Source organism: Acidaminobacter sp. QWL-03 (assembly GCF_058683855.1).
In genome coordinates, this window is sequence record NZ_CM178752.1 from 57,672 (window position 1) to 115,342 (window position 57,671).

General features: G+C 38.5%; 53 protein-coding genes, 1 pseudogene and 1 riboswitch (2 of these 55 cut by a window edge). Of the genes and pseudogenes, 41 read left to right on the forward strand and 13 right to left on the reverse strand.

Going from position 1 to position 57,671, the window contains the following annotated elements:
• A protein-coding gene (locus AC4PHM_RS00235; RefSeq protein ID WP_492018893.1) for an ABC transporter ATP-binding protein crosses the window boundary here: on the forward strand, nucleotides 1-51 show its 3' portion. It extends 570 nt beyond the left edge of the window; 51 of the gene's 621 nt are visible here — the last part of the coding sequence; the start codon falls outside the window, past its left edge; its stop codon occupies nucleotides 49-51.
• A 116-nt stretch (nucleotides 52-167) separates the two neighbouring features.
• On the opposite strand, the gene queF is transcribed toward AC4PHM_RS00235, so the two are convergent.
• From queF to AC4PHM_RS00255, 4 genes are all read right to left on the reverse strand, one after another.
• Complete coding sequence (queF, locus tag AC4PHM_RS00240; protein ID WP_492018894.1) at nucleotides 168-665, reverse strand: preQ(1) synthase; 498 nt, start codon at nucleotides 663-665, stop codon at nucleotides 168-170.
• Nucleotides 666-746: 81 nt separating this feature from the next.
• Nucleotides 747-1,430, reverse strand: coding sequence for a 7-cyano-7-deazaguanine synthase QueC (queC, locus tag AC4PHM_RS00245; RefSeq protein WP_492018895.1), 684 nt, complete (start codon nucleotides 1,428-1,430; stop codon nucleotides 747-749).
• 51 nt (nucleotides 1,431-1,481) lie between these two features.
• On the reverse strand, nucleotides 1,482-2,150 hold the full coding sequence (queE, locus tag AC4PHM_RS00250; RefSeq protein WP_492018896.1) for a putative 7-carboxy-7-deazaguanine synthase QueE: 669 nt from the start codon (nucleotides 2,148-2,150) through the stop codon (nucleotides 1,482-1,484).
• Nucleotides 2,137-2,574 carry a 6-pyruvoyl trahydropterin synthase family protein gene (locus tag AC4PHM_RS00255; RefSeq protein ID WP_492018897.1) on the reverse strand — a complete coding sequence of 146 codons (438 nt, stop codon included), beginning with the start codon at nucleotides 2,572-2,574 and terminating at the stop codon, nucleotides 2,137-2,139. Before AC4PHM_RS00255 ends, queE begins: the two co-directional genes overlap by 14 nt.
• 356 nt (nucleotides 2,575-2,930) lie before the next feature.
• Between AC4PHM_RS00255 and AC4PHM_RS00260 the strand changes: the two genes are divergently transcribed.
• From AC4PHM_RS00260 to AC4PHM_RS00280, 5 genes are all read left to right on the forward strand, one after another.
• A complete protein-coding gene (locus AC4PHM_RS00260) occupies nucleotides 2,931-3,302 on the forward strand; it encodes a hypothetical protein (protein ID WP_492018898.1) in 372 nt (123 codons plus the stop codon).
• A 97-nt stretch (nucleotides 3,303-3,399) separates the two neighbouring features.
• Entirely contained in the window at nucleotides 3,400-3,927 is a 528-nt protein-coding gene (locus AC4PHM_RS00265; RefSeq protein ID WP_492018899.1) for a hypothetical protein, read from the forward strand.
• On the forward strand, nucleotides 3,927-5,432 hold the full coding sequence (locus AC4PHM_RS00270) for a hypothetical protein (protein WP_492018900.1): 1,506 nt from the start codon (nucleotides 3,927-3,929) through the stop codon (nucleotides 5,430-5,432). Before AC4PHM_RS00265 ends, AC4PHM_RS00270 begins: the two co-directional genes overlap by 1 nt.
• A gap of 530 nt (nucleotides 5,433-5,962) precedes the next feature.
• The gene (locus AC4PHM_RS00275; protein ID WP_492018901.1) at nucleotides 5,963-6,223 is read left to right on the forward strand and encodes a nucleotidyltransferase family protein; all 261 of its coding nucleotides are present in this window, start codon (nucleotides 5,963-5,965) and stop codon (nucleotides 6,221-6,223) included.
• Nucleotides 6,207-6,548 carry a HepT-like ribonuclease domain-containing protein gene (locus AC4PHM_RS00280; protein WP_492018902.1) on the forward strand — a complete coding sequence of 114 codons (342 nt, stop codon included), beginning with the start codon at nucleotides 6,207-6,209 and terminating at the stop codon, nucleotides 6,546-6,548. Before AC4PHM_RS00275 ends, AC4PHM_RS00280 begins: the two co-directional genes overlap by 17 nt.
• A 97-nt stretch (nucleotides 6,549-6,645) precedes the next feature.
• Here AC4PHM_RS00280 and AC4PHM_RS00285 read toward each other — a convergent pair whose 3' ends face one another.
• Together AC4PHM_RS00285 and AC4PHM_RS00290 are read right to left on the reverse strand one after the other, a co-directional pair.
• Entirely contained in the window at nucleotides 6,646-8,091 is a 1,446-nt protein-coding gene (locus tag AC4PHM_RS00285; protein WP_492018903.1) for a peptidoglycan DD-metalloendopeptidase family protein, read from the reverse strand.
• Between the two features lie 418 nt (nucleotides 8,092-8,509).
• Nucleotides 8,510-9,073 carry a helix-turn-helix domain-containing protein gene (locus AC4PHM_RS00290; protein WP_492018904.1) on the reverse strand — a complete coding sequence of 188 codons (564 nt, stop codon included), beginning with the start codon at nucleotides 9,071-9,073 and terminating at the stop codon, nucleotides 8,510-8,512.
• Between the two features lie 195 nt (nucleotides 9,074-9,268).
• On the opposite strand from AC4PHM_RS00290, the gene AC4PHM_RS00295 reads away from it, so the two are divergent.
• The 5 genes from AC4PHM_RS00295 (at nucleotide 9,269) to AC4PHM_RS00315 (ending at nucleotide 14,795) form a co-directional block, all read left to right on the forward strand.
• Nucleotides 9,269-10,060 (forward strand): histidine racemase CntK family protein, encoded by a 792-nt coding sequence (locus AC4PHM_RS00295; protein ID WP_492018906.1) that lies wholly within the window; start codon nucleotides 9,269-9,271, stop codon nucleotides 10,058-10,060.
• Between the two features lie 167 nt (nucleotides 10,061-10,227).
• Nucleotides 10,228-11,547, forward strand: coding sequence for a Na+/H+ antiporter family protein (locus AC4PHM_RS00300; RefSeq protein WP_492018907.1), 1,320 nt, complete (start codon nucleotides 10,228-10,230; stop codon nucleotides 11,545-11,547).
• Between the two features lie 92 nt (nucleotides 11,548-11,639).
• The gene (gene hutH / locus AC4PHM_RS00305; protein WP_492018908.1) at nucleotides 11,640-13,172 is read left to right on the forward strand and encodes a histidine ammonia-lyase; all 1,533 of its coding nucleotides are present in this window, start codon (nucleotides 11,640-11,642) and stop codon (nucleotides 13,170-13,172) included.
• A gap of 240 nt (nucleotides 13,173-13,412) precedes the next feature.
• A complete protein-coding gene (locus AC4PHM_RS00310; RefSeq protein ID WP_492018909.1) occupies nucleotides 13,413-14,249 on the forward strand; it encodes a transposase in 837 nt (278 codons plus the stop codon).
• A 42-nt stretch (nucleotides 14,250-14,291) separates the two neighbouring features.
• Nucleotides 14,292-14,795, forward strand: a complete 504-nt coding sequence (locus AC4PHM_RS00315; RefSeq protein WP_492018910.1) for a transposase — start codon at nucleotides 14,292-14,294, stop codon at nucleotides 14,793-14,795.
• A 315-nt stretch (nucleotides 14,796-15,110) separates the two neighbouring features.
• Here the strand turns inward: AC4PHM_RS00315 and AC4PHM_RS00320 are convergent.
• Nucleotides 15,111-15,500 (reverse strand): annotated as a pseudogene (locus AC4PHM_RS00320) (MFS transporter); the annotation flags it as partial.
• Between the two features lie 90 nt (nucleotides 15,501-15,590).
• Between AC4PHM_RS00320 and AC4PHM_RS00325 the strand changes: the two are divergent.
• Both AC4PHM_RS00325 and AC4PHM_RS00330 read left to right on the forward strand, forming a co-directional pair.
• Nucleotides 15,591-16,088 carry a hypothetical protein gene (locus AC4PHM_RS00325; RefSeq protein WP_492017501.1) on the forward strand — a complete coding sequence of 166 codons (498 nt, stop codon included), beginning with the start codon at nucleotides 15,591-15,593 and terminating at the stop codon, nucleotides 16,086-16,088.
• Complete coding sequence (locus AC4PHM_RS00330; protein ID WP_492017500.1) at nucleotides 16,085-17,146, forward strand: IS3 family transposase; 1,062 nt, start codon at nucleotides 16,085-16,087, stop codon at nucleotides 17,144-17,146. The genes AC4PHM_RS00325 and AC4PHM_RS00330 overlap by 4 nt, the downstream gene beginning before the upstream one ends.
• A gap of 64 nt (nucleotides 17,147-17,210) precedes the next feature.
• On the opposite strand, the gene AC4PHM_RS00335 is transcribed toward AC4PHM_RS00330, so the two are convergent.
• Nucleotides 17,211-17,699 carry a recombinase family protein gene (locus AC4PHM_RS00335; protein ID WP_492018911.1) on the reverse strand — a complete coding sequence of 163 codons (489 nt, stop codon included), beginning with the start codon at nucleotides 17,697-17,699 and terminating at the stop codon, nucleotides 17,211-17,213.
• A 278-nt stretch (nucleotides 17,700-17,977) separates the two neighbouring features.
• Between AC4PHM_RS00335 and AC4PHM_RS00340 the strand changes: the two genes are divergently transcribed.
• The 6 genes from AC4PHM_RS00340 (at nucleotide 17,978) to AC4PHM_RS00365 (ending at nucleotide 27,105) form a co-directional block, all read left to right on the forward strand.
• A complete protein-coding gene (locus AC4PHM_RS00340) occupies nucleotides 17,978-19,168 on the forward strand; it encodes a recombinase family protein (protein ID WP_492018913.1) in 1,191 nt (396 codons plus the stop codon).
• Nucleotides 19,098-20,537 (forward strand): recombinase family protein, encoded by a 1,440-nt coding sequence (locus AC4PHM_RS00345; protein ID WP_492018914.1) that lies wholly within the window; start codon nucleotides 19,098-19,100, stop codon nucleotides 20,535-20,537. The genes AC4PHM_RS00340 and AC4PHM_RS00345 overlap by 71 nt, the downstream gene beginning before the upstream one ends.
• A 1,051-nt stretch (nucleotides 20,538-21,588) precedes the next feature.
• A complete protein-coding gene (locus tag AC4PHM_RS00350; RefSeq protein ID WP_492018915.1) occupies nucleotides 21,589-21,957 on the forward strand; it encodes an ArsR/SmtB family transcription factor in 369 nt (122 codons plus the stop codon).
• A 38-nt stretch (nucleotides 21,958-21,995) separates the two neighbouring features.
• On the forward strand, nucleotides 21,996-24,347 hold the full coding sequence (locus AC4PHM_RS00355) for a heavy metal translocating P-type ATPase (RefSeq protein WP_492018916.1): 2,352 nt from the start codon (nucleotides 21,996-21,998) through the stop codon (nucleotides 24,345-24,347).
• Between the two features lie 276 nt (nucleotides 24,348-24,623).
• Nucleotides 24,624-25,751, forward strand: coding sequence for a murein hydrolase activator EnvC family protein (locus tag AC4PHM_RS00360; protein ID WP_492018917.1), 1,128 nt, complete (start codon nucleotides 24,624-24,626; stop codon nucleotides 25,749-25,751).
• Between the two features lie 466 nt (nucleotides 25,752-26,217).
• On the forward strand, nucleotides 26,218-27,105 hold the full coding sequence (locus AC4PHM_RS00365) for a peptidylprolyl isomerase (protein ID WP_492018918.1): 888 nt from the start codon (nucleotides 26,218-26,220) through the stop codon (nucleotides 27,103-27,105).
• A gap of 493 nt (nucleotides 27,106-27,598) precedes the next feature.
• Here AC4PHM_RS00365 and AC4PHM_RS00370 read toward each other — a convergent pair whose 3' ends face one another.
• The gene (locus tag AC4PHM_RS00370; RefSeq protein WP_492018919.1) at nucleotides 27,599-28,402 is read right to left on the reverse strand and encodes a transglutaminase-like domain-containing protein; all 804 of its coding nucleotides are present in this window, start codon (nucleotides 28,400-28,402) and stop codon (nucleotides 27,599-27,601) included.
• Nucleotides 28,403-28,415: 13 nt separating this feature from the next.
• Nucleotides 28,416-28,491: riboswitch (cyclic di-GMP riboswitch) on the reverse strand.
• 412 nt (nucleotides 28,492-28,903) lie between these two features.
• Here AC4PHM_RS00370 and AC4PHM_RS00375 point away from each other — a divergent pair.
• Nucleotides 28,904-29,731: a peptidoglycan-binding domain-containing protein gene (locus AC4PHM_RS00375; protein WP_492018921.1), complete on the forward strand. Its 828-nt coding sequence runs from the start codon at nucleotides 28,904-28,906 to the stop codon at nucleotides 29,729-29,731.
• A 435-nt stretch (nucleotides 29,732-30,166) separates the two neighbouring features.
• Nucleotides 30,167-31,630, forward strand: coding sequence for a peptidoglycan DD-metalloendopeptidase family protein (locus tag AC4PHM_RS00380; RefSeq protein WP_492018922.1), 1,464 nt, complete (start codon nucleotides 30,167-30,169; stop codon nucleotides 31,628-31,630).
• 336 nt (nucleotides 31,631-31,966) lie between these two features.
• On the opposite strand, the gene arsA is transcribed toward AC4PHM_RS00380, so the two are convergent.
• From arsA to AC4PHM_RS00395, 3 genes are all read right to left on the reverse strand, one after another.
• A complete protein-coding gene (arsA, locus tag AC4PHM_RS00385; RefSeq protein WP_492018923.1) occupies nucleotides 31,967-33,703 on the reverse strand; it encodes an arsenical pump-driving ATPase in 1,737 nt (578 codons plus the stop codon).
• A gap of 98 nt (nucleotides 33,704-33,801) precedes the next feature.
• Nucleotides 33,802-34,203: an arsenite efflux transporter metallochaperone ArsD gene (gene arsD, locus AC4PHM_RS00390; RefSeq protein ID WP_492018924.1), complete on the reverse strand. Its 402-nt coding sequence runs from the start codon at nucleotides 34,201-34,203 to the stop codon at nucleotides 33,802-33,804.
• 14 nt (nucleotides 34,204-34,217) lie between these two features.
• Nucleotides 34,218-34,568, reverse strand: coding sequence for an ArsR/SmtB family transcription factor (locus AC4PHM_RS00395; RefSeq protein WP_492018925.1), 351 nt, complete (start codon nucleotides 34,566-34,568; stop codon nucleotides 34,218-34,220).
• Nucleotides 34,569-35,285: 717 nt separating this feature from the next.
• On the opposite strand from AC4PHM_RS00395, the gene AC4PHM_RS00400 reads away from it, so the two are divergent.
• The 6 genes from AC4PHM_RS00400 to AC4PHM_RS00425 all read left to right on the forward strand — a co-directional run bounded on the left by AC4PHM_RS00400 (nucleotide 35,286) and on the right by AC4PHM_RS00425 (nucleotide 41,617).
• Entirely contained in the window at nucleotides 35,286-36,365 is a 1,080-nt protein-coding gene (locus AC4PHM_RS00400) for a Fe(3+) ABC transporter substrate-binding protein (protein ID WP_492018927.1), read from the forward strand.
• Entirely contained in the window at nucleotides 36,365-38,026 is a 1,662-nt protein-coding gene (locus tag AC4PHM_RS00405; RefSeq protein WP_492018928.1) for an ABC transporter permease, read from the forward strand. Before AC4PHM_RS00400 ends, AC4PHM_RS00405 begins: the two co-directional genes overlap by 1 nt.
• Nucleotides 38,023-38,643 (forward strand): ABC transporter ATP-binding protein, encoded by a 621-nt coding sequence (locus AC4PHM_RS00410; protein WP_492018930.1) that lies wholly within the window; start codon nucleotides 38,023-38,025, stop codon nucleotides 38,641-38,643. The genes AC4PHM_RS00405 and AC4PHM_RS00410 overlap by 4 nt, the downstream gene beginning before the upstream one ends.
• 379 nt (nucleotides 38,644-39,022) lie before the next feature.
• Nucleotides 39,023-39,751 (forward strand): RNA polymerase sigma-I factor, encoded by a 729-nt coding sequence (gene sigI, locus AC4PHM_RS00415; RefSeq protein WP_492018932.1) that lies wholly within the window; start codon nucleotides 39,023-39,025, stop codon nucleotides 39,749-39,751.
• Nucleotides 39,748-40,779, forward strand: coding sequence for an anti-sigma factor domain-containing protein (locus tag AC4PHM_RS00420; protein ID WP_492018933.1), 1,032 nt, complete (start codon nucleotides 39,748-39,750; stop codon nucleotides 40,777-40,779). Before sigI ends, AC4PHM_RS00420 begins: the two co-directional genes overlap by 4 nt.
• A gap of 478 nt (nucleotides 40,780-41,257) precedes the next feature.
• Entirely contained in the window at nucleotides 41,258-41,617 is a 360-nt protein-coding gene (locus AC4PHM_RS00425) for a hypothetical protein (protein ID WP_492018934.1), read from the forward strand.
• A 397-nt stretch (nucleotides 41,618-42,014) separates the two neighbouring features.
• Here AC4PHM_RS00425 and AC4PHM_RS00430 read toward each other — a convergent pair whose 3' ends face one another.
• Nucleotides 42,015-43,163 carry a recombinase family protein gene (locus AC4PHM_RS00430; protein WP_492018935.1) on the reverse strand — a complete coding sequence of 383 codons (1,149 nt, stop codon included), beginning with the start codon at nucleotides 43,161-43,163 and terminating at the stop codon, nucleotides 42,015-42,017.
• A 328-nt stretch (nucleotides 43,164-43,491) separates the two neighbouring features.
• Between AC4PHM_RS00430 and AC4PHM_RS00435 the strand changes: the two genes are divergently transcribed.
• From AC4PHM_RS00435 to AC4PHM_RS00500, 14 genes are all read left to right on the forward strand, one after another.
• Entirely contained in the window at nucleotides 43,492-44,649 is a 1,158-nt protein-coding gene (locus AC4PHM_RS00435; RefSeq protein WP_492018936.1) for a recombinase family protein, read from the forward strand.
• Nucleotides 44,567-46,090 carry a recombinase family protein gene (locus AC4PHM_RS00440; RefSeq protein ID WP_492018938.1) on the forward strand — a complete coding sequence of 508 codons (1,524 nt, stop codon included), beginning with the start codon at nucleotides 44,567-44,569 and terminating at the stop codon, nucleotides 46,088-46,090. The genes AC4PHM_RS00435 and AC4PHM_RS00440 overlap by 83 nt, the downstream gene beginning before the upstream one ends.
• An 849-nt stretch (nucleotides 46,091-46,939) precedes the next feature.
• Nucleotides 46,940-47,710, forward strand: a complete 771-nt coding sequence (locus tag AC4PHM_RS00445; RefSeq protein ID WP_492018939.1) for an IclR family transcriptional regulator — start codon at nucleotides 46,940-46,942, stop codon at nucleotides 47,708-47,710.
• Between the two features lie 64 nt (nucleotides 47,711-47,774).
• Nucleotides 47,775-48,569, forward strand: a complete 795-nt coding sequence (locus AC4PHM_RS00450) for a beta/alpha barrel domain-containing protein (RefSeq protein WP_492018940.1) — start codon at nucleotides 47,775-47,777, stop codon at nucleotides 48,567-48,569.
• A gap of 14 nt (nucleotides 48,570-48,583) precedes the next feature.
• Nucleotides 48,584-49,483 (forward strand): molybdopterin-binding protein, encoded by a 900-nt coding sequence (locus tag AC4PHM_RS00455; protein ID WP_492018941.1) that lies wholly within the window; start codon nucleotides 48,584-48,586, stop codon nucleotides 49,481-49,483.
• Between the two features lie 52 nt (nucleotides 49,484-49,535).
• Nucleotides 49,536-50,309: a 2-keto-4-pentenoate hydratase gene (locus tag AC4PHM_RS00460; RefSeq protein WP_492018942.1), complete on the forward strand. Its 774-nt coding sequence runs from the start codon at nucleotides 49,536-49,538 to the stop codon at nucleotides 50,307-50,309.
• A gap of 101 nt (nucleotides 50,310-50,410) precedes the next feature.
• Nucleotides 50,411-51,280, forward strand: a complete 870-nt coding sequence (locus AC4PHM_RS00465; RefSeq protein WP_492018943.1) for an acetaldehyde dehydrogenase (acetylating) — start codon at nucleotides 50,411-50,413, stop codon at nucleotides 51,278-51,280.
• Entirely contained in the window at nucleotides 51,281-52,303 is a 1,023-nt protein-coding gene (gene dmpG / locus AC4PHM_RS00470; protein ID WP_492018944.1) for a 4-hydroxy-2-oxovalerate aldolase, read from the forward strand.
• Nucleotides 52,304-52,308: 5 nt separating this feature from the next.
• Nucleotides 52,309-52,938, forward strand: coding sequence for a 4Fe-4S binding protein (locus tag AC4PHM_RS00475; RefSeq protein ID WP_492018945.1), 630 nt, complete (start codon nucleotides 52,309-52,311; stop codon nucleotides 52,936-52,938).
• On the forward strand, nucleotides 52,935-54,386 hold the full coding sequence (locus AC4PHM_RS00480; RefSeq protein ID WP_492018946.1) for a hypothetical protein: 1,452 nt from the start codon (nucleotides 52,935-52,937) through the stop codon (nucleotides 54,384-54,386). Before AC4PHM_RS00475 ends, AC4PHM_RS00480 begins: the two co-directional genes overlap by 4 nt.
• Before the next feature lie 106 nt (nucleotides 54,387-54,492).
• On the forward strand, nucleotides 54,493-55,533 hold the full coding sequence (locus AC4PHM_RS00485; RefSeq protein WP_492018947.1) for a TRAP transporter substrate-binding protein: 1,041 nt from the start codon (nucleotides 54,493-54,495) through the stop codon (nucleotides 55,531-55,533).
• An 87-nt stretch (nucleotides 55,534-55,620) separates the two neighbouring features.
• Nucleotides 55,621-56,145: a TRAP transporter small permease gene (locus AC4PHM_RS00490; RefSeq protein ID WP_492018948.1), complete on the forward strand. Its 525-nt coding sequence runs from the start codon at nucleotides 55,621-55,623 to the stop codon at nucleotides 56,143-56,145.
• The gene (locus tag AC4PHM_RS00495) at nucleotides 56,142-57,422 is read left to right on the forward strand and encodes a TRAP transporter large permease (protein ID WP_492018949.1); all 1,281 of its coding nucleotides are present in this window, start codon (nucleotides 56,142-56,144) and stop codon (nucleotides 57,420-57,422) included. Before AC4PHM_RS00490 ends, AC4PHM_RS00495 begins: the two co-directional genes overlap by 4 nt.
• Before the next feature lie 106 nt (nucleotides 57,423-57,528).
• Nucleotides 57,529-57,671, forward strand: the 5' end (the start) of a protein-coding gene (locus AC4PHM_RS00500) for an iron-containing alcohol dehydrogenase (protein WP_492018950.1). It continues 1,009 nt past the right edge of the window; 143 of the gene's 1,152 nt are visible here — the first part of the coding sequence; the start codon lies at nucleotides 57,529-57,531; its stop codon lies beyond the right edge, outside the window.

Consider the following 57,671-nt stretch of genomic DNA (forward strand, 5'->3'; position numbering starts at 1 on the left):
CATGATCCGAAAGATGCTTCAGCACTTGCGGATCGAACGTTGATGTTGTGAGATGAAGGGACTGCATCAGATTTCAAATAAAGCTGCAATCAAAGAAAAAACCATTCACCGCTTTAAACTGGATCACAGACTGATCCATTTTAAGCAATGAATGGTTTTTCTGATTTTTATCTGTTGTCCACCTTCTCCGGATACAAATCATGGTTTGCCATCCGGTTGAAGGCGACTTCCTGCCATCTGGTACCCGCTTTTCCGTAATTGCAGTAGGGATCAATGGAGATGCCGCCTCTAGGCGTAAATTTACCCCAAACCTCAATATATTTGGGATCCATCAGGGCTATCAGATCTTTCATAATTTTATTTATGCAGTCCTCGTGAAAATCACCGTGGTTGCGAAAACTAAACAAATAGAGCTTCAGCGACTTGCTTTCCACCATTTTTATGCCAGGAACATAGGAGATCGTAATGGTGGCAAAATCCGGCTGTCCCGTGATGGGGCAAAGACTTGTGAATTCGGGACAATTGAACTTAACAAAATAGTCATTTTCCGGATGTTTATTGATAAAAGTCTCCAGCACAGACGGATTATAGTTCATGTCATATTTTGTCCCTTGGCTGCCTAAATGTGTGATGCCGCTTAATTCCACAATTTTTCGTTCTGTCATATTACCGTGTCCTTTCAATAGAGTTTTAGTTTGCACCGCCCAAGACTGAAGTTCTGAGTATGCGCTATTGTTTGATTTAAATTAAAAGTCCATAAGGGGATCTCGGACACCGTTCTTCTCAAAGGCATCGATCCTGTCCAGACAGGTTCCACAACGTCCGCATGGTTGGGCTTGCCCTTCGTAACAGCTCCATGTCAGCTCGTAAGGGACCTTTAAGTCAAGTCCGGTCTTAACCACTTGTTCCTTGGACATTGAGATAAAAGGCGCTTCAATCTTGAGCTGCTCTCCGCTTCCTATGAAAACAGCCAGGTTCATGGCTTCGTTGAAAGCATCGCTGCAATCTGGATACGCATTGCCAGCTGCGTCATCACTATGCGCGCCGTAAAAAATCAAACTGCATTTTTTGGACAAGGCAATGCTGGCAGCCGATGACAAAAACAAACCATTGCGAAACGGCACGTAAGTGGAGACCGGTTTCCCATCCAGTTGTTCAAGCTGCTTTGCATAGGATTCTTTTGCGATTTCCTTGTCTGAGTGCGCTATAAGTGTCGAATCACTGGACTCAAATATTTTTGCTAAATCTAGCTGCATGAGTTCAACCTGATAGTACGCCGCAATTTTCTGCGCTGCTTCAATTTCTTTTAAATGCTTCTGCCCATAGGCTATGGACAGAGCCACAACATTGTCACGGCCATATCGATTTACTGCCAGACCAAGGCAAGTGGTGCTGTCCACGCCGCCGCTGAGGAGTACAAGTGCTTTCATTTCATAACCATCCTTTAACTTTATTTCGTCGCCTTGAGGTTTCGCCACAAATTAGACGCCTTTCTCATTAGGATCCCAAATGACTTTATGCATTTGAAGCTGTAAGTTTACGCCGTTCATGTGATGGTCCTTCATCAGTTCAACGATTTCCTTCAGGCTTATTTTTCCGAAGACAGCACTGAGGTAGACATTGCATTTTCCAACGAGTGCATGCCTGTGAATGATGTCCCTTGCAACATTAAAATCTTCCAGACTCCCAATGACAAATTTCACGGTATCCCTTTTGGTTAACAGATCAAAATTTGAGACCAGCATGCTGGATTCCATTAAGCTCCCCGGGAGTTTGTAGTCCATGGTGAAGACGGGCGGGATGCTCATCTGAGTGAAGGGGGATAAATCAATGCTCCCATTTGTTTCAATTTCGACGTTCAAATCAAGATCAGAGGTTAACAGCGTCAGCAACTCTATAATATTAGGCTGGAGAAGTGGCTCGCCGCCTGTCAGCGTTACATTTTGGATCCCGGTCGACTTAATATAACGGTAGAGGTCGACCTCTGACATAGGTGTAAAAGCGGCATTTTCTGTGTTTGCCCATGAGGTGTCGCAGTAAGAACAGGCAAGATTACACCCTTGAAACCGAATAAAAACTGCCAGTTGACCGGCTAAAGGCCCTTCTCCGTTGATACTCACAAATTTTTCAACCACTTTATACTGCGCCATGAGGATCCTCCTCATAGGAAGCGGAATTTGTAGGTGTTTCATAAACCGTGGCAGACTTAACCTGATAGCCCTTGCTCGTCATTCGGTCGTAAAAATATTTCGAAAACCTCTCGGCAGTGGGGCGGAAATCGACTTCAACAACATGAAAGGCCTCATCGATCAACGCGGTGAGGGTTGAAGGTTTTAATGAACCCTTTTCAATAATGAGCGCATGGTCAAAATAATCGACCTCTTCTTTAAGATCCTTTTTCAGTTTTGAAAAATCGACAATCATGCCATCTAACTGCGCGTCTGTATTCAGGCTGGCACTCATGATTTCAATTATGACACGCCAGCGGTGCCCATGAATCTGGCGGCATTTGCCTTCGTAATTGGCGAGGAAGTGGGCTGAATCAAAGCTGTGTTCGGATTTTAAAACATACACGGAGCACTTCATCCTTTCGATAAAATAAAGGTCTGGTAAAATAACAGCAGCACGCAGTCCTTGGGCTAAACGCAAAAAAAGGACGCATGAACTATGCCTCCTTTAATATCGCTTCAAAAAAAACAATATAAAAATAAGCCCTAGTTTTGTTTATAGACAGGATGGTGCGAATGAACTGTCTTTGTACGATTCCTATGAAGTATATCATCAGTAGCAGGGTGAGTTCAAGTGTTGTTTAATGGTGGCGTTCTAAACGACTATGACTTCGTTTTGTTTTTGCCGATGGTCATTCTTGGATACCCCGTAACAAAACCTGCACCTCGATCGTTATTATGTATGAAGGGGAGGGATTGAGCATGAGAAAAAAATTGTTGTTCCTTTTTTTGGTTCTAAGTTCTCTAATAGTTCTAGGCTGTTTATACAATGTACAAAATAAAGTCATCATTCGATTTCAAGAGGGCGACAAAGAAATCAATTCTATATTAAAGCAGGCTGAAGTCTTGGGAATTATGTTTGAGTTAAGTAAGGCTCAGATTAATGAGGATCAGAAAGTTTTGACCCAACCACCAAAAGTAAAATTTTGGATAGAATCAGAAGATGTCAGAATTAATTATTCGATTTGGAAATTGTCTACAAAAATGATAATATTTAATGAGAATAATAGACAAGTTTATAATGTTTACTTCAATGAAAGTGACTATCTTTATAGATACTTCGGGAGTAAGTGAATAGCTAGTGTTTAAGCGATGATTTGCTAACTCAAAAAATTCGTGACAAAAACAATCATGTGACTGACCACTAAGAGAGATGAATGGAGGATAACAAATGATTACAGACTATGTCTATGCTCTTCCCATGATCCTTCTTGTAATTTTCATTGAATATAAGAAAAAGTTATTTTTGCGAGAGGCGAACGTGAAGGAGGTGGCCGTACGAAATATTAAACCAAATCAAATTCGCTTGAAAACCTATGCTTATTATGTTTTTGCTTTGTTATTCACTTTGGTTTTTAACGATATTGCAGAGGCAGTTCGTGAAAACGTCGATCCGAGGTTTATTGGGCCGCTGATTACCTCCTTTGTTCTGGCCTTCATGGTTGTGTCGCTGGTTCTTCTTAGAATGAACATGGATTTCTACATTAAAGAAAATGTGATCCATTTCTTTTACAGAGGCAATGTGAGTATACCTGATGAGGCCCGAGTCGAAGGAAATTCCAAAACTAAATCAACCACAACCGTTAAATTGATAGGAAATTCGGAGTCGGTTGGGAAGAAGTCTAGAATTAAATTACATGTTTACAGCGAAAACATAGAGCAGTTCGAAAAATACATGTCACTAGCTGCGAGGTCATGATGGCAACTCTATATGAAAGATATCAGAAACTGAATATGGACAGTTCGATAATTGGCTTAGCCCGCGGTGAGAGCGATAGCCACTACTTCTGTACGCCTAAAGGTGCAAAAGTCATTGGCTGGGCTGGTGCTGATGGTATTCATTACTGCTTCGTGCGCGGTTTTGGTGAGATGGTGTTTGCAGTCAGCCCGATGAATACCCCAGGAAACTATGTGCATCTACTTGCGAGAAATTTTAAGGACTTCCTGGGACTCCTACTGGCATGCGGAGATGCTGTGGTATTGGAACAGGTCAGCTTCATGGATCAGACGCAGTTTGATGCCTTTTTGCGGGACAATCCTGTCATTGCTGAACAGCAGACAATTCTGGATACCATTAGCGACAAGTTTGGGCTCGTACCAATAGATCAGCCCTTTGAGTATATAAAAGCGCTGCAGGCCGAGTTTGATTACAGCCGCATCAAATACACTGAGGCTTACTATGAGTGGGTTCCAGCCGAGCCAAAGACTCCAGAATGGAAAGTTTACTTTGAAGGCAACTTTTGGGGGCATCATGTCCGCGAAAGAGCCGGCAAGGAAATTGCCCTGGATAAACAGTTTGTTTGGGGTGAAGAAGTCTGGCGCATCCCATCGGTTTATATCTGCAGCAAAGGGTTGGTCATGGACTTTTGCATGCAGGTTCCGGCGGAGCGGATCCGCTCTTTTATAGACAAATGGGAGCTCTCCATTGAGAATGATCGCGCTGACTTTTCAGAGGAGAAGCGGATGCAAATCGTGACAGACAACCCGCTGAGCATTCATATAAATCCTAAAATAGTGTTGAACGGGTCGGTCCATTCATTCGCCCATGGCTGTGGCATTACGTGGAATCCCTGTTATCCGGAAGATAACGACCTGGCAGCCAAGAGTGTGATCCAGCATTACGGCTTTGATCCAACAAATGGGTGGGCAGTCTGGCGTGCTGCGTTCCCTTGGATGAAAAAACGAAAGCTCCTCATTAAGACGTTAAGCGTCACATTATTACAGGAACCGGTCGCTGTTCTAGGGCCTCATTTTCGTGCATCAACGACGGGTGAACGCTTTGATTTCGCTCACCCGACTACCGGGATACAACATACCCTGACCGTACAGGACTATAAGAGACAGAATCTATCCCCCGAGCACTTTGGCTGCCAAAATCAAGAGTTTCCAATGCATTTCATAGTCATGACTTATACGCTCACGCCTGATTTACCTGAGAGTGCCTTGATGGTCACTGATTGCGTACGTTCCGACCGACCCAGGCAGAAGGACGGCGGTCTCAATGAGCCACAGGCAGACAATAGCGCTTGTATAGGCATTATTGGCGGTGCAAACGGCCAAGCGGCCATCCAAATAAGCAGAAGCGGAGAAAGTGAGTGCCGTACAGCTTGCTCTGCTTTACACTTTGAACCTGTTGACGAGGTGGAGTGGCGGATTGTGTTCTATGAAAAGAGGCGAAATGATGTGATGGCAGTGCTGATCTAGTACAACATTCTTGAAATATCTATGCAAAAGAACGTAAAACATGCTGGCAAAATTCAGGCTTATAATTCATTTTTTGTTGCATAGATATTTCCGGAATGTACTACTAGATTTAACACAAGAGGTCATGATCTCTATTATTGGAAACACTCACAACAAAAGATAATATACTGTAAATCCTTAATGGCTCTGGTGTGTGAATCGGCGGAATTTAACTTGAAATATAAAAACTTGTATTAAACGCGCATTTTTTATATTGCAATATAAAAAAATAATAACAAAAATTTTTAAACTCCATTTTCTCACTGACTTTGTAGCAAGAAAAGACCCCGTTCAATTAGTTGAATTGGAAACAAAAGGTTTGACACAAAGGTGTTTTTGTAAGGAAATGAATTAGGTGATATAATATGAAATAGAAAAAGATTGATCAAAATTTCATCTTTGGCGCTAAAAACATGAAGAAGTAAAAGTCACAACTTTGGAGGCCAAGAATTTATTCTATAGTAGAAATTATGAATGCGTTGAACTCAAATATGAGTTCGATCGAGAAATTTCACGTAAAGAAAATTGGGGTTTTTGGCTCCTATGTTCGAGGTGAGCAGACTTCTGACAGCGATATTGATATATTGGTCGAATTTGAAGAAAACCAGGAAACACTTGATAATTATATGGATTTGAAATTTTATCTTGAGGATCTCTTTGCGAGACGCGTTGACGTAGTAATTTCAAGCGTGATTAAAGAAGCGTTGAAAAAATCGATCGTGGAGAGTGTGAAATATGCAAAGGGAGCTTAAAGCATACTTTGAGGACACATTAAACGCGATTGAAAAAATTGAGAGATACACCTTCGGGATGAGCAAAGTAGAATTTAATCAAAATGAGATAGTATTAGATGCAGTCGTAAGAAATTTAGAAATTATTGGTGAAGCGGTTATGAAACTTCCAGCTGAAGTCAGAGCAGAATATAATGATATTCCGTGGAGAAAAATAGCAGGACTAAGGGACATACTCATTCATGAATATTTTGGAATTAACATCAATATAATTTGGGATGTTGTAGAAAATAAGCTGAGTCCGCTTAAGAAGGTAATGCTGGATTTAATGAGCGATTATTCATAAATAAGTAATCTTATTTTGTTTAAACGTATACGATGATTTATGAACAACAAAAAAGGACCATGACTGCGAAGTCATGATCTTTTTTTGTTCCGAACACTCACTTCATGAGCTCCAGATAATTATCCTTGGTAATGCTCCTATCATAAAGTATAAAGCCCGGTTCTATATTAAACTGATAATAAGACATCGTGAAATGAAGGTGTGGCCCCGTGGAAAAACCGGTCGATCCAACGGTTCCAATTAACTGTCCGCGTTCTACAATTTGCCCTTCTGAAACAACTAATTTATCAAGATGAAAGTAAACACTGAACAGCCCTTCACCGTGGTCAATAACAATGCTGTTGCCTGTTAAGATCAGCGGCATTGCCAAAGTAACTTTGCCTGTGTTGGCGGATAATACTTCAGCGCCTCGAGGCGCAGCAATGTCTATGCCAGAGTGCCTGTAAGTTGTTAGAGCGCCGTTGACAGTTCGCGACTCGCCAAATTCAGTGGTAAGCCTTCCGCGAGTGGGCAAGATAAAGGCTTTTGCATAATATTTTTCAGGTGAAGACAGCTCCCGTGAAGGGGTGAAATATTTATTGTATTCAGCATAGGCATCATCATTTCTTGTACTTTCTTCAATATTGGGATCCACTGTTAGTTTTTGAACTCTGAAATCCCTAGCAACAATTTCAATATCCTTTGATATTTTGATGCCGGTTTCAGAATCGATAAATTTAAGACTATATCTGCCAGGAGCCGTACTGTAGTTGGTTGGGATATACCCTTGGATCACACTGTTGTGATCAAACCATTTGAAATTTGGATACAGATTTTGAACCAGTGATAGTTCAGAACCACTTGCTGCATGATAAATTGAGATCTTTAATAAATCGCCCTGTTTAAGTGTGGTTTTAGAAAGCACAATATTTAGGGGGAGCTCGGGATCTGTAATAATGCCCAGTTTTACGAGGAGCTTATAAGACAACACTGCAGCCTCCGCCCGGCTGGCATAGTGTTTAGGCGCAAAGGTTCCGTCCGTATAACCTGATATGAAATCCAGTGCAACAGAAGCAACTGCGTTCTCGTAATAACCAGGGGATACGGCCCCCATGTCACTTAATCTTGAACTTGCTTCATTAAGGACTACAGGATCCGGCAGCTTTCTGGACTTAGTATAAGCATTGACGACGATACTGGCCATTTCTTCTCTTGAAATATTATTGTTGAAGGTGGAGTCATCCATAGCCCCGTATTCATTCGAGCGGATCAGGCCAGCTTCAATGGCTGCTTCAATGAAGGGTTGCCCCCAGTACTCACCTTGAAATGGAGTTCGAACAGCACCCCCTTGTGAATTGACGATGATTGCAATAAATTCAATTCTTTTGATGCTGTCATTGGGTTTGAAAGTGCCATTCGGATAACCGGATACAGCATTGTAGGTTGAAACTGTTTCTACATAGGACTTAGCCCAGTGGTTCTCAATATCTCTAAAATTTGCGGCAAAGGAAGGTGCTCCAACAGATAATATTGATCCGGCAATAATTGCAATTGCCAAAATCAAAGTGAATATTTGGCTTCTATATTTATAGGACATTTGTTGTGCTCCTTTCGAACAGGTTCAGAGTGAATTTTTTATTGTACATTAATGATATTATATCTCATTTTCCGCCGAAATAGGTTTGCTTATAAATATTCAATAGAGTCATTCGTGGCTTGAGTAACACTCCAACGAAAAACGGCCCATGGCATAGTCATGATTCTTTTTTGGGAAGACCCCACATCAATTAATAAAATACACCCTCCCCAACCTATTGTTCAATTATTAATAGGATGGGGAGGGTGTATTTTTATTTTTGAGTGTGCAAAAGGTATATTCGTGCACCCGAGCGAGGTGCAATACAGGGATCCTTCAGTTTATCTTCTTAATAAGTCAATTATCCATTTAGAACTTTATGATTGCGTTAAAATGTCAACAGTATTTATTCATTAATCTCTCTACGGACACCTTGAATTACCCAAATTGCTTCACATGGTGAGTTGTTCGGATTTCTGTACTGGTATTTTAATCCTGCTTTTAAATAAATACTATCACCTTCATCTAAAATATAAACAGTATCATCTACCGCAAGTTCCATACGTCCTTTTATTACGAGAGCAATTTCATCGTAAGGATACTCATTCGATAAATAACCAAAATCACATTTGTTGTCCATTTTAACGACCAAGATCTGAAATCTATTTGTTGAAATAGAAGCCAGTTCATATTTAATATTTGATTTTCCTGAAATAGTGATCTGATTTCTTTCATCTTTTTTAAAAACAATTTTCTCTTTTTGATTTTCGTTTGTACACTGCTGTAATAAATCTACAAGATGCACGCCTAAAGCATCACATATTTTAGTTAATGTTGAAAGGGTTGGGCTATTTACATCACGTTCGATATTACTCCAAGCCGCAGGTGATAGATCTACACTTTTTGAAATATCTCGAATTGAAAGTCCTTTTTCAATTCGTAAATTTTTTAATTGTTTGCCAATATACATTTCACACCTCATGTCAATATAACTTTTGTGAGTCGACAACTATAATACTATACAATACAACAGAAAAATAGACAAAATAGAAAAAAGTACTTGATGTCAAATAATACGTAAAGTATACTGTACAAAAAGAGGTAAAAGGACAGTATAATAAACAAAACGGTTGTTTGCTTCTAAAAAACTATGGTGGTGAATGAAATGAAATTGAACTATGTAAAAATTAGCCCGTCACAAAATATGACAATTTTAATAACAGATTTTGTTGATTCGAAAGATTACGTTAAAGTAGCAAATTCAGTGATGCGATATGAATCTTTATATGCAGAGCAAGTTGGGTTTGTAATACCACCCAAACATAATGACTCATGTGTTGGTATCTGGATGGCGGGTGGAGAGTTTTGTGGAAATGCACTTTTATCAGTTGCTGCATATAGCAGATATAAAGGTATCTGTGCAGAGGATAATTTCTTTGTCAGTTCATCCGGTTCAAACAATTCTTTGAAATGTAAAACCACAGCTGTAAACTCCAATCGCTTTAGAGTTTGGGGGGAAGTGCCAAATCCACTCGATGTATTACCATTGGATATTGATCTGAACAATAAGGTTATATCAGGAAATTTAGTCGTAATGAATGGTATTAGTCATTTTATCACTGACTACGCTGTTCAAAAAGAAGAGTTTGATGAAATTATGGATTCGTTAATTGACAGGATCGCAGCAAACGCACTAGGCATCATTCCATTTAAAGGACTTGACGAAACGAACTTTGAAATCAAACCATATGTTTATGTAAAAGATACCGGTTCGAGATATTTTGAAAGAGCATGCGGTTCTGGAAGTCTTTCGCTCGGGATTCATCTAAATAATTATATGGGAATAAAAAGTGCAAGGGTTCATCAAAGTGGCGGAATTATTGACGTCGAAGTTGCTGATAAAAATTACATTTCAACTGAAGTTACAATCATCAGTGAAGGAACAGTATACATTTAATAAAATATCTTGGTTTATTATGGTTGTTGAAAAATAAGAAAATTCTTCAAGGAAGTTCAATGACCATTATGTCGAATATCTAGAGGTGATATATTAGCGATTCGTTATTTGTTGTAAAGAATCATGAACAGTGCATTTTCGTAAAATTTGAGATTGGTGGAAAATTCATGGAATTACTTACAAATCCTGTTGTTATCTCAGTTGTTGTTATGACCTTATTGTGCCTATTCAAACTAAACGTAATTATCTCTTTAATTATTGCTGCACTTGTTGGTGGCTTCGCAGCCGGAATGCCTCTTGAAGCTACCATGGAAGCACTGATCGGAGGAATGGGCGGCAATGCTCAAACAGCTTTAAGTTATGTGTTACTCGGGGCATTAGCTACTGCAATACATAAAACACGCTCTGCTGAAGTACTCACCTTAATGATAGCAAAATTGATTAAGGGTAGAAAGTACTTATTGCTTGTCATTATAGCAGTTGCAGCTATTTTATCTCAGACGCTTATTCCAGTGCATATTGCATTTATTCCGATTTTAATCCCTGCATTGCTGCCTCTAATGAATCGTCTGAAACTTGATAGGAGGGCAGCGGCATCTGCGCTGGCATTTGGACTTAAGACACCATATATAACCTTACCAGTTGGATTTGGTATAATATACCACAATATAATAAAAGATCAAATGGCTGCAAGTGGTTTAGATGTAACAATGGATATGATTTGGCAATCAAACTGGATTGCGGGTTTAACAATGCTTGCAGGACTGGTAATTTCAATCATCATATATCGAAAACCAAGAGTTTATAAGGATATTGAAGGAATTGATGACGTAAATTTCGACAATTTAGAACACAATGGTAATTTGAAGGTTACGAAGGTTCATTATATCACTTTATTGGCAGGTGTTTCTGCTCTAGTAGTTCAACTTACATTAGGATCATTACCACTAGGTGCCATTATTGGTCTTGGCATCATGGTGGTAACACGCGTAATTAGGTGGAGTGATATAAATGAAATGGTAGATGGTGGCATTCGAATTATGGGATTCATTGCATTTGTAATGTTAATTGCATCAGGTTATGCTGCGGTTATGAGAGCTACAGGAGGTGTTGAAACACTTATTACAGCTTCAGCTAGTATTATTGGCGGAAGTAAATTTATTGCAGCATCAGTAATGATATTACTTGGGCTTCTGATTACTATGGGAATTGGCACATCTTTTGGTACGGTTCCAATTCTTGCTGTAATTTATGTTCCTCTAGCTATGACACTCGGTTTCAGTGCAAAAGCTACCATTCTTCTAATTGCAACAGCAGCGGCTCTTGGTGATGCAGGTTCGCCGGCATCTGACACAACTTTGGGCCCAACAGCGGGATTAAATGCAGATGGTCAGCATGACCATATTTGGGATACTTGTGTTCCAACATTTATAGCTTATAACATTCCTCTGGTGATTTTTGGAATTGTTGGACCCCTAATATTGTAATAAAAAAATAAACTTATAAAGTTGTTCATTAATATTATTAGTCTTTGCAGATGAATGTATATGCTGTTTTTAAAAGATAAGGAGTGTTATCAATGAATATAATTAAAATTGATGGTCAAAATTTGACAATTCAAGATGTCATAAATGTTGCTAGGTTCAATGTTGCAGTTGAACTTGACAAAGCTGCTGTTGTTTCAATTAATAAATCTCGTGAAATTGTTGATCAATTTGTAAGAGAAAAGAGAAATATTTATGGAATAACAACTGGGTTTGGAAAGTTCTCAGATGTTCCAATTTCTGAAAACGAAACCAAAGAATTGCAGCGCAACTTAATTGTCAGCCATGCTTGTGGGGTTGGTCCTTTTTTCAACGAAGAAACATCTCGAGCTATAATGCTGTTAAGGGTAAATGCTTTAGCGAAAGGATACTCTGGAATAAGACTGGAAACAGTATTAACTCTTATTGAAATGATTAATAAAGGGGTTACTCCATTGATACCTGAAAAAGGTTCACTTGGAGCAAGTGGTGATTTAGCGCCCTTATCACATATGGCATTAGTTATGATTGGGTGCGGAGAAGCAATCTATAATGGCGAAGTTTTACCTGGAAAAGCAGCTATGGATAGAGCAGGAATACCAATTATCGAACTGACTTCAAAGGAAGGACTTGCTCTGATCAACGGCACACAAGTTATGACAGCAGTTGGTTGTTTAACGACATATGATGCCAAACAGGTACTTAAGCTTTCTGATATTAGTGCTGCATTAACAATTGAAGCGCTCACTGGAATTGTTGATGCATTTGATCCGCGTATTCACAGGGTGCGGCCACACAAAGGTCAAATTGATACTGCCTCAAATCTACTTAGGATCCTTGAGAATAGCGAACTCACGACCCGACAAGGTGAGGTTCGAGTTCAGGATGCATATGCACTGCGTTGTATTCCTCAAATTCACGGTGCAAGCAAAGACGCTATAAACTATATAGCAGAAAGAATTGCGATAGAAATTAACTCTGTCACTGATAATCCAATTATATTTCCTGAAGATAATGTAGCGATTTCGGGTGGGAACTTCCATGGTCAACCAATGGCGCTGCCGTTTGATTTTCTAGGAATAGCTGTCGCCGAAATTGCAAATTCATCAGAAAGAAGGATAGAAAGACTTGTTAATCCGCAATTAAACAATGGATTACCAGCTTTTCTAACTTCAAAAGGAGGATTACATTCTGGGCTAATGATCGCTCAATATAGTGCAGCATCATTAGTATCTGAGAATAAGGTGCTGGCTCACCCCGCAAGCGTAGATTCTATACCGTCATCAGCCAATCAAGAAGATCATGTCAGTATGGGTACAATTGCTGCAAGAAAAGCTAATGAAATTCTCAAAAATACAATTTACGTTCTTGCGATCGAGTTAATATCTGCTGCTCAGGGCATTGACTTCCGAAATCCATCAAAACTTGGAAAAGGATCAAAGGCAGCATATAATGAAATAAGAAAATCCATTCGAATGATGGAAGAAGATAGAGAAGTTTATCTCGATATTCGCAAAAGCGAACAGATTATTAGAAGTTCAAAAATCATTGATGTTGTAGAATCTATTGTTGGAGAATTAGACTTATAGAAAATAGTTCAAACCAAATATTGGGTTTAAACAACTAATAAAGACGGGTGCTGTTGCAAAATAGCACCAAATAAAAATGGACTATAGCAAATCATATTTGATTTGCTATAGTCCATTTTTGCTTGTCAAAATGATTAGAACTGGCTCGCAGAGCCAGTTCTAATGAGTTGAAATTGTTTTATGACGAACAATCTAACTCATGTCTATTTTAACCAAAATGTCCGCTCAATGCAACTATGAATGCAATTTGATGTGGGCACATACATTCCAGTGGATAGTAAGGTTAGACTGGTGTGCAAAATCGTTGAGGAGATGAAATTAGATTCTGTGTTAAGCACCTACTCCATTTTGGGTAGAAAACCAGCTGTTGACCCAGTTACCATGTTGAAGATCCTATTGTGCTGTTACAGCGAAGGGATTTATTCCTGCCGCAAAATTGAAGATTTTTGCACTTATGATGCTAGAGCACATTTCCTGCTCCAAGTTCAAAAAGCACTTGATCACAGCACAATAAACCGCCACCGCAAGACGTTAGAAGGCTACGCGCCAGATTTGCTGACTCAGTTTGTCGAGATTCTGATTGGTGAGGGGCATATAAATCTGAAAAGCATTTACATCGACGGTACTAAAATTAAAGCTATGGCTGGACGATATACCTTTGTGTGGCGTAAGTCCGTAGAAAAATATCAACAGAAACTCAAGGAGCGGATCATCATGGAATTGAGCCTGGCTGAAGACAGCAGCCTGGATGAAGTAATGCAGTATGTGAAGCGGGAGTTTAACCGCATCCGAAATATTTGTAGCAGCAATAAGATCCTCTTTGTACATGGGATTGTGAAACGCAAAACTCAAGACCAAAGGGACTATGAATACTTTAAAGAGGTTCTTGATAAACTGGTCAAATATCAGGAACATCTGAGAATCATGGGTAATCGTAACAGCTATTCCAAGACGGATCACGATGCGACCTTCATGCGGATGAAGAAAGACCACATGCTTAATGGGCAGCTGAGGCTAGCATGCAACATTCAAATGGCCTCCAGTGGCGCATTCATCGTTGGTGTCATGGGCAGTTAAAAGAGCAATGATCTGCATACCCATAAGCCATTTCTAGAGCAAATGATGCCGCGATATGGAAAACACCTGATTAATATCGTAGCGGATATAGGCTACGAAAGCATTGAAAACTATGCCTATCTCAATAAAAAGCAGTTGATAACCTACATCAAGCCAGCAAACTTCAAGAGCAGTAAAAAAAAGAAGGCCAAAGACATCAACAAAAGAGAGAACATGACCTATTTGGAAAAAGAAGATGCTTATGTCTGCAAAAACGGAATAAAACTAACAAGAACTAAAAACCGAGTCCGTAAATATGACTCAGGATATCAGGATCCATTTCGTACTTATAGATGTTATGAATGCATTGGGAGTCCCTTTAATAGTCAATGCATCAAAAGCCGAAAAGCATATGGTGGTGCATCGAAAACCATCCAATACTCACCTGACTTTGAGACGTTTCGCGGACAATCAAACTACAACATCACAACTGAGGTCGGAATTGCTCAGCGAATCAGTCGATCGATTCAGGCAGAAGGTATGATTTCGAAGTTAAAAGATGACTGAGACATGACAGTTTTAGATATCGAGGAATGAAGCGTGTGATTTCAGACATTACTCTCATGGCAATGGGAATCACTCTGAACAAGTAGCATCCTAAAAATATCAAGAATCAAACTGGCATAGTCGAGTATAGGAAAACGGCATAATCCAAATCAGAAACAAAAAATGGATAGGTTTATTATGTGCGCCATGAATTAAGAACAATCCCAAAGTAAAAATTTGGATTGGTGAACACAACCTTAGATAAATCAATACTTACAGAAAAATGAGCTGTTGCGCCTCTAGTTAACTAGATTGCCAATAATAGCCTTCATGATTCTAGATTTCATTTTTGATAACCTCGTGGCTTCTATTGATGTCAAATTCCTTTGTAATTACATAACTCATAATTCCGATAAAAATCATTAAGACCCCAGCGATTATCATCCAATTGCTGACTCCGATGATTTCAGCTATTGGTCCAGCAATAAACATTCCAACCGGAGCCGCGAAACTCATGACACTTGTAATTAGTGATAAGACTTTCCCTAGATTTTCCGGTGGAACAGTCCGTTGAATATACGCGGTAAAAGGGATATTGAACCCCGAACCCGTTGATCCCATTAGAAAGACCAGTATGCAAAATACCCAAAACAAGTTTGCTGGTATTAGACCAGCAATTAAAGATGACAATCCAAGTAAACCTGTGAAAAGAGAAATCATAAGAAATTGCTTTTTAAGACCCCCCTATGTGTCACAATAGTTGTCGTAGACCATTAAAAAAAGTATCCTATAATAGAATCGATTGGGGGATTACTAATGGCCTACACAAGAAGAGTAAAGGAAACAGCAATTCGTATGATGTTGCCGCCTGAGAACGTAGCACTGAGCAAGATTAGTGAAACACTTGGCGTCGCACCTGCTACACTCAAGAAATGGAGAAATGAACTAAGAGCAAACGGATATGCTGCTCCTGCCAACGAAGAACCGGCTGATCAGTGGAGCAGCCAGGACAAGTTTCTAATCGTAGTGGAAACGATGAACCTTAATGAGGTTGAGTTATCGGAGTACTGTCGGAAAAAGGGACTTTATCCTGAACAGGTGAAGCAATGGCAGGAAAACTGTATGAGCGCCAATGGCAACATACCAAGCCAAGTCGCTGAGTTGGTTCAACAAGACAAGGCACTCCAGAAGGAGTTGCGCCAAGTACGTAAGGAACTGCAGCGTAAGGAATCCGCATTAGCGGAAGCCGCCGCGCTGCTGATCTTAAGAAAAAAAGCCGAAGCGATTTGGGGAACATCAGACGAGGACGAATGACCAGCCCCTCAGATCGCGCTATGATAATCCAGCTGGTAGACGAAGCAGTACAATCCGGAGCAAGCCAGTTCAAAGCCTGCGAGTGTTTAGGCATAACAACAAGAACGCTTCAAAGATGGAAAAATCCACATGCACATCAAGAAGATCAACGCCCTTTGAGAACCAAATATGAATCTGATCGTAAACTGAAGGCGGACGAGGTTGCCCTTATCCTCAAAACGATCAACAAGCCTGAGTTCGCCAGCAAGCCACCCAGTCAAATTGTGCCGGCTTTAGCTGACCGCGGAGAGTATATTGCTTCGGAATCAAGTTTCTACCGGGTAATGCGCCGTGCGGGTGAGCAACACTATCGAGGACGTGCAGAGCGCCCTTCTGGCAAGCCTAAGGCAAGCCACTGCGCTACAAAGCCCAATCAGGTTTGGTCTTGGGATATCACATACCTGCCCGGACCAATCAAAGGACTGTATTACTTTCTTTATCTCATCATCGACATTTTTAGCAGGGATATTGTAGGCTGGGAGGTATGGGAAGACGAGTCAGCAGAACACGCAAGCCACCTGATTCGTAAAGCGGTAATGTCTCAAGGCATACGAGCCCACCAAACGCCCCTCATACTACATTCTGATAATGGCAGTCCTATGAAAGGTTCCACGATGCTGGCAACACTATATGAATTGGGTGTCACGCCCTCCAGGAGCAGACCTCGCGTAAGCAATGATAATCCTTATTCAGAATCAATTTTTAAAACATGCAAATATTGTCCCAAATATCCAACAAAGGGATTCGTGTCACTTGAAGCTTCCAGAAAATGGTGTCTCCAGTTCGTACACTGGTATCGACACGAACATCACCATAGTGGCATCAAATTTCTAACACCCAATCAAGTGCACTCCGGCAAAGCAGATAGCGTTCTTGAAGCACGCCGCAAGGTTTATGAGCTAGCAAAAGCAAAGGCACCACAGAGATGGTCAGGTAAGACCCGAGATTGGACATTGCCCGGTGAGGTATGGCTTAATCCGGTCAATATTTCTAAAGATGATTTGCGACAACTACCTTGACAAACTCCGCTAATGTTCAACGATTTAAGTTTAAGTAAAATACACTACAAAAGGGTTAAAATGATTAAAATGGAAATATAGTGCAAAAATTGTGAAACAAGCGTTCTTGCGAGAAACCCCGCAGGTCGCTTGTTTCAAAGGTTTGAGGGCAAAATAAAAACACCTGCTGATAAATGGTCTTTATCAATAGGTGTTTACAGATGTGAAGTATGGCATCGCCAGAGTACTTCTCATTGGTTAAGATGGACTCAACCGTTCCAACTTGCCATCTCTTCTTGCCAGCAGGGGAGAGGATCTCTTTAGCAGTCAGGTGGCGTGCAATGTAGGAACACGTTTTTCCCTCTATAAATAAGCGGTAGATTAGCCGCACTACTACCGCCTGGCTTTCTACAATTTTAGGTGTACCGTCTTCACCTTTTTCATAGCCGAGGAAATGCTTATAAGGCATAGTGACTTTACCATCGGCGAAACGCTTGCGGTGGCCCCATGCCACGTTTTCGGAGATGGAGCGGGCCTCTTCTTGGAAACACCCACAACAATTGATAAAATGCACCCTCCCTTTCAAATGTTCAACGATTTGAAGTAAGGGGAGGGTGCATTTTTGTTTTGAGGGGTGCAAAATGGGAATTGTGCCCAGTTGGGCTTATTTTTGATTTTTTGGGCCGAAATTCATGCGTATATGGATTATTCGTGTCCTAACTAATTACATTATTCTATATTATGCTCGATATCTCGGCGATGCCTCATATAACTTGACTTATTGCCTTACCTGAGCGATTACTACGTGTAGCGGTATGGTAATTTTTTATGTTTACAAGGAGGTGAAAAGTCATGAGGAAACCTATCGTTACAGAGATTGCTAAAAAGAAAATACCTATGCCGCTTCCGAGCCTGACTAGAGTTTGTGCATATGTACGAGTTTCAACACCGAGTGAAGAACAGTTAGATTCTTTACGGAATCAGACAGAGTATTACCATCGGAGGTTTTATTCCCCTTTGTATTCATTTGTAGGGGTGTTTTCTGATGCAGGTATTTCAGGTGGAAATGTCAATCGTCCTGGTTTTCAGGAAATGCTCAATCGGGCAAGATCAGGTGAGATTGATCTGATCTTCACGAAATCCATATCACGATTTGCGCGAAATACACTGGTGCTGCTTGAGGTCGTTCGTGAACTTAAAGACATCGGCGTTGGTGTGGTTTTCGAAGAGCAGAATATCAACACTCTCAGTTCAGAAGGGGAGATGATGCTAACTATCATTGGCGCATTTGCTGAAGAAGAGCTCAAATCGACAATTCAGAACAATAAATTGTCATGGAGAAATAGATTTAAGCGCGGAAATGTAAAAATAAGTGCAAATCGACTCGTAGGGTATCGCAATAATGATAAAGGCCAGCTCGAAATCGATGAACATCAAGCATGGATAATCCGTGAAGTGTATGGAAGATATCTATGTGGTAAGTCAATAAATGACATAGTGAGAGAATTTCGCGAAGAAGGGATGCCAACCTTTAGTAAAAATATTTGGGGGAAAGACAAAATTAAACGAATACTCTCCAATGAAAAGTATTGTGGTGATCTTTTAATGCAAAAGTCATACGTCAATGAAAATGGAAAGGAAGTAAAGAATATAGGACAACTTCCCAAGTACTTTGTGAAGGATCATCATCCAGCGATCATATCCAGGGAGGACTGGGAAAAGGTTCAGGAGATGAGAAAAGCGCGAAGCAACCGGTATCCATTCTCAAAACTCCTCAAATGCCCGCATTGTGGGTCTTCTCTCTACCATACGACAAATCACAGGGGATTAGTTTACTGGAGCTGTGGCAGGTTTAGAGATTATAAAAAATCCACTTGTATTGGTATTAATGTGCCTGAGAAAAAAATACTTGAGATTCACAAGGTAACGCCAATTACACAACCCATGGTTATTATGGAGGTGAAATCACAAGATGGTTCAAAAGGGAAGTCCAAAAAAAATTACAGTCTTATACCCGTTAACGAATATAGAAAGGAAGAATGAGAGCGTTAAGAAGCGCGTTGCTGCATATTGTAGAGTTTCGTCACATAGTGACGAACAACTAGATAGCTACTTTGCTCAGATATCTTATTACGAGTCTATGATCAAAAGCAATTCGGCATACGACTTTGCAGGGATTTATGCTGATGAGGGTATTTCGGGCACAAGTATCAAGAATAGAGATTCTTTTATGCGCATGCTCCGGGATGCAAGAGATGGTCATATTGACATGATCATTACCAAAAACATTTCGAGGTTTGGAAGAAATACACTGGACTGTTTAAAGTCTATAAGGGAGCTAAGAATGCTCAATGTGGATGTCTATTTTGAAAAAGAGAATCTACATTCTCTAGCAAAAGAAGGTGAACTGCTCCTTTCGCTTCTGGCGGCACTTGCGCAGCAGGAAATCATTTCTCACTCTGAGAATGTCAAATGGGGTAAACGAAGAAAGTTTGAAAAGGGTGATATCGGATCAATTGCGTGGCACAATATAACCGGATATTCAAAGAATAAAAAGGGTGAAGTTGTCATTATTGAAGAACAAGCGGCCATTATACGAAGGATTTATAAAGAATTTCTTGCAGGAAATGGCACCAATAGAATTGCTGATAAGCTTAATGAAGAAAAAATACCGCTGATACGAGGTAAAAAATGGATGACGTCACATATTCAAGTGCTGCTGACTCATGAGAAGTATTCAGGTGATACTTTATTTCAGCGCCAAATAACACCTGATCCTATGAATAAAAGGCAAGTGAAGAATCAGGGCCAGGTACCTCAATATTATTGTAAAGACAGTCATCCTGCTATTGTCGATAAAGAAATTTGGGATTGTGTACAATTAGAAATTGAGTTGCGCAAAAGTTATTGTGAAGAGCATTCTGTGACCCGATATCAAAGTTTCAAATACAAAGATACACTACCACTTACAGGGAAAATAATATGTGGACATTGCAATCATTCATTTGTTATCAAGGTTTCAAATCGATTGATAGATAAAGGAACAGCTTATTATGAGTGTTCAATGAATAGAACCGGATATCGGCAGCCGAAGAAAGCTGGATGCGACTGTATTAATCAAACGAGATTAAACCGTGATGATCCTAAGCAAATCTTCGTAGATGCCTGGAACCATCTCGTAGAAAATAAAGAGCTGTATGAAGCCGAATGGCTAGGGGTTATTGAACGGAGAGATATTTTAAAGGCTTATCGAGCAAAAGAGCTGATGAGGCTGGTAGGAGAAGTCGGAGTTATTGAAGAGCTTTCATACGAGTTAATGATTCAGGTCTTAAGTCATATTGAGGTGGGGGTAGATGGGCAGATCAGAGTGATTTTTCTATCGGGAACAGAAGTTGTGGCAACTACTCCTTAAAGTTCGATTTAGGGAATAGTTACTTTATTACTTAGATTGCATTTGTTATAAGAGCATAATCCCTATAATTGATTACTTTATATCATCTTTCGAAAATAGACTCCACCTTGTGCGATCTGTAATTTAGTTAAGAATACATAAAAGTTCAAAGGGAATTTGATATGTTAGGATTGTATTGAAGTGATTAATGAAATAGCAGGCTGATGAGGTCTGCTTATTTGTTTTTCTTTTTTAATCAATTAGTCGATTAAGTAGTTAATGTATTGTGTTTACCATTGGAATTAAAAGCACCCCAAATACAAACCGATTGGAAAATATTTATTTAACTCTTATTGGAATTTAAAATTTTAGTGAACACATCCTCGAAATCAGATCAAGGCAAAAGCTTGGCCATTTAACTTAGCAAGTGCTTTTATTAAGTTGTTCACCGAACTGAAGAAAAATTCATTGGATATTTAGAATTGGCTGGTTTTCGTTATTTACATGAGTTGTTACCAACTGCTGGTTTTTATGGGAGAAATACTAAATTCCTTGTATTTATTGTGATAGAAAAATCGCTTAAAAGTTTTTATTATCAATGGTTTTAACTTCGCTCAGCAAATCCTTAATAGCGTTAATGTATACGAGCTTTTCATGTTTATTTGTAAGACTAGTTTAATCGGACTTACTTCCGAAGTATACGTTGGAAGAAAAAAACTCAATTCTAGTGAATTCAAGATCTGTCCCCACTAGACTAACGGCCGTTCTATCCAGAGATAAATTGTCCAATACATATAAGAATTTTTTATTGCCATAGATGATTCAATGAAATCACTATTACTGTTTCTTACTTCGCAATAACGGATTTGAACACTGGGGATTTAGTGTTATTTTGAATTATAATGCTCCTTGATTGATTAAATAGATTATCACGGGTTCCTAAATATCACATCACCTTTCTGACTTTATCTGAACAGATATTCAAGTGAGTATTGACAATAAAATGAGTTTATAGTATGGTTTTATATATGAACAGTTGCTCAAATGTTCCGATTAAGGAGAAGTGGTTGTTATGGCTAACAGAGAACAACAAGTTGAGAGATGTGATTGCGAAGCAATTCATGAAACAGTGGTGAATCAAGTAAAATGCAGAATGCCACAGGATGATGTGCTTTTTGATCTTGCAGAATTATTTAAAGTATTTGGAGATTCCACGAGAATCAGAATTTTATGGGCGCTAGAAGAATCAGAAATGTGCGTTTGCGACATTTCATGTTTACTAAATATGACTCAATCTGCAATCTCGCACCAGCTAAAAGTTCTAAAGCTAGCTAAACTTGTTAAAAATAGACGGGACGGGAAAATTGTATATTATTCTTTAGTTGATGAGCATGTAAAGCTCATACTAAATCAAGGTATGATCCATAATAATGAAAAGTGATCTAATTTAAAAATATGTGTGATAAGGAGGAATGCATTTTGAAAGCGACCACTGTAGAGCTAGTTTTAGAAGGACTTGACTGTGCATCATGTGCTGAAAAAATAAACGAAAAAGTAATGAAGCTTAATAATGTTAATGAATCATCGCTAAATTTTGTTACAAAAATTTTGAAAATTGAGCTGGTAAGCATAGATTCAAAAAATCAAGTTGTTGAAAGTGCAACAAAAATTGTGAGAAAGCTAGAACCAGGTGTAACTGTATCAGAAAAAGTAGATTTGAAATATACAAAAAAAGTATTGTTGCTTGAGGGTCTTGACTGTGCAAATTGTGCACTAAAAATTGAAAACAAAGTAAACCAACTTGAGGGGGTAAAGAATGCAAGCGTTGATTTTACTACTGGCAAGCTTGTTTTAGAGTCAAACAGTAGAGATATTGTTAATATAATTGAAACAACTAAGGCTTTGATAAAGAAAATTGAACCAGATGTAATTGTAAAAGATGAATCAGACAAATTAGTAAAAGGGCACGAACATGCTGATGGTGAAAGTGCGAAGCAGTTATTAAAGCTCGCTATTAGCGGAATCCTTTTTGCTGTGGCTTTGGTTTTCTCGCTTCCAAATCAATTGGAGTTTCTGTTGTATATTATTGCGTATCTGATAGCAGGTGGTGAGGTAGTGCTGCGTGCTATAAAAGATATAAGGAATGGACAGCTCTTTGATGAAAATTTTCTTATGTCAATTGCTACCATCGGTGCGTTTGCTATTGGTGAATACCCTGAAGGTGTAGCGGTAATGCTGTTCTATCAAGTTGGTGAATTTTTTCAAAATATGGCTGTGAATCGGTCGAGAAAATCTATCGCCGATCTTATGGATATAAGGCCTGATTACGCAAACTTGAAGGTTGGAAATGAGTTAAAAAAAGTTGCGCCAGATGATGTAAAAATTGGAGAATTTATAGTTGTAAAACCAGGAGAAAAAATTCCGCTTGATGGTTCTATAGTAGCGGGAATGTCAATGGTAGATACATCTGCTTTGACAGGAGAGTCAGTTCCGCGTGAAGTAGAAGCGGGCTCCGAGGTATACGGTGGATTCATCAATAAAAATGGACTTTTGACAATAGAGGTAAAAAAAGAGTTTGGTGAATCGACAGTTTCAAAAATATTACAGTTGGTGGAAAACGCAAGTAGTAAGAAAGCTCCTACGGAGCAGTTTATAACAAAATTTGCAAGAATTTATACACCATTTGTAGTAATTGCAGCTCTTGCATTAGCCTTGATTCCCCCATTGGTTATAGATGGTGCAACATTTTCTGAGTGGATATATAGAGCTCTAGTTTTCCTTGTAATATCTTGCCCTTGCGCTTTGGTTATATCAATTCCTCTAGGGTTCTTTGGAGGAATTGGCGGAGCGTCAAAGAATGGTATTCTCATAAAAGGTGGCAACTATCTAGAAGCTCTAAATAATGTGGACACTGTGGTGTTCGATAAGACTGGAACTTTGACAAAAGGAGTATTTAAAGTAACAGAGATAAATCCTATTAATGGAATATCAAAAGAAGAACTCCTCGAGAGTGCAGCTCATGCTGAAAACTATTCCAATCATCCTATTGCCCAATCTATTATGAAAGCATATGGGAAGGAAATTGACAAAAACGGCATAAATGGTCATGAGGAAATTCCTGGTTTGGGAATTAAAGTTAATGTAAATGGCCGGGAAATACTAGCAGGAAACGCAAGTCTTTTGACTAATAAAAAAATAGCTTTTGACTTGAATGATGATGTTGGCACTATTGTTTATATCGCGATAGATGGACTATACGCTGGATCAATAGTCATTTCAGATGAAATTAAACAGGACTCTAAAAATCTTATTAGAGGGCTAAAGGAAATTGGAGTAAAGAAGACAGTAATGCTAACGGGAGATAATAAGAAAGTTGGCGACAAGGTCGGTGAGCAACTTGGATTAGATGTTGTTTATTCGGAACTGCTTCCAGATCAAAAAGTTGAAAAGTTAGAGCTGCTTTATAAAGAAAAAGCAACAAAAGGATGCACTGTTTTTGTAGGGGATGGTATAAACGATGCCCCAGTTCTTGCAAGAGCAGATGTTGGAGTTGCAATGGGTGGACTTGGATCTGATGCAGCTATTGAAGCGGCTGATGTTGTACTCATGACTGACGAACCAAGTAAGCTAATTAGTGCAATTAAGATCTCGAAGAGGACCAGAAGCATTGTACTTCAGAACATATCCTTAGCTTTTATTGTGAAAGGAGTTGTTCTAGTATTGGGTGCAGGTGGACTTGCAACAATGTGGGAGGCAGTCTTCGCGGACGTAGGTGTCGCAATAATTGCGGTTCTAAATGCAATGAGAGTAATGAATACCAAGAATTTATAAGATGCCAGAAGTTATTTGAATATAATTATTTGTATAATCAATAGATTTCATATTAGAGTCAGCAACAAAGTAAAATGATAAGCAACATTTCATTTTGATTTGCTGCTGATTCTAGTGTGTTTAATGAAGTGTATATATTAATTTGACTTCTCACACAATATCTAGATTTATTTGTAAATTGGATAATAACTTTTACAAAAAAACCTTAAATAGAATAAAGACTACAAATTTGGAAACGTAAAGATAAATGAACGCATGTACAGTGGGGGGCTAGATTTGAAATTCAAAACATTATTGATGATAGTTTGTTCTTTAGTACTTGTGTCAGCAACAGTGACAGCTGGCTACACTCAAGATGGTTTGAGTAGTCAGAGTAAATTAAATCAATTAAATCAACAGATTAACAAGATAAAAAGCAAATTAACTGAGAATAAGAAGAAAGAAAAGAGCATTTCTAATCAGATTGAAAATATCAATAATAAAATCGAACTAACAAAAAGCGAAATGGCGGAAATTAGCCTTCGAATAGTTGGAACAGAAGAAAAAATACTTCAAATTCAACAAGAATTACAAGAGACAGAGAATAAGATAGCGATGAAGAATGATGTACTAGGCACTCGATTAAGAGTGATGTATAAAAACGGAAATGTAAGTTATTTGCAGGTTTTGCTTGATTCCACAAACTTTACAGACATGCTGACAAGACTGGACATGATTAAATTGATAGTTGATCACGACAGGGAATTGTTGGAATTTATGAAAGAAAAGAGAGAGGGGATAGTTGACAGTAAAAAACAGCTTGAAAACCAACAAAATACTTTGATAGAAATGGTAAATGCGATGGAGAGAGAGCAATCAGAGTTGGAATTAAATCAAGGTGAACTAGCAAAGATCAAAAAAGATATTTTGACAGATAACAAAAAACTTGAACAGCAAGAAGATGAACTAAACCGGTATGCAAAAGAGATAGCCTCTGAAATAAGAAAGCTTCAATCGAATGATATATACAAAGGTGGAAAATTTGCATGGCCTGCACCAGGATATAGTCGTATTACGTCTCCATTTGGATATCGAATTCATCCAATTTTGAAGACTAAAAAGCTACATACAGGGATGGATGTTGCTGTGCCAACAGGAGGCAAAATTGTAGCTGCTGAGGCAGGAAAAGTCATTTTTTCAGGATGGAAGGGGGGATATGGGAAAACAGTTATGGTTGATCATGGTAGTGGAATTGTCACCCTATATCCGCACAATTCGGAGTTAGTCGTTAAAACTGGTGACAAGGTAAAAAGAGAACAGCTAGTAGCTAAAGCCGGAAGTACCGGACTGTCAACTGGACCGCATCTCCACTTTGAAGTAAGAAAAAATGGTGAATTTGTCGATCCGTCACCTTGGTTAAAATGAAATCATCTAGACCCAAACGGCTTTGTAGCACACTTATTCCTAACTAATGATGACGACTTGGAATTCTCGGATAGCAATTATTAAATGGTAAATTGATAACACTAAAATATTTTTTCTTTTTTTATGTCACAACGTGGCAAATTTAAAGAATGTCATTTTATCTGGAGTATATAGTTGTTTAATAGAAATCCACTTGTTAATTCGCCGTTACTGTCTTCGACGTCAATTTTATCATTAGCACGAACTAAAAATATTTAAGAACCTTTTACATGGTTAGGTTAAGAATAAGATAACTTCAACAAATATGGGCTTGATTTGCTTCATGAAATGAGTTAATCATTCCCCTAATTATCTTTAGTAAAATCAATTCAAATATCGCTAATGTATTATATTGTTTTAATGTCTAATTAAATGAAAGATACATTTTGTTTCGAGATAATTATAATTTGGAAGGGGCAAATTGAAAGTGAAGAACAATTTAAAAATTATCATTACCCTAATTGTGCTTGGCAGCTTGTTTACTGCGATTATTTATTTTGGCGCAGGCACCTCCGGACTGACAGGCGGTGGAACTACTGTGGCAACAGTCGGTTCGGAAAAGATCACTAAAGACGAACTGTACAATTATTTGGTTAAGCAGGGCGGTGAACAAGTTGTCGATGCATTGATTTCAGAGAAGATTATCAAGCTGGAGGCGCAAAAAAATAACATCAAGGTTGAAACATCTGAGATTGACGAGGAGGTCGCGACCTACGAAGAAATGTATGGTGGCAAAGAATTATTAGAGGCTGCTCTTGCATCAAGTTCATTTGACATGGATTACCTGAGGGGTAATATTGAGAAAAACCTCACGATCAAAAAACTTCTAGAACCAACCATTGAGATCACTGAGGCTGAGATTTTGGATTATTTCACTAAAAACAAAACTTCCTTTGATCAACAGGAGCAGGTCAGCGCACGACATATTCTTGTTGAGACGTTAGAAACTGCTAAAGAGGTATTAGATAAATTGAATGCTGGGGAATCTTTTGAGACCCTTGTGGGTGAATATTCTATTGATACATCAACTAAGGAGAACGGTGGGAAGTTGGGATTGTTTGGTCGTGGCAAAATGGCTCCTGAGTTTGAGCAAGCAGCTTTTGCAGCGCAGATTGGCAAGTTGGTAGGTCCTGTAAAAACCGATTTTGGTTATCACGTTCTCATAGTGGATGAGAAGAAAGAAGCGATCGAAGCAACTCTTGAAAGCAAAAAGGACGAAGTTCGAGATGTCCTACTTAATCAAAAAATTCAGTCTCAAGGATCATCTTGGTTGGAAGAGAAGTTTAAGGAATATGACATCAATATAACCTTATAATGAGAAGTGAAAGACTCTTAAACAGTATTGACTTTTTTCATAGATAAGCATAAGAAATGCTTGAAAGTGAAGACGAAGGCAATAGAGTTAAACTTGATCGTAAATATTGGTGGTATGTATTCTAATACGCTCACTAATTCGGATAATAAATTGGTACATATTTTGAAAATTTGAGAGTATGCTATCATGCATGGGTTGATATTCAACATGCAAATTTTCGATATGATGGATATAATCGTACGATTTCACCTTAGAAAACTTTTCATTCTTTATAACAAAAAAATCAATACTCAAAACAATTATTATAATGAATAAGCTTTGTGTATAGACAAAAAATGAAGATAGTATAAAGATAAAAAAATCGCTGAAACGGCATTTATAGCGTTTCAGCGATTTTACCTCATTTTAGTCTTTTAACTCCAAAAGATAGCGAATTTTGGGTTGTGAAAACATAAAAAGAATTATCCGGTTTCAATTAGAAATGTTAACTAAATCAATAACTTTTAAGTGTCGTGAAGTCGACAGCGTTCTTTATCATATTGACGGTTTTACCTGCGGTTAGATAAGCACTGTCATAAGTAGTGTCGATCGTAATCCACTTGTCATCGGAGCTTAAGTAAACTTCATTCCACGCGTGGTATATTGTGATGTACTTGCTATAGCCCATATTGATTTTAGCAGGTATATCAATACTTCTCAGCATGGCGGCCATGACTGCGGAGTAATCGTAACATATGCCGGCATTCGCTGCGAGAACAGCATCCACATCAGGCACATATCCACTTTGTACTGTCTTTGCACGATTGTAATCATATTTGATATTCCTGGTAATATAGGTATACACCGCTTTGATTTTCTCTTCGTCGGTTTTGGCGTTCTCGGTCAACTTCTTTGCGAGTGCGACTACTTCATTATTCGTAGAAAACTTGACGATTGGATTGGAGGTCAAAAACGGTTCAAAACTTTGGATACCAGATGCGCTTATAGTAAGGGTATCCAAGCGCGTGTAGCTGGTGCCTGAAACGTTCTTGAGTAGAGCGATGGTGTATGTGCCGTCGCCCATCTGAAGCGGGATGGATTCATCCGCGAGGGACTGCACATCATAGTAGTACTTGGTGTCGCCTTTTTGAACGAGGACTTTCAATTTAGCAGTCGTGTTGACGTTGACTTTAAGTTCAACAACGCCGTCTGCGGCTTTGGCACTATTCACAGTCCAGTCAGATGGAGCGGCAAAGGAAGCTGCCGGTGCGGCCAAGACAGTCGCTGCCACGATCATAGACAGAAGTTTTTTTAACACAAAAAACTCTCCTTTCGGTAGCTGGCTGCCATTTTACAGGCCCTTTAGCTTTGCGTCCCAGCCTTTCGACTGGTTTGCCTTTATCGGTGGAAAGTAATCTAACCCACCATATAGAATTGTGAGTTCATTTTATCACAATCATCTGATAATTACAAGTGAGTGAGAATGGCAAAATGTTTTGAGGACTGTAACAAAGTTATGGGGTATGGTTTGTAGATGGGAAGTATCTGTAGAACCTGTTATTCAATTTGTTGTGATTAAATACATACATTTTAAGAGGCGAAATGAGCGTTATTACCTTAAAATATAAGTCTAATATATGGATTTGAAATTTCAGATAGGCGTCATTTCGATATTATGTTAAACTATAAAGGATGTATTTTCTTCGAAACTGAAAAGCGGGGGCAGAAATACTTTGGGGTGAAACTGCGTAAATGGTTGGATAAATTCATTCATCATACGCGTCAACTAACCGCGTTAGCCTAAAAAGAGGAGGAAATTATGAACTTGAGGAAAAGAATTGCTGCATTAACCATTACGCTGATACTTTCTACAGTGGCATTTCAGACTACATACGCCTATACAAATGGCGTTGTTTTAAAGCAGGGTTTAAGAAGTCAAGACGTATCAGATTTACAGAACGATTTGAAACAACTCGGTTATTTTGCTGTTGAACCAACTGGTTATTTTGGTACTATAACGAAGTCATCCGTCGCCAGCTTTCAAAAAGCCTATGGTTTGACGGTGGATGGTGTTGCTGGTGCGAAAACTATTGGCAAACTCACCAGTCTTTTAAGTGCTGATAAGCCGATTTCCAGGGGTGGCATCTCTCGAGTAGATGCAATTGGTACAAAAAATGTGCAAAAATTGCCGTGGTATGGCGAAGTTGAGAACATTTACGCCAGAGGTGATGTCGCTACAGTTATTGATGTTGAAACAGGAATGAAAATGCAAATCAAACGTACATATGGTGGAAACCATGCTGATGTAGAAACGTTGACCAAAGAGGATACAAATATTTTGAAGAAGGCTGTAGGTGGCGTTTGGAACTGGACCAGGCGCCCGGTAATTGTCGAAATTGATGGGTATAGAATAGCAGGATCTATGACGGCAATGCCGCATGCTGGTAGAGATGACAAGCCCGCGACGGTAGTTGTTGATAATAGAAGCGGAGGATATGGGACTGGGAATAATCTGGATGCGGTTAAAGGGAATGGAATGGATGGGCAATTTGACATTCATTTTTTGAACAGTCGGACGCACTCCACAAATAAGGTTGACACAAAGCACCAGGATGCAATTAAGAGAGCATTTGAGTCAGGGATGTAGTTGAAAAACAATTTGAGGGGAGAGTGCAGGTAGAGGACTTGTAAAGAGAAATCTCATGTTAGCATCATTTCCCAATAATTTTGAGTGTGTTAAGTTAGTAGTGAGAAGTTATTGATCATGTAGGAAACTAAACCATATTGAAAACAGAAATGCAAAAATACCATGTAATTTTGAAATGGAGTCTTTGAGCATTAGAATACTTTTTAATGTGCACCAAATTAGACCATTTTTACCGATATGTGAAATTTGGATATCCCGAGCGAACTATTGAAAACAAGACGTTTCAATTGATTTAATGTGATATTTTAATTTTTTTCCGTAGTTTGATTTTGTAATAATTTTGGAAATGTTTTTATGGTACCATAATTTAGTAACTGAAAAAACATCTGATTCCGATCTCGAGTATCTAAAATCTAAAGAACGTAGGAGTGAATTATGCAGCTGAAACAGTTCAAGAAATGGATTAAAATGTGTTTCGAATCTGGTAAAGCTAAGCTGTGCCATAAATCGGATAAAACATTGAAAAAACATGACAGACCTGTTGTTTCCCCTGCAGATTTCGATAATCGCGTCGATTTCTTCAAACGCAACCGCTGTGCTTTTACTTTGTCTTCGGCGGTACTTGTTGTTTTAATTTCAAGTGTATTTACACTGGGTACTGGCACTTTTACATCTGATCAATTTAAGATTTTTCAAACTTCAAAAGCAAATGTTGCAGAAGTGCGATCACCCAAGCAGGTAATGCTTGCATCGAACTTTGAAGATGTCAGTTTAACTAAAAAGACACCATTGATCCAGGAAGGACTCGAGAAATCAACGGTACAAATTGAGGAGATCGTGGAAAATTCGGTGAGTTTTGACTCGCCTGCTTTGGAAGGCTATACTGTCAAAATTAACAAAGTAGAGTATGGCTTTTTTAAGACAGAGAGTGAGGCGCAAAGCGTGATCGATACGCTGATGTCAACTTACGCGACAGACAAAGATATAGTAGAAGCTTACTTTAAAGAAACTGTAGAAGTGGCTTCAACAAGAAAAGAAGCTGGACTATTCAAAGAGTTCAGCTTGCCAGAAAGGTCAGTAGATTACATCAAGAGAGGTACAAACAAAAAAAAGATCCACGTCGTTAATTCGGGCGAAAACTTCTGGACTATTTCCCAAAAGTATCTGATTGCAGTGGAAGATCTCGAGAAAGCTAATCCCAATATCACGCCAGAAAAACTTCAAGTAGGCACAGAAATTAACTTGATAGTTCCAACTTCACTTTTAACAGTAAGAACGGTAGAAAAAACGGTATATCAAGAACCAATTCCTCATGATACGGCTTATCAAGATGATTCGTCAAAATTTAAAGGTGACAGCTTCGTAATTACTTCTGGTTCAAATGGTGAACGAGAAGTCGTTGCAAAAGTCATAAGAGAAAATGGAGTCGAGATCAAAAGAGAAATAATCAGTGAAAAGGTCATCCTGGAGCCTACAACTAAAGTTGTTGCTAAGGGGACTAAAGAACGACCACCTTCAATAGGCTCGGGTGTATTAGCAAAACCTATTTCCCGTGGCACAATAACATCTCCATTTGGCACACGTTGGGGTAGACGACATACTGGCATTGATGTTGGACTTCCTACGGGTTCGTCGATTAAAGCTGCAGATGGCGGGACGGTTATATATTCAGGTTATGATAGTGGTTACGGATATGCCATACGAATCAGTCACGGAGATGGTATGGTCACATTATACGCACACAATTCAAAACTTTTGGTAAAAAAGGGCGACAAGGTCTACAAGGATCAAAAAATTGCATTGAGTGGAAATTCTGGTAGAAGTACAGGACCGCATCTTCATTTCGAAGTTAGAGTTGATGGTGTTCCAAAAAATCCTTTAAACTATATAAAAATGTAATAAATTAATGTATGATTTCTAAATTATGATACAGACCTTGTAAAGTGGACACTTAATAAGTACCTTTATAAGGTCATTTTTATTTGGCTCGTTTTGGATCGTTACTTGTAAGACTTTACATCATTTTGGGAGCTTTAGCCTTTGTTCAATGTATATTGCTTAATCCAGTCTACAACTGTGGTTTAAATCATAATTCACCAAATGCCCCAAAAAAAGAATTAAGCCGATAGTCGAAAGATCATACGACTATCGGCTTAATTCTTACTTCTCAAATGTGAAAGTGGCGCTTGTCAGACCAAATGCTCTTGACATAACTTTCCACCTCGTTCTTCTAATTTACGAGATATCAGACGCATTCATTCGCCATTCCTGAGGAGTCCACTTAATGACGGCTGCAGAACCTCGGGCGTGGTCCCTGATCCTTCGGATCCATTCCAGCTCATGGCTGCCCTTGGCTTTCAACAAGGTGTTTGAGGTCTCAGCTGCATAAAGCGAGGCGTTGATAACCCACCAATTTGTATAGATGCCAGCGCGTTTTAAATCCTCTTCGAGACGTTTAGCTTCATAAAACGGTGTCGCTTCTGCAAGGCTGACAATCACGACCTCTGTTTCATGAGGGTCACGAAGTCTAGGCAGGAGTCTTTTGACCGATTCTGGGATATCCCCCTGGGAACGCTGAATCTCACGATGATAGCTTTGTGTCGCATCGAGCAGCAGTAGTGTATGTCCGGTCGGCGCTGTATCAACGACCACAATCTCATGTGATGCTTTGTCCACAATTTCGGCGAAAGCTCTGAAAACCGCAATCTCTTGAGTGCAAGGCGATCTAAGGTCTTCTTCAATGTATGCCAAGTCCTCTTCGGACATTTCGTCACGCGCCTTGCTTAAAACCTCTTCACGGTATTTATCAAGCTCAATTTTTTCATCAATATGACTCATAGTAAGACCGGCACGCTCCTGCGCCACCCATTTCAAATGCGCCGCTGGATCCGTTGTAGTCAAATGGACCTTTTTTCCTTGCTCCAGAAGACCGTGGGCAATCTTGGCTGCAATGGAAGTCTTGCCAACACCGCCTTTTCCCATAGTGAAAATGACCTTCTTGTTTTTCGTAACCAAATCCTGGATGACATTCTCTAAATTCAATAAATCCTCAACTCTGTCTGTCGCTGCCTCGAAAACAGAATCCTCAGCTCTCAAAAACGCTCTGACTTTTTCGACACCAGTGACGTTATACGCTCTTAAAGGGATCTGACTTTGATCCAAGCTCCGGAGCAGTTCAGGCATTGTGCCCAGTGCGTCGCGTTGAAGTTCAAAGAGTTTTTGAGACATAGCGTCGTCATACTCTGACAGCATTCCATTAAGAATTAAGATTTGATTCTCTACACCAATCTCCTTCAACTCTCGGGATGCTCGCTCAGCCTCATTCAGTGGCGCTGTTTCAGGTCTGGCGACGAGCACCAGTGTCGTCTTGTTCTGATCTGATAGTGTTTCCATTGCGCTACGGTAGATCTCCTTTTTGTCCTCAAGACCAGACAGTTGCCCAAGACAGGAAGCGCCATGGGTGTTCTCACTGATAAAGTTGCTCCAGGCGGATGGCAGCTGCAGCATTCTCAGTGTATGACCGGTTGGTGCTGTATCAAAGAGAATATGATCGTAAGTGTCTTGTATTTCAGTGTCCGTCAACAAATTGGAAAATTCATTGAACGCTGCAATTTCAACAGTGCATGAACCAGAAAGCTGTTCCGCCATGGAGTCAATCACTGCTTCCGGCAGCTTGCCTCTGTAGGGACCTATAACCCGCTCTTTATAGTCTTCTGCCGCTTGCAGTGGGTCTAAGTTCGCGACTACGAGATTCGGAACTTCTTCAAGGGTCGTCCAAGTGTTTGTGATTTCAATGTCAAAGACATCCTGGAGATTCGAAGCCGGGTCTGTGCTGACGAGGAGAATTTTTTTGCCACCATCGGCTAAATGCACTGCAGTGGCGCAAGCGGTCGATGTCTTTCCAACGCCGCCTTTTCCTGTAAAGAAAATATATTTAGAATAAGTTAAACTCTCCGGATTAAACAATTTCATAGTAGGATCGCTTCCTTTCAGGTGGTAAACGGTTCGTTTTATTTAAATAGATATCAGCGTAACCGAAGCGTAGTCATACATTATGGCGGTGAATAGGTTTAGCAGCAACCGCTGTTTGGATCACAACCGCCGACATTTTTTAGCCTAAAACCTCGGAGCGGTCGCTTGACCGAAGTGGCTGCTACGTTCAACGTAAGCTTCACGTCAAGTTTTTCTTTAAGTTCCGCATTGCTGAGGTAGCGGCCAGTCTCGACAATTTCACCCTGAATCAGAGTTACAGGCAGCACCTCAACTCCTTTTGACATTAGTAGTTTATTGACTGCAGTATTTTCAATAAAAGCCTGAGGATTGCTCGAGAGATTGAATCGCTCTGTTTTAATGCCGGCTTTTTCAAGCTGTTGGACTACAGAAGACATTCTGAGTAGCTCAGGGTCAACTGACACGCCGCAAATTCCCGTTGGGCAGCACATTGCAGGTTCGTAAACAACAAAAGTTTTCATTATAATGTCTCCTTTTAAAGTGTGATTGTAGGTGAAGCGCATAGTTCTGCCTGGGTTTTTCCGCTGTTAAGGCGCTCCAGATCCGCGATGAACTGCGGCTCCTTGTTTAGTTGTTCCTTAAGATGCTGATAAAGATACGAATTATGATCGACGAATTCCGGATTCATAGAATAATAAACCCACTGTGCTTTCTTGGAATAACCTACAATGCCAGCTGATTTCAACTTGTTTAGGTGTCTCGAGACGTTTGTCTGGCTCATGGATAAAACCGCCTCAATTTCACAGACACACAACTCACGCAGCAGAAGAAGATTCAAAATTCGTAAGCGGCTCTCATCACTTAGTGCTTTATAGATCTCAGTCACTTTTCACAAACCCCTTTAATTAAAAAGTTCATTCATGCATTCTTATATTCGTGTATTCAAATATAAGAATAATGGTTTCAGCAAAGAATGTCAAGTTTCATTAATTAATTAAAGTGTTATCATGGTGCACTGACTCATGAATCCATTGGGGATAAGTTGAAAAATACAGTCAACAGATATTTTAAAAGAGCATTTATGAGATGATGATTTTCTAAGAAAAATCGATAACTGGTACTCGCCATTTCGCTAGTGTGCCATAGAATATATAACGTTGTAATATTAATAAATTTAAGTGTGAAAGATACTGATCATAGTACAACACAAAGCAAATGCCCATAATTAAAAAAGAATGAGTATTTTGGTATTTTTAAGTGTTTGATCCCAAATATGCCATAACATGTTCACACGAGTCCTTTATAAATAGTGGACAGATATCGACAGTTCAATCAGATCATGCAAATTAGTGTAATCGAATCTAGTAAGATCATTTTGGACTCCGGTTGCATCACTAAAATTCTTAAGTGAATTGCTATTTGTACGAATTCATTTAAGGTTATGCTTTAATATTACTTTTAGACATATTAGGCTAAATCATATTGAGATATTTGTCGAAAAAAGTCGAGTGACATTCAAATAATGGGTTGACGCTCCGAAAAGTATATGTAATACTAATTAAGTGAAAAAGATAATCATTATCAATTGCATTGGAGGGTTAACATGAAATTATTTGGAGCAATAATACTTACATCACTTACCATACTCAGCGCCCTGTTTCTTGGAGGATGTGCACCAGCGACAGAGCCGACTGAGCCCGCGCAACCTGCAGCTATGGCGCCAACTGAGACACAAATCGTAAATTTATACACAGACCGCCACTATGATTCAGATGATCTGCTCTACCAGAGCTTTACAGAAGAGACCGGCATCCAGGTCAATGTTGTCAAAGGTAAATCGGATGAGCTGATAGAGCGTCTCAAGACAGAGGGTGCAGATACTGAGGCGGACTTGTTTATTACCGCGGATGTCGGTCGACTATACAGAGCCGAGAGCGCTGGACTTCTTCAGCCCATCGAAAGCGAATTGCTCAGCACCAACATTCCTAAAAATTTGAGAGACCCGGACGGAAACTGGTTTGGCCTTACGAAGCGTGCCCGTGTGATTGTTTACGCAAAGGACCGCGTTAATCCTGACGAGCTCTCCACTTATGAAAACTTAACGGATTCAAAATGGCAGGGACGCATTCTCGTTCGAGGCGCGGACAGCATTTACAATCAAACTTTGCTTGCGTCATTGATCGAAATCATGGGTGAAGCAGAAGCCAAAATCTGGGCTGAAGGGATTGTTCGAAACCTCGCCAGAGAGCCAAAAGGCGGTGACCGGGATCAGGCAAAGGCTATTGCTGCTGGCGAAGGTGACATTGCCATAATGAACACATATTATTTGGGACTCATGTTGAATGGCACAGATCCTGAAGAAAGAAAAGTTGTAGAGGGCTTAGGCGTCTTTTTCCCGGATCAAGAGGGAAATGGCACCCATATTAATGTTTCCGGCGGCGGGGTAGTCAATGGTTCAAAAAATAAGGACAATGCAGTTAAACTCCTCGAATTTTTAGCAAGTGAAAAAGCGCAAACCTCTTATGCTGAGGCGAACTATGAGTACCCAGTGCTCAGCGGCATACCGGCAGCTGACTTCCTGAATACACTGGGCACCTTTAAAGAACAATCCCTTGATCTTTCGAGACTGGGCGAGTTAAATGCGGAGGCTGTCAGGCTGCTCGCAGAAGCAGGCTGGAAGTAATGTCTTTTGGTCAAGACAGGAGAAAGGTTGGCGCTGTCAAAGCGCTGGCCTTTCTCTCTCTCATTTTGATCAGTCTGCCCGTGCTGGCTATACTGTTCAAAATTGAACTGGCAGCGACGCCGGAGTGGCTGCATTTCAAGGAATTTTTACTCAAGGATACGGTTTACAACACTGTCTATCTCATAGTGTTTTCCCTGTTCTTTTCAGCAGTGCTGGGTGTCCTGGCGGCAGTTTCAGTGGCTCTTTTTGATTTCCCCTTGAAGCGGTTTTTCAAGTGGTTTTTCTATATGCCATTGGCCATACCGCCCTATATAGCCGCCTACGTATTCGCAGGCATGACAGGTTATACTGGGGTCATCCAGCGAACCCTAAGGACTTTTGAAATTCCATTCAAATCGGAGCATCTGGATCTTATGAATCTCAGGGGTGCTGTGCTGATTTATTCGATTACACTGTTTCCCTATGTATACGGACCTGTACGCGCATTTTTAGAACATCACTCAGGAGGGATGATCGAAGTTTCCCGCGTTCATGGCCATTCACCCGTAAAGATTTTTCTGAAAGTGATCCTCCCGTTAGCGCGGATGCCGATGGTCGGCGGACTCACCCTCATCATGATGGAAATTTTGGGTGACTACGGTGTGGTGCGCTACTTCAACATTCGCACAGTGAGTTCGGCGATCTTCAGTTCCTGGTTTGGATCCGGAACAACTATAGTGGCGCTGCGCCTGTCCTTTTATATGATGCTGTTGATTGTGGCATTTCAAGGCTTTGAAAGCTTCAACCGAGGCCGAAGGCGCTATCACCTGTCTGGTCAACAGCCTAGATTATTGGAGCCCATACCCTTAAAGGGGTTATTACGCTGCGGCGTAACGATGGGACTCTTCGTGGTTTCTCTCGTCGTGTTCTTTATCCCGGTGGGACAGATGGCTGTCTGGTCAGTGAAGTCCTATAGTTTAGTGAGGTTGGATCAACTCGTTCAAATTATTTACAACACCTTATTCTATAGTCTCCTTGCCAGCTTGATCATTTTGGCTATCAATTTGCTGATCGTACAAGTGCGGCGCTGGCAGTTCGATCAAAAAGGCAAGCTTATGGATCAAGTGGTTCAGATGGGGTACGCTATTCCCGGCGCCATCATTGCCATTGGTGCCATGGTCATTTTCGTGGGATTGGATCAGTGGCTCTATCCGGTCTACGTTTTGTTCAATCCCGAATCCAAAAAACTTTTATTAAGTACGAGCACCGTGCTACTGGTCTATGCTTTTGTCGTGCGTTATATGGCTGCAGGTTATAACAGTGTGCACTCCGGGTTTTCGAAAATAGGCATTAAATATAGCGAAGCTGCATCAACCCTCAGGAAAGGAAGATTTTATACGCTGGTGAAAGTTGAGTTGCCTATGGTTAAAACGTCACTTATATCCGGATTTTTGCTGACCTTTATCGATATTTTAAAAGAACTGCCACTAACGTTACTGCTGAGGCCATATAATTTTAATACACTGGCCAGCCGTGCTTATGAGTACGCTAACGACGAACGCATTATGGAGGCTTCTGTGCCAGCACTGATGATTATCTCTCTCAGTGTCGCAGCGCTAATGATCTTTGCAGGTATTCATCAGAAAAAATTTAGAAGGATCCAGGAAGAGGTGAAGCTATGAATTTGTCTATAGAGCAGCTAAATTTTCAGTATAAAAACTCAAGGGAACGAATTTTTGAGAATTTTACACTAAGCGTTCAGGAAGGGCAGATTCTCGCGATTCTTGGAAAGAGTGGGAGTGGAAAAAGCACCTTGCTCAGGATCATTGCGGGACTGGAAGAGAACGCTAGAGGGACTATTCGTATTGGTGAAAAACTTGTGCAGAGCCGGGATGTTTTCGTTCCTGTTGAGAAAAGAAAAGTAGGCTTTGTGTTCCAGGATTACGCTTTATTCCCATTTATGACGGTTTCTCAAAATATTGCTTTTGGAATGAGGGTCAAAGATAAGAGAAAGCTGGAATCGCTTTTCAGCCTGGCTCAGCTTGAAGGACTGGAGAAACGCTACCCCCATGAACTCAGTGGAGGGCAGCAGCAGCGAACCGCCTTGGCACGAGCCCTGGCAGGAGAACCGGATTTGCTGCTGATGGATGAGCCGTTCAGCAATTTGGACAGCGCCTTGGTCATGGATTTAAGGATGGATTTGAAGAGAATTATTAAGAGTCAAAGATTGACAACCCTCTTGGTGACCCATGATTCGGAAGATGCGTTAGCACTTGCGGATCAAACCTTGATGTTGTGAGACTCGAGGATCTAAGTTTTTGGCAGAAATCAGTATTCTAAATATTTACAAACCACTCACTACGTGATTCAGCTCTAAAATAGATCCGGTCTTTATGCAGTGAGTGGATTTTAGTTGATTAAGTCAATGAAATCCATTGATGAATTCAAAAAGAATTTTACATTTTAAGATTTCATATAAAGATGAAAAGTCGATATGACTTACATACTTTGTAAAATGATTAGTAATTTTTTGATGCTGCTTTTCAAAATGAATTGATTAAATGTATTTCAAGTAAAAATGTTAATTAATATTCAATATAATTTTTTTTAAAAGACACACCTAAAATCAGATGAATATACGAATGTATTAATAGGAATGTCTATCAGGAGTGTTAATAATGGAAGAAAAAGATACAGTAGATTTACTTGTTAAAAAAGCAAAAAACGACTTTTTAGCTCGAGAGAAGTTGTTTCATGAGTATAGACCTCAAATCAAGTCTATCGCTTCGAGCATTTGCAAGCGAAATCTTAGTTGGGATAATGATGATGAACTTAGTATCAGTCTTATTGCTTTTAATGATGCAATTGATACTTATGATAAATCAAAAGGAATGAAGTTTATTAGTTATGCTAGAATGTTAATTCATAATAGATTAGTTGATTATTTTCGCAGCGAATCCCGATTCGTTCACGAATCCTTAGATTTAGTTGGCGAGGATCAGGAAGTAAATGAATTTGAAAAAACGCAGGCATTTGATGAGTATAGAAAAAAACAAGAAAATGATAATTTAAGTGAGACTATGGCTATATTTGACTCGAGTCTTTTGGAGTATGGTATCTCTTTAGAAGATTTAGTAAAAATATCACCAAAACATAGAGATACTAGACAAAAACTTATGAGAGTAGCTCAGTCTTTAGTCGATGAACCAATTTTATTATCGAAATTAAAACAAAATAAGAAGCTGCCTATAAAAGAGTTAAAAATATATACAGGGCTTAGCCTTAGGGTTTTGGAAAAAGGAAGAAAATATATCATAGCATTAACGATGATATTGAGTGACGATAGCTATTCTGAAATAAAAAATTTCATTAACTTTCCAAAAACTGAAGGTGGTAATATATTATGAAAACATCACAGGCAAAAGTTTTAAAAATAGATAAAAAATATGCTGTAGTTGTAACTAATGATGGAGAGTTTATTCGAACACATCTACCAAAGGATAATATATTGGTGGGAGATATAATTGAAGTTCCCAACAAAAAGCAGATTGATTATAAGAGATTTAATCCCTATGCTGCTATAGCTGCCATACTTCTTATTGCTATAAGTTTGGGATTTTTTAACTCTGTCCTAACCCATCCAGCTTATGCATCTGTAGCATTAGATATAACGAATAGCAGTATAGAAATAACTGTTGATCAGAAAAATGCAATCGTGAAGGCGGTATCTAAAAGTGAACAAGGTAAAATGATTTTAAAAGATCTAGATATAAAAGGAATGGATATTTACAGTGGAATTAACTTAATAACAAATAAAGCTGTAAACTTAGGCTACTTTAGTCCTGAAGAAAAAAATCTTGCTATAGCAACTGTTGTTCCGGCGCAAGATAAAGAAAGTCAAAAAAATATTGATTTAGAAAGGCTAATGACCATTATTCATGATGAGATGCTTAAATATAAATATGATGGCTATGTAATTGTAAATGAAGGGAATACCGAGATTATGAAAAGAGCACATGACAAAAATCTTTCAGTAAATAAATATATGCTACAGGAAAAATCAAAGGAGTATAATATAAATCTGCCAGATCAAACAATCAGAAATAAATCAACTACAGATATAATGAAAGAATACAATTTAGATATGCAAAAAATATCGCCGGATAACTGGTGTGAAATCTATGAGAATAATTCTAGTTATCCCAATGGAAATAATCAAATTAATAGAAATAGTTGGGATGTGCAGCCTAATGCACCTGAGAATGAACCAGTTTTAGAAGAGAATCAAGAACCGCAAGATAGTACAAATTATACACCTGATAGTCATCGAAATGACTGGATGGACGATAATAAAGATCAATGGCAAAATCACCAAAACAATTGGATGGATAAAAATCAAAATCAGTTTATGAATAATATGTGGAGAAACAACTAGCGATAATTTTTTCAAGCATATAGGGTAGCTGAGGTTATCCTATATTTTTTGAATTATTCACTCAATAACTGAAAGCATAAAATATTTTTTGATACCCACCTAAAGCTAGTATCTTCTACGAATGAGTTAGTAGATAGTAAAAGAAAATTCATTTTCAAAATAGTCCATGGAGGGGGTAGGGGCAGATAATAATCGATTTAAAAGGAATTCTGAAATAATAAAAAAATTTAGACAAATCTAAATGACATTAGAAAATACGAGGAGGAATATAATATGAAAAGTATGAAATATTTAATAGCCTGAAAAATTAGCAATTCTAACAAAAACAGCGGTTTAAATAATTTCAGATGAACTACAACCTTTTCTAATAATACAAGTATTACAGTAGACATTAAAGATAAGGCAATGGAGGCACAATCAATAACTCTAAAAAAAATAGTTTCAACTAATAATTTTAAAATACAAGGAGGTTTACTTAATGAGAAAGTTAATAAGTTTATCAATAATAGCTGTTTTAATTTTATCCATGGGTACTTTGGCATTTGCAGCAGAGGATAATAATGCACAAAGTGAGATTCCAAGCTGGTATAAGGATATGATTAAATGGCGAGAAGAGCAAATACAAAATGCACAACAAAATGGAACCATAACAAATGAACAAGCTCAATACTGGATTGCGTCCAATGATTACATGCGATGGTTTAATAACCCAAATGGATTTGATAATCAAAGTTGGATGGGTTATGGAGGAGCATACGGTAGCGGGTATGTTCCATCAGTGACTCAAAACTATGTTCCAAGTAGGATGAACACATATTGTCATGGCGTGGGTTGGTAATAGCAAAAACAGTATGTGGTCAATAATTACATGGATTTTTAATAGTAATTCTCCATGAAGTAATAGGTTAAAACAAAGTACTTAGATAGTCAACAAAGTGACTTGGCGGATTATTAAAGCCTTAAAAGGATGAAGTACCAAAGACTATGCGAAATATCCAGCATGAAATGCATTAGACAAAGTAACATACACTGATTAAGGTTCTTAAATTATGAGGTTAAATCGTCAAAGCCTTACTTGGTAATATAGTAATCGAAATGAACGTTACTACTATTGGTCAAAGCTCGTTAGCTATGAAGGGCACTTGCCAAGTCATGAATCAAACTAATAGTAATTCATTAAGCCCCCCTTTATAAGCCACTAGCCAGTCATCTTGACAAAACTAGTGGCTTTTTTTCTACCCCTCTACCTCCATCCCATCCTTAAAACAAAACCTCAAGCCCCCATCCTCCTTTACCACCACCTTCTGGGTCGTCAGAGTCCAGAGCCTCTCATCAAACTCATCAAGCACCCGACCACAGCCTTCAATATCCCGAATAAACCCTTTAAGTGTATGGCCACGACTCTGCCTCTCGCTCTTCATATCTTCAAGTGCCGTAACCCTCTCAGTTGCTTTCTCATGCCGCGCCACGTAAGCCTCATGCTGTTTTTCCCACTCGTCTTGACTCATGGCTTTATGAGCGTTTTCGTAAATAGCTTTATTCGATTCTTCGACGACTGCCGCTATCTCGTCATGCAGTTTATCGATTTCTGAGTCGATCTCAGTGTTGTCGGCTAGGTGTTCGATTGCGATTTCGCAGTTCTTGATGAGCTCATCCTTAACTCCGAAGAGTGTGTTAAAGGCTATAACAAATTTTTCTTTCACTTCATCTTCAGTGACATAAGGGGTAGAGCATCTGTCTATCCCTTTATACTTGTCGTTACACTGCCAGATAACCTTACGGTGTTTGGTATTGGAGGCCCAGACCTTAGGGCCATAGTACCCACCACACTCAGAGCAGACAAGCTTTGCTGAAAGTGGATTTTGACAGCCGTTTGGCCTGCCTAGCTTTTTTCGCCTCTGGAGCTCAACCTGCACGGCTTCAAACTCATCCGGTGAAATGATGGCAGGGTGGCTGTTCTGGACGTAGTACCGTGGAATTTCTCCATTGTTAACTACCATCTTTTTTGTTAAGAAGTCCGCACAATAGGTTTTTTGAAGAAGCGCATCGCCAGAATATTTCTCATTAGTTAGGATGGACTCAACCGTTCCAACTTGCCATCTTTTCTTGCCAGCAGGGGAGGGGATCTCTTTAGCTGTCAGGTGCCGTGCGATGTAGGAACACGTTTTTCCTTCTATAAATAAGCGGTAGATTAGCCGTATTACCTGCGCCTGGCTTTCTACAATTTTAGGCGTACCGTCTTCACCTTTTTCATAGCCCAGGAAATGTTTATAAGGCATGGTGACTTTACCATCGGCGAAACGCTTGCGGTGGCCCCATGCCACGTTTTCGGAGATTGACCTACTTTCTTCCTGGAAACACCCACAACAATTGATAAAATGCACCCTCCCATCCTAATGTTCAACGATTTAAAGGAAGGGGAGGGTGCATTTTTGTTTTGAGGGGTGCAAAATGGGAATTGTGCCCAGTTGGGGTTTTGTGTAAAATTTACGCGTTATTTTCGTGTGCGTAAATATACATTTGCAATTCTGAACATACATTTTCGATTGTCTGTATTCGCTAGACCTGTTGCAACTACACGATTTCCAATATAACTTGACTTATTGCGTCTCCAGAGTGATTACTACGTTAAGCGGCGAAGCGTAGTCCCATTGGAGGCGGTGATAAGTCATTACGAAATCCATCGTTGAAATTTCAAGAAAGAAATTACTCATGCCGCTTCCGAAACGAACGAGAGTTTGTGCTTATGTTCGCGTTTCGACCGGACATGATCCACAGCTTAAGTCCCTCGAGAACCAGACCGAATACTATAACAATAAATTCTCACGCTCGCCGTACTACTTTTTTGCCGGAGTGTTTTCAGATGCTGGCATTTCAGGAAGTAGATCAAACCGCCCAGGTTTTCAAGAAATGCTCACTCGGGCAAGAGCCGGCGAGATTGATCTGATCTTCACGAAATCCATATCGCGCTTTGCTCGAAGTACCTTGATGCTTCTTGAGGTAGTACGTGAACTGAGAGATATCGGTGTTGGCGTGATTTTCGAAGAACAAAACATTAACACCCTAAGCTCAGAAGGGGAGATGATGCTGACGATCCTCGTAGCCATTGCAGAAGAAGAACGAAAGGCGGTACGATCAAACGTCGCATGGGCCATGCAGAATAAATTTAAGCGTGGAGAGGTTCTGGTTGATACCAATCGTCTACTTGGCTATGACAAGGATGAAAATGGGTGTCTTGTTATCAACGAAGATGAGGCAGAAATTGTAAGGCTGATCTTTAAACTTTACCTGCAGGGCCTATCCGGCCTTAAAATAGCAAAAATGCTAAACGATGAAGGCATCCCAAGTTACCTAGGGAATCCGTGGATAAAAAACAGAATTTATAGCATCCTCGGCAATGAAAAATATGTCGGAGATATGCTGCAGCAAAAGGGCTATGTCAAAGAGTCAGGTCTTCAGGTACTTAACTGGGGGCAGATGCCAAAGTACTTTGTGAAGGATTCCCATCCTGGCATCATCTCAAGAGAAGATTGGGATAAGGTTCAGGAAGCAAGGAAGAAGCGAAGACGAAAGGAATATCCACTGACCAGCATGATCAAATGTCCATACTGTGGGGCGTCACTGACGCACTGTCCGGATTATAAGAATAGGGCATTTTGGCACTGCCATAACTACTTAAGTAAAGGAAAATCATTTTGTAAAGGCATTAACATCTGGGACTCAGATCTTCAGGAACTGACGAAAGATTTAATTTTAACTGAGCCATTAGTGCTTCTGGAGGTGGATCATGAAGAAGGTAGAAATATCAGCGCCAAAAAAAGTTTCCGTCTTATACCCACTTCAGAGTATCGCAGGTCCTACGGACTATAAGAAAAAAACCATCAGAGTCGCTGCCTATTGCCGCGTATCGACGGGAAGTGAAGTTCAGCTGGTCAGCTACCGGGCGCAGGTTAAGTACTACGAGTTCTACATTCGTGAAAGACCGGAATACATCTTTTCTGGGATTTATGCCGATGAAGGGATATCTGGAACGGATCTTAATAAACGCGATGAATTTAAACAAATGATGCAGGACGCACGGGACTTTAAATTTGACATGATCATCACAAAAAGCCTGTCACGTTTTGGTCGCAATACCCTGGACTGTCTAAACTGCCTTCGAGAGCTGAAGAGCCTCGGCATTGATGTGTTCTTTGAAAGCGAGAATTTTCGTCTACTTGGGACGAACAGTGAACTCCTCATTTCGCTTATGTCAGCCTTTCATCAGGCAGAAAGTGAAAACCTCTCGGAAAATGTCAAGTGGGGCATTCATAAGAAGTATGCTGCAGGTAATATCAGGAGCATCCCAAGTGGTAAATTCCTCGGATACGCTAAGGATAAACATGGCGATCTGGTGATTAATGAAGATCAGGCAGAACTGGTTAGACGAATTTATCAGGAGTTTCTTGATGGCTACAGTCCTTACCATATTGCTAAACGCTTTACGAATGAGTCACTTCCAATGGCTTACGGTGGTAAGCAGTGGTGCGTGAGTCATATCACTAAGGTACTAAAAAATGAAAAGTTCAAGGGGGACACCATGTTTCAGAAGACCTTTAATACCTGCTACCTAACGAAAAAACGCGCGAAGAATAAGGGCGAACTGAATAAGTATTATCTTGAAAATTCGCATCCAGCCATCATTGATAAAGAGACTTGGGAACTTGTGCAACTAGAGTTCGCACGGCGTGATGAATTTCTGAAAATCCATAATCTGAAGTATTATCATAGTCAGGGACTAAATCCTTTTGAAAACAAAATTTTCTGCGGGACATGTGGTTCAGCTTATTGTCGATATGAATCAAATAGAGTCGGTGAAAATAATAGACCATATCTGAGGTGTAAGAGTTTCATCGGAAAAAAATGGTCTGAAATTGAAGGGCGGATGTTCACGCCTAAGCCGCTACACCGAAAATCCATGAAGGCCTATAATATTAACAGAAGAAAAGATCCACTACCACGACAGATGTACTGTACGGATATTCAGATTGATGTCGATAGTCCAGCAAAAGCATTCATTACCGCCTGGAACTACATGGTGGAGAATAAAGTGGATTTCGAGACTGAGTGGAAAAGTATCATGGAATGGGGGGATAAGTTACTGGCATACCGGGCTAAGGAGTTGATGAGACTGGTAGAGGAAATTGGGTTAATTGAAGAGGCTGCGTATGAACTTGTAATTAAGACCCTTTCGCATATGGAGGTGGGTGCTGATGGCGAGATTAACGTGATATTTCTCTCGGGAATTGGATTAGAGGTAGTAACTAAATAAATCTTAAAGGAGTTGATGCTGGTAACGGTTAGGATGATCCTTAATACCTTGATTAACTAATTGACCTGTTAAAAACTACCTATAAAAGACGAGGAGAGTTGTTATGAACGCGACAGCTAACGTAAGAAAAATTGACGAAATAGCCAGTGAGACCCTTAGAGTTTATGACACCGCGCAAAAGGATGGATTCGAACTGATCCCCGAGGGAGATTCGATTATCATACGAAGGTGCACTACAGCTTGCGCACTTTGTAACGCGACTAGGAACACAAAGCATTATAGTGGGAAGTTGATATGTCAGGACTGCATTGACGTGATTAAGGAGATAGCAGGACAATGAGGTAGTAGTGAATGGTAGATGTAAAGGTGCTGATTCTAAGTGGAACTGGGTATGAAGTGACGACGCCTTAAATGTTGATTTAGTGATTGGTTATAATCGTGCAAAATAAAAAAAGCACCGCTATGCATTGATCTTTCCTTTAGGAGAGAGATCGCACAGTGGTGCTTTTCTATTTTGCTTTAGTTCCAATCAATAAACGGAATTGTAACACTGACAAAACATGATAGAAAAAGTTGTTGTTCCTGGACATTGTCAATGAGCAAGGGAAGGGCATAAATGTGGTCGAAAATAATATTGCATTAGAATTCATAGAATAATATGTGCAGGATGAGAGTAAATTATTTCAATTATAATAGTTATTGAGAAGATATACTGCATAGTACATTAGAATATTTTATCTGTTAATTGCTTTAGTAAATAACATGTGGTAATATAAAAACATAAAATCAGAATATTCAGAACGCGGTTCGTTAATAACGAATCAACCAAAGACTGAAAAGAGTGATATAGTGGCCAATAAGAATGGTGTTATTGTTCAATCTGTACAAAGATCATTAAAAATTTTAAAACTATTTGAAGAGAATGGACAATTGAGTTTAAATGATATTTCAGAATATATGGAATTAAGTAAAAGTACGGTGTATGGGTTAGTTAATACTTTAGTATATGAAGATTTTTTAGAACAAAATGACGAGACAAAAAAATACAAGTTAGGCATTAAGAATTTCGAACTGGGAAATTATTATCAAAAGAGATTAGACATTAGGAAAGAATTGAGACCGTTAATCGAAAATTTAGTCGAACAATTCCATGAAACTGTTCATTTAGCTAGATATTATCACGGTGAAGTTATTTACATTGATAAAGTTGAAGGATCCGATTTCAGCATTGTCTCATCAAAGATTGCCCAAAGAGCACCAATGCATTGTACAGGTGTTGGAAAAGTTCAACTTGCTCACTTGCCTGACGAATATTTGGAAGATTATATTTTTTCAAAGCCACTAAAGAAGTACACTGATAAGACTATTACTACGAGGGAGTTATTAAAAAATGAACTTGTGAATATTAGGAATTCTGGGTATGCGTTTGATAATGAAGAAATTGAAGTTGGTTTACGTTGTGTCGCAGTGGCAATATTAGGACATGATGGAAAACCAATGGCAGCAGTCAGCATTTCAGCTCCTACAGGCAGGATGTCTGATAGTAAAAGGTTAGAGATAATTGAGGTTTTATTGAAATATTCGAAGAGTATTTCTAAACAGTTCGGTTATGTTGAATAATTTTTTTAATCATTCTTACGAATCGCGTTCGTCAATAACGAATATTTAATGGGTGAGGTAGACTATGGAAGATATAAGAGATTTAATTTTTCGGAATATTCTCAATAATAAATTTTGTGCTGTTATAACTTCTGAAAGTTGTGGAATATTTTCTGGTGAAAAGGAAGTAATTAAACAGGCAGAAGAAATTGGTATATCACTCGAGTTGAATTTTCATGATGGTCAATTTATTGAGGCTGGAGATGTAATTGGGAGTATTTTTGGTACACCAAAAAAAATTGCATTAGCTGAAGAGAAAATGTTAGGTTGCATTGCAAAATATTCAGGAATTGCTACAGCTGCTAAGAATGCCGTTGAAACTGCAAATAAAAAAGTTAGAATTGTCGCCGGATCGTGGAAAAAGATGCCGCCAGAAATAAAAGATGGGGTTAGAAAAGCCATACTTGATGGTGGAGCATCTTTCAGAATTTGTGATACTCCCATGATATATCTTGATAAAAATTATATTCAAATGTTAGGATCGATTGAAAATGCACTTAACTCAGTAAGGGATTTGAAAGACTTTACAAAAGTTGTACAAATTAAAGGTCGAATACTTACAGTTGAAGAAGAAAGTAGAATAGCCCTAGAAAATGGTTGTGGAATTTTAATGGTAGATACAGGTCAAGTTAATGATTTAAAAAAGTGTATTGATGTAGCTATTAGTTTAGGATATAGAAATCAAATAAAAATTGCATTTGCGGGGAATGTAAAGATTGAAAATATAACAAGTATTTTAAATTATGATATCGATATTCTTTGCATTGGCAAAGACATAGTTGATGCAAAATTACTTGATGTTAAACTGGATGTCCAATGAAAGAGGGTAGTGAATTGGATTTAAATCTTTTACAAAAAACTGAATTGTGGATTAACAATATTAAATTGAATAACGTAAATTTGAATCATCTTGGCAAAGTAGTATCCGACATTCTAAAAATTGATAATCAAAAAGTTCTCGTTGTAGATGTCAGACAGAATCATTTAACTCTAGATATCCTTGAAGAAAATATTAATCAAGAAAATATTATTGGCAAAGAAGTAGAAATCATAAAAGCTTTAAGAAATATAGAAGGAGTAGTAGTCAGCGATGATACATACATACATTCTAATGGAATTTTGGGCACAATTTGCTTAAAAGAAGATGACTATACAGATATCTTAAATAATATTAATGAAATGAGTAATGAAATTCAAAATAATATTACAAAGCGCGCAATCATATTTCCAACCGGGTTTGAAGTTAAGAATAAGCAAATTGAAGACACAAATTCACCTTTTATCAAAGAGGAATTAGAAAAAGTAGGATATAAAGTATTAATTGGCCAAGTGATCGAAGATGATATTGATATTGCCACATATAAATTATCCGACGCAATTTCACAAGGGTATGGCTTAATAATAACAACTGGGGGGGTTGGGGCAGAAGATAAGGATTTTAGTATAGAGGCATTATTGAATGTTGATGGACAAGCAGCAATTGAATATGTTGTAAAATTTACAAAGGGAACAGGGAGGCATGTAAAAGATGGGGTCAGAATTGGTGTAGGCAGTATTGGAATATCAAAAATTATTGCTTTACCTGGACCAAATGACGAAGTGAAGATTGTATTGCCGACAATTATTGAAAATTTAATGAATAACAGTTCAAAAGAAATCCTGGCTAATAGAATTGCTAATATTTTATCGCGAAAATATATCCACTCCAGAAATTACCACCATAATACAAATTGATTTCGATAACATTCAAATGAAAACATAGAGTCTTGATTGAAAGGTGAGTTGAATGGATTATAAAAAAATTGCAGAATTACTTTCTGATGCTGGAAATAAGTGCTATCAAATTGAGCCACTAACTAATACGTATCCTAATATTTCTGTTGAAGATGCATACAGGATTCAATTGGAAGGTGTTGCTTTAAAGCGGGCACTAGGGGAAAAGATAATTGGACTAAAGGTTGGTTTAACTAGCAAAGCTGTACAAAAAATGCTTGGTGTAAATGAACCTGATTATGGACATTTGACTGACAGAATGTTAATTCAAGAAGGTCAAGTATGTAAAATCAATAATTTAATTCAACCAAAAGCAGAAGGTGAGTTAGCATTTTGTTTAAAAGACACTTTAAAAGGACCAGGTGTAACTGTTGCAGATGTCTATAATGCTACAAGTTACGTTGTACCCGCAATAGAAATCGTTGATAGTAGGATATCAAACTGGAAAATCAAACTTGAAGACACAATTTCAGACAACGGATCAAGTGCGATGTTTGTTCTAGGAAGTCGATTCACACCAATAGATCAAATCGATATGCGTTTGATTGGTATGAATTTTGAAAAAAACGGTGAATTAATCGCTAGTGGAACAGGTGCAGAGGTCTGGGGGAACCCAGCTGCAGCAGTTGCTTGGCTAGCGAATAAACTTTCAGAATTTGATATTGAATTAAACGCAGGCAGCATTATTATGTCAGGATCATTTACTGCGATGTCAAGCGTGGTAGCTGGAGATATTGTTACAATTAGCTTTGCCGGAATGGGGAGTCTTTCTTTAAAATTTGAATAATCAATTTGCAATTCGTGATATGTGATAAATTTATCAAAAAATACTTTATCGAATATAATTTCCATAATAGATAAATGGAAATTTAAATGTGAGGAGAAAATATGAAAAAGATAAAAGCCGCAATTATTGGACCTGGCAATATTGGTACCGATTTACTAATTAAATTAAGTAGAAGTAACTATATTGAAGTTGATTATGTAGTTGGAAGAAAAGAATCAGATGGAATAAAGACAGCAAGAAAATTTGGTGTTGAGACAACTATAAACGGAATAGATGATTTGCTTAAACGAGATGGAATAGAAATTGTGTTTGATTGTACGGGCGCTCAGGCTCATTTATATCATGCTCCATTGTTGAAAGAGAAGGGAATATTTACACTTGATTTGACACCAGCTGCAGTTGGGCCGTACGTTGTACCATCTGTCAATTTAAATGAAGAAGTTTTAAGAGAAATGAATGTAAATCTGGTTACGTGCGGAGGTCAGGCAACGGTGCCTATCGTTGCAGCAATAAACGATGCAGCCGATGTTGAGTATGCTGAAGTTATATCTTCAATAAGTAGTAAAAGCGCAGGACCTGGTACACGCCAGAATATTGACGAATTTACAGAAACAACAAGAAAAGCTATCGAAAAAATTGGGGGAGCGGATAAAGCTAAAGTTATTATAATTCTTAATCCAGCGGAACCACCAATATACATGAGAAATACAATTTATGCTAAAGTTAAGAATCCTGATATTAACGCGATTAAGAAATCAGTAGATCAGATGATAGAAAAAATTAAACAATATGTACCAGGTTATACATATCTGCTTGAGCCAATTATCAATGATGATATTGTGACAGTAATGATACAAGTTGAAGGATTGGGTGATTTTCTGCCCAAGTATGCAGGCAACCTAGATATTATAAATAGTGCTTCAGTAAACATTGCAGAAGAATATGCATGTAAAGTGTTAGGGGTGAAATAGATGAGAAAAGTAATTATTACAGATACAACTTTAAGGGATGGAAGTCATTCCGTATCACATCAATTTAATTTAGAAGACATGAAAAATGTTGCGTTAGCTCTTGAAAAAGCAGGCGTTGATATTATTGAGTTAGGCCATGGAGATGGACTAACTGGTAGTTCTATTAATTATGGCTTCGCTCTATATAAGGATTTGGAATATATTAAAGCCGTTTCATCAGTATTAACAAAGTCAAAACTTGCTGTTTTGTTACTCCCAGGGATTGGAACAATTCATGATCTTGAAAAGGCTAGAGATGCTGGAGCAAATGTAGTTAGGATTGCTACACATGTAACAGAAGCAGATGTGTCCGAACAGCATATTAAGGCATCTAAAAAAATGGGCTTATTTACAGTTGGTTTCTTAATGATGTCACATATGGCATCAAAAGAAATTATTCTACAAGAGGCAAAGAAAATGGAATCGTACGGTGCAGATGTCGTATACATGACAGATTCTTCAGGAGCGATGCTTCCAGATGAAGTATTTGAAAATATAGCACACCTAAAAAATAATTTAAGTATTCCTATCGGGCATCATTCTCATAACAATATTGGAATGGCAGTTGCAAACAGTATAAGTGCCTATAAAGCTGGTGCTGACTATATTGATGGCTCACTGATTGGATTAGGAGCTGGAGCAGGTAATTGCCCTACTGAGATGTTGATTGCAGTCCTAAACAAATTAAAAATTGAACATAATGTTGATTTATACAAGATTATAGATGCTGGAGACGATGTGTTAAAACCAATAATTATCGGCAGAGGAAGAGAACTGCCTAGGTTTAACTCTGATTCATTAATGGTTGGGTACGCGGGTGTTTATTCTAGTTTCATGCTTCATGCAAAGCGAGCAGCACAAAGGTTTGGAGTAGATACAAGAGATATTCTCATTGAATTGGGTAGGAAAAAAGCTGTTGGGGGGCAAGAAGACTGGATTATTGAAGTTGCTCATAATCTTGCTAAAGAAAAGATTGGGGGTTAAGTGCAATGAAAAAAGTAACGATGCTTTCATGTGTCGATAGTGATTTATGCATTGGCTGTAAAATATGTGAAAAAGTATGCCCCGTATTAGCAATAAAAGTGATAAATAAAAAGGCAGTTGTTATTAGCGATAGATGTAGAGGTTGCTCAAATTGCGCTGAAAGATGCCCAAAGTACGCAATAAAAATGACTAAAAGGATGAATCCAATCACAATAGGTATCGATGTTTGTGACTTTGATAATGAAAAAATTAGAGACTTGTGTCTCAAAGCACATTTTAATCCTGAACAAATTTTGTGCTATTGTGTTGGAACTAGAGCCGATGAAGTGGCTGCTGCGATTTTGTCAGGTGCAAAATCACCTGAAGAAATCTCGCTAATTACAGGCATTCGGACTGGCTGTACGATAGAGTGTATCCAGCCATTACTCAGAATGATAGAAGCAGCTGGGATTGAACTTGAACCTGTACCAAATGGGTGGCAATGGTATGGAACAACAGTAACTGCATGGGATATTTCAGAAAATGTTAAAGAGAAATATAACAGTCGTGGTTTTTATTTTGAAGAAGATAAAGAACTTCTAGATAAAATTGTTCACATAAAAACGGATAGTTGTGAAGAAGGTGAAATAAAATGATGAGGAAGCCAATTATTCCTATAGAACCAAAGGAATCACAATATGGTGTTGACCCTATTTTGGTTAAAAAGCGTGTTGCAGAAATGAAAAATATGGTGTCTTTAGAATTGAAAGATTTATTTCCTGATCTGCCTCCTGTAATTTATCCTGGTGGTGATGATGCAATTGAAAATGTTCGTAAAGCATCAAGGGAAGCACTATATAAAGTTGATATGAGTATGATCAAGTCTAATCATACAGTAAATGTTCTTGCATCACATCATGGATTTACCTTGTTAGGAGGTATTCCATATGCTGAATTATTAAAAATTGTCAAAGATGTAATAATTGAAAGGACTGGATGCAGGAATATTAGGCTCCGAGCTGGCGTTGGAATGCGATTCAGGGAAACTGAAGAATATATAAAGAGATATGGTCTAGATGAGCATTATCAGGGCCATGCTATTGGAATAGCACCTATTGACGAGGGCATTGCGATTGAGACAGAAGTTGGAACATTATATGGTTTGAAAAAAGCATATGATGCTGATTGGATTGTGCATACTCACCATACTGATGTTAGAGAAGTACATTTTCATCGACAAGTAGACAAGGCAGTAAAACCATTTGGCATGTCTTACGCTCGGATTGAAACGAGAAGTACTTACCATCAAAATTTGGGCCCGCGAGCTGCAAATTTTACTGCTAGAGCAATTTTTGAATCCGACTTTGTACAAAAGAAATTCGCATTTGCAGCCTTTCTAAATGTAGGGCCACATGGAATGATCGATGTTGATGCAGATAATGATCTTTATGCTGTAAATGACAGAGCTACATTTATTGGTTGTCAGCTTTACGGGAAGATAATGACATTATTTGGAGAAATAGATGAATGCATAGCTGTTTTAGATTTTCCGTGTCCAGTACCATATGTATTTGCTGCTGGCGTAATATATGCAAATTTCTGTGGGGCAAATGGTGATCTATACGATTTAAATCAATCATTACCATCATATACTTGGTATACTGAGGCGTTTTACGGAAAAAATGGCAGACCTATTCTTGATTCTATACCGGATATGAATCCTGCAATTAAAATGTGTGTACATAACTATGCTTGGTTAGGTTATCCATCTGCATTCTTCTCAAAATATATACCAACAGTTGTTGTTGGTCAGGAACAGTCAGATTTATTTGATACAGACCCACTTAATCAAGAATATATGGATTATGCTGTTGTTTGTAAAACAACTGATGCTGCAATGGATTTCGCATATAGAACAACAAATACCGATAAAGTTATAATTTTTGATGGTGCAATGGGTGGGATTAATGTTAGCAAATCGCTTGCGGAATTGCTAATTGAAAAAGCGCCATTAGTAAGCGAAAAAGTTGATACTCAATTACTACCAAAGTGGTTAAAACAACGTGGCGTAGACATCTCAATTTTAAATAAATTAGTGAAATAACAAAATCACAATTATTTAAGTCAGTAATTGGGGGGCGGTCTAAACAATAAGTCTAAAAGAGTCCAATTAAGCAATAATACATTAAAAAAAAGGGAGTGGAGAAATTATGAAAAAATTAATCAGCATCGTTCTACTAATTCTATTGTCATTTATAGTATTTTCTGGATGTGCGAAGGAAGAACCTCCTACAACAACACCTGCTCAAGGAAGTGACAGTGCACCTGTAGAAAAAATTTCTCTTCGTGCGGCAAACGTAACCCAAGTTAATCACCCAATGAATAAAGCAGTGGAATTTTTCATAGCAAAAATTCAAGAAAAGAGTGAGGGAAGAATTGAAATCACAAACTATCCAGCCAGACAATTAGGTGATGATCGGGAGCTGTTTGAGCAGGTTCAACAAGGTTCACTTGATATAGCGCTTATTTCAGCAGGACCAGTTGGAAGTACTACAGAACTAGCAGCAGCATTACAATTACCATTTATGTTTGAAAATTGGGACCAATGGCTATCTGTGATGAGTAGTGATGTTACAAAAGATTTATTAAATGAATTTGGACAATTTAACGTCAAAGCTCTTGCAGTATATGACAGTGGATTTAGAAATTTTGTAAGCATTGATACACCGCTTACATCTACAAATGATTTTTCTGGTAAAAAGATCCGTGTCGCTGAAACTCCATTACATATTGGAATATTTAAATCTGTAGGAGCTTCTCCTACACCAATTCCGTATGGTGAGATTTATACAAGCTTACAAAATAAAGTTATAGATGGTTTGGAAATGGATCTACCGGCAGTAGTTATGGAAAAACATTATGAAGTGGCAAAAAATGTAACTCTCTCCAAGCATTTTACATGGCCGGCAATCTTTATGATTAATCAAGAACTCTGGGATACACTATCACCAGAAGATCAACAACTTTTTATTGATTGTGCAAATGAAGTTCTCGCAGAAAATGTTCAATACATCCAAGAACAAGAAAAAGTAGCATTAGAGACATTAGCAGCAAACAATATAACAGTGACTGAGTTAACAGCCGAACAAAAACAAGCGTTTGTTGATGCAACAAAATCTGTAACCGAAGAATATATAGCTAAAAATCCGAAAATTAAAGCTTTTTATGAGTATGCTATAAGCCAAAAATAGATTAATTAGGTTATGTTCAGAATCTATTGAGCAGCGACTATTCTTTTGATAGTTGCTGCTCAATTACACCTGATGGAGGAAACCAATATGAACTACTCAATATCTGAAGTCGGTAATTTGATTGGAAAAGTGTTAGATCGTTTTTCGCGATTGTTATCAAAAGGTACAGTTCTTGTAATGGTTATAACAGTTTTACTACAAGTTTTTATGAGATACTTTCTCAAAAATCCCTTAGTTTGGGGAGACGAGTTATCAAAATACTCATTAGTGTTTATGACATTTATTGGAGCATCAGTCGCTTTAAGAGAACGACAGCTAGCGATAATGGAATTAGTGATAGAAAAATTGCCAAATAAGATTAAAAAATATGTAAAAATTTTCACATACTTGGTATCGTTTGTGCTCTTAGTATTTTTGTTTTATTATTCAGTGGTTTTATTAAATGATAGCAGTGTTGAAGCACAGTTATCTCCTGCACTACAAGTTCCAATGAAATGGATATATTTTAGTATGCCATTAGGACTCGGTATGATGATAATTCAACAACTACTTTTGATTATTAATGAATTTGAAGAAGATAAAAGAAAAATGAAAAGTGGTGAAATTATATGATTATTGCATTTGCGTTTATCTTTTTTTTAATTATTGGTTTGCCAATAGCTTTTGCATTAGGTGCAACTGGTGTAGTGCATGCAATCCTAATGGGTGAAATAAATTTACTAACAATGTTGCCTCAAAGAATGTTTTCAGCAACGAATAGCACTAGTTTAATGGCCATTCCATTGTTTGTGTTAGCAGGAGAATTAATGGGCATTGGCGGAATTACCGAAAAACTTGCCGATATGGCACGATCCTTTATCGGTCATATAAAGGGTGGAATGGCTTATACAACTGTCATAGTAGGTGTTTTTCTTGGTGCATTATTAGGTTCAGCGAATGCTGCAGCTGCATTGATTGGAAGAATTATGAAACCGGAAATGGATAAAGATGGTTATGATGAAGAATTCAGTACTTGTTTGACTGCTGCCACCTCAATTTTAGGACCTATTATTCCACCGAGTATGGTATTTATTGTGTTTGGAGTAACAGCGCAAATTTCAATTGGGGACATGTTTTTTGCAGGAATTGTTCCAGGATTACTCATGGCAATTGCCTTTATGGTATTAATTTTCATAACTGGTAAAAAAGTTGACTCCAATTGGCCGGTTAGAGAGAAAGCAAGTGCTAAAGAAAAAGCAGTTAGTGTTTTAAAGGGTATTCCAGCATTGTTAATACCTGTTATTATACTAGGCGGTATACTTGGTGGAATAACTACACCTACTGAATCAGCCGCAACAGCATCGTTCGTTGCATTTCTTGTAGGTCTTTTCGTGTATAAAAAATTAAAAATTTCGGATATTCCTCCAATTCTAGAAAGAACTTCAATTACAAGTGCTTCAATTATGATAATTGTCGCATTAGCAAATATTTTAGGATGGACCATGGCACTTGACCAGATTCCACAGATGATTGCATCGTTTATGTTATCTTTAACAAATAATCCATACATTTTACTCTTATTAATAAACATTTTCTTATTAATAGTTGGAATGGTAATGGAGACATTTGCTGCAGTAATCATTTTGGTTCCAGTATTACTTCCTGTAGTTACATCAGTAGGTATAGATCCACTTCATTTTGGAATGGTAATGTGCCTAAATTTGACAATTGGACTAATAACTCCACCAGTCGGCGTAGCATTGTTTACTACCGCGTCAGTCACAAAAGTTTCCTTGAATAGGCTAATAAAACCAATATGGAAATGGGTAGGTGTAAGTATTGTTGTATTATTGGTCATAACATATATTCCTGATGTTGTTACATTTTTGCCATATACTTTCTTAAGATAATTAATAATTAGTTCATTATGAAAAATATAGTACAGATTAGTATCTGTATGATTAATTTTGAATATGTTGTATATGACAAATAATATATGATTAGAGGGTGAAATGATTGTATAATTACACATTTAATTTAAATTCCCAGATTATTTTTGGACAGGGTTCAGTTAAAAAAATACCTGACCTGATTAGTAATTTTAAGAGTAAAAACGTTATTGTAGTTACTGATCCAGGCGTTGTAAGTGCCGGTATACT

Coding starts and splice junctions, on each gene's coding strand:
- AC4PHM_RS00420 (WP_492018933.1), top strand. CDS start 39,748: ATGAAAACATCACAGGCAAAAGTTTTAAAAATAGATAAAAAATATGCT.
- AC4PHM_RS00490 (WP_492018948.1), top strand. CDS start 55,621: ATGAACTACTCAATATCTGAAGTCGGTAATTTGATTGGAAAAGTGTTA.
- AC4PHM_RS00325 (WP_492017501.1), top strand. CDS start 15,591: ATGGCCTACACAAGAAGAGTAAAGGAAACAGCAATTCGTATGATGTTG.
- AC4PHM_RS00475 (WP_492018945.1), top strand. CDS start 52,309: ATGAAAAAAGTAACGATGCTTTCATGTGTCGATAGTGATTTATGCATT.
- AC4PHM_RS00260 (WP_492018898.1), top strand. CDS start 2,931: ATGAGAAAAAAATTGTTGTTCCTTTTTTTGGTTCTAAGTTCTCTAATA.
- AC4PHM_RS00465 (WP_492018943.1), top strand. CDS start 50,411: ATGAAAAAGATAAAAGCCGCAATTATTGGACCTGGCAATATTGGTACC.
- AC4PHM_RS00380 (WP_492018922.1), top strand. CDS start 30,167: ATGCAGCTGAAACAGTTCAAGAAATGGATTAAAATGTGTTTCGAATCT.
- arsD (WP_492018924.1), bottom strand. CDS start 34,203: ATGAAAACTTTTGTTGTTTACGAACCTGCAATGTGCTGCCCAACGGGA.
- AC4PHM_RS00340 (WP_492018913.1), top strand. CDS start 17,978: ATGAGGAAACCTATCGTTACAGAGATTGCTAAAAAGAAAATACCTATG.
- AC4PHM_RS00280 (WP_492018902.1), top strand. CDS start 6,207: ATGCAAAGGGAGCTTAAAGCATACTTTGAGGACACATTAAACGCGATT.
- sigI (WP_492018932.1), top strand. CDS start 39,023: ATGGAAGAAAAAGATACAGTAGATTTACTTGTTAAAAAAGCAAAAAAC.
- queC (WP_492018895.1), bottom strand. CDS start 1,430: ATGAAAGCACTTGTACTCCTCAGCGGCGGCGTGGACAGCACCACTTGC.
- AC4PHM_RS00275 (WP_492018901.1), top strand. CDS start 5,963: ATGAGTTCGATCGAGAAATTTCACGTAAAGAAAATTGGGGTTTTTGGC.
- queF (WP_492018894.1), bottom strand. CDS start 665: ATGACAGAACGAAAAATTGTGGAATTAAGCGGCATCACACATTTAGGC.
- AC4PHM_RS00290 (WP_492018904.1), bottom strand. CDS start 9,073: ATGTATATTGGCAAACAATTAAAAAATTTACGAATTGAAAAAGGACTT.
- arsA (WP_492018923.1), bottom strand. CDS start 33,703: ATGAAATTGTTTAATCCGGAGAGTTTAACTTATTCTAAATATATTTTC.
- AC4PHM_RS00450 (WP_492018940.1), top strand. CDS start 47,775: ATGGAAGATATAAGAGATTTAATTTTTCGGAATATTCTCAATAATAAA.
- AC4PHM_RS00315 (WP_492018910.1), top strand. CDS start 14,292: ATGATGCCGCGATATGGAAAACACCTGATTAATATCGTAGCGGATATA.
- AC4PHM_RS00300 (WP_492018907.1), top strand. CDS start 10,228: ATGGAATTACTTACAAATCCTGTTGTTATCTCAGTTGTTGTTATGACC.
- AC4PHM_RS00425 (WP_492018934.1), top strand. CDS start 41,258: ATGAGAAAGTTAATAAGTTTATCAATAATAGCTGTTTTAATTTTATCC.
- queE (WP_492018896.1), bottom strand. CDS start 2,150: ATGGCGCAGTATAAAGTGGTTGAAAAATTTGTGAGTATCAACGGAGAA.
- dmpG (WP_492018944.1), top strand. CDS start 51,281: ATGAGAAAAGTAATTATTACAGATACAACTTTAAGGGATGGAAGTCAT.
- AC4PHM_RS00410 (WP_492018930.1), top strand. CDS start 38,023: ATGAATTTGTCTATAGAGCAGCTAAATTTTCAGTATAAAAACTCAAGG.
- AC4PHM_RS00310 (WP_492018909.1), top strand. CDS start 13,413: ATGCAATTTGATGTGGGCACATACATTCCAGTGGATAGTAAGGTTAGA.
- AC4PHM_RS00480 (WP_492018946.1), top strand. CDS start 52,935: ATGATGAGGAAGCCAATTATTCCTATAGAACCAAAGGAATCACAATAT.
- AC4PHM_RS00295 (WP_492018906.1), top strand. CDS start 9,269: ATGAAATTGAACTATGTAAAAATTAGCCCGTCACAAAATATGACAATT.
- AC4PHM_RS00350 (WP_492018915.1), top strand. CDS start 21,589: ATGGCTAACAGAGAACAACAAGTTGAGAGATGTGATTGCGAAGCAATT.
- AC4PHM_RS00405 (WP_492018928.1), top strand. CDS start 36,365: ATGTCTTTTGGTCAAGACAGGAGAAAGGTTGGCGCTGTCAAAGCGCTG.
- AC4PHM_RS00435 (WP_492018936.1), top strand. CDS start 43,492: ATGCCGCTTCCGAAACGAACGAGAGTTTGTGCTTATGTTCGCGTTTCG.
- AC4PHM_RS00330 (WP_492017500.1), top strand. CDS start 16,085: ATGACCAGCCCCTCAGATCGCGCTATGATAATCCAGCTGGTAGACGAA.
- hutH (WP_492018908.1), top strand. CDS start 11,640: ATGAATATAATTAAAATTGATGGTCAAAATTTGACAATTCAAGATGTC.
- AC4PHM_RS00265 (WP_492018899.1), top strand. CDS start 3,400: ATGATTACAGACTATGTCTATGCTCTTCCCATGATCCTTCTTGTAATT.
- AC4PHM_RS00485 (WP_492018947.1), top strand. CDS start 54,493: ATGAAAAAATTAATCAGCATCGTTCTACTAATTCTATTGTCATTTATA.
- AC4PHM_RS00345 (WP_492018914.1), top strand. CDS start 19,098: ATGGTTCAAAAGGGAAGTCCAAAAAAAATTACAGTCTTATACCCGTTA.
- AC4PHM_RS00375 (WP_492018921.1), top strand. CDS start 28,904: ATGAACTTGAGGAAAAGAATTGCTGCATTAACCATTACGCTGATACTT.
- AC4PHM_RS00400 (WP_492018927.1), top strand. CDS start 35,286: ATGAAATTATTTGGAGCAATAATACTTACATCACTTACCATACTCAGC.
- AC4PHM_RS00440 (WP_492018938.1), top strand. CDS start 44,567: ATGAAGAAGGTAGAAATATCAGCGCCAAAAAAAGTTTCCGTCTTATAC.
- AC4PHM_RS00495 (WP_492018949.1), top strand. CDS start 56,142: ATGATTATTGCATTTGCGTTTATCTTTTTTTTAATTATTGGTTTGCCA.
- AC4PHM_RS00270 (WP_492018900.1), top strand. CDS start 3,927: ATGGCAACTCTATATGAAAGATATCAGAAACTGAATATGGACAGTTCG.
- AC4PHM_RS00460 (WP_492018942.1), top strand. CDS start 49,536: ATGGATTATAAAAAAATTGCAGAATTACTTTCTGATGCTGGAAATAAG.